Origin of the sequence: Thermomonas sp. (genome assembly GCF_046293095.1) — a bacterium.
Taxonomy (GTDB): domain Bacteria; phylum Pseudomonadota; class Gammaproteobacteria; order Xanthomonadales; family Xanthomonadaceae; genus Thermomonas.
This window is the reverse complement of record NZ_JBKBPN010000003.1, coordinates 108176-163236: the sequence shown is the minus strand read 5'-3', so window position 1 is coordinate 163236 and position 55061 is coordinate 108176. Positions and strand designations below refer to the sequence as shown.

Genomic DNA, 55061 nt, shown 5'->3' with positions numbered 1-55061 from the left:
GGGCCCGCACCATCGTGGTCCCCGCCAGTGCCGCCAGTGCCAGCACGCAGGTGATGAGAGCGGACGACTTGCCGAACCGGAGGCGGCTGGCGGCCAACATCAGCAGGTCACCCACCGCCAGCAGGATGCCGATCATCGGGAAATGGTTGCGGTGCTCGAACGCCAGTTCCAGCCCGATCACATTGCTGGTGACGAAGTGGCCCGCGAAGAACAGCAGCACGCCCAGGGCGAACAGCGGCCGACGGCGGCGCAGGACCCAAGCGGTAGCCAACAGGGTCGCCAGTACCAGCAGGGAGGCCAGAGTCGTCCATGGCGACAGGAGGCCCCGGGAGGGTGCCAGCCAGTCGTAGTAGAACGGCAGGTGCGAGGGCAGTGGCAGCAGGATCTGGCCCAGATACATGCACAGTACGCGTCCCTGCGACAGCAGCCGTTCGAGGCTGGAGAAGTCACGGGTCGGGTAATGGTCCCACGACCAGAAGAAGGGCACGACGACCAGCAGATACAGCGCCAGGCCCAGGAGTCCGGCGGCCAGGTAGCCGCGGCGCAACGCGCGTGCCAGTGCGGGGTCTTGGGCATCGAACCGGAGGATCGTCAGCTCCAAGGCCAGCGTATATGCTGGCAGCGCGATGGCGTCCTCCTTGCAGCTGAAGGCGACGGCCCACAGCATGCCGGCCACCAGCCAGCCAGCGCGCCCGGGCTGTCCCTGGCGCTGGGCCATGCGTGCGCGCAGGTAGCTCCACAGGGCCAGTAGCAGGAACAGTGTCGACAGGGTCTGCATGCGCTGTACGACGTACAGCACCGACGAGACCTGCAGCGGATGCACGGCCCACGCGGTGGCCAGGGCCAGGGCCATCCAGTGCGCCCGCCGTTCCGGCACGCTGGCGGCGGCGAACAGTGTGCGCAGGAAGAAAGCGAGCACCACCGCGGTCAGCATGTGGATGCCGATGTTCGTGGCCTTGAAGGTCGCGGGGTCCATCCCCCCGGCCCGGAAGTAGTCCAAGGCAAACGTCAGCATCGGCAGGACGCGGGTGGCGCTGCCGGGCTGGGCGCTGAACATCGCATCCATCACGGCGCCGGGTTGGAGCGAGCGCAACTGCAGTCCCGGGTTCTGGACGATGTTGTAGGCGTCGTCGAAGACGAAGCCGCCGGGCAGTCCCGGCATGAAGACCAGTCCGGCAAGCGCGGCGAGCAGGAGAGTCAGGATCAGGAAGCCGCGCGTGGATGGCGTCATGTATAGGCAGAGGGGGTGGCGACGAATGGCCCGAGTATCGTCGATCCTCCCCACCTCTGCATGTCCCGTGAATCTGTTGCCTGCCGCTTGCGGGGGAAGCCAGCGGCTCTGCGGTTGTGTCAGAGCGAGCAGTTGGCGGTGTGCATGTCGCAGGTCGTCATGGCAACGCCTGGGGTCTTGGGTGTGCCGGTGATTGGCGTGACGAAGTTGGTTGCGGTGTCCGCGCTTTGGCAGGCCTTCCGGGGTGGGGCTGCGATTGGCGAGCTGGTGTAGATAGCGGCCAGCGCGAACTGCGCGTAGTTCTTCATCTCCGCGAGACAGGCGTTCTCGGCGGACTTGATCCGGTAGCTGTTGTAGGCCGGGAGCGCGATGGCGGCGAGGATGGCGATGATCGCGACCACGATCATCAGTTCGATCATCGTGAAGCCGCGGCTGGTGCGGTGCATTGTCTGGATCCCCGAGGAAATGGCGTGGCGACGCTTGTATCGGAGAATTGCCAGCAAGAGTCATGCCAGCAGCGGGCGCAGAGGCAGCGAAGGTGGTGCGGAGGAGGAAAAGAAAGAGGCCCCTCGGAGAGGGGCCTCTTGGTGCCACGCTGGCGAATGCCGTGGGTCTGGATCAGACTGACGGGGTCATCGTGCAGGTGGCGGTCGAGTTGTTGCACACGGTGGGGCTGGTGCCCGGCGACTTCGGGGTGAAGCTGGTGGTGCCGGTGATCGAGCTGATGGGCGTAGTGGGCGCGGTGCACGCCTTGGCGGTCGGGGCAGCAACGGTCATGCTGGACATCAGCGCCGAGACGGCCGAGTTCATGTAGGCCTTGGCTTCGGCCTGGCAAGCGCCTTCGGCCGAACGGATGCGGTAGTTGTTGTACGCCGGCAGCGCGATGGCGGCCAGGATGGCGATGATCGCAACCACGATCATCAGTTCGATCAGGGTGAAGCCTTGCTGCTTGTTCATGGTGTTCCCCTAGGGTTTGGGTTGGGTGGTTCACGTGCTGCGTTGCCCGCCGGTACCGGTCCCGACACGGGCGCGGTGACACGTGCGGGAGTTATAACGCAGGAATCGTGCCAAACGCGGCCATTTGGGCGGGGAGCGCGGTTTTGCGATGTTCGTCACAGTCTGGCGCGGGAGCGAGGCGCGGAAGGATTGACGATTAGCGTCAATAAGTGACGATTTGTGTCAGGCTGCGTCGGTTGCGGCCCTTCGTCACGCGGAAGCGGGCCGGCGGTGGCGCAGGCGGCCTCCGGCATGCCTGGCCAGCGCACTGCGTTGGACGCCTGTGGCGGCGCCCGGTTGGGAAGGTCTGAACAATGCCATCCTGGTGCTGCTGGCCCGCGCCGCGCCCGGTACATCTCCGTCCGGCGCGGCTCACGCGACCCCATTGCTTGCGAGATCGATGGGTGGCCTGCCGTCCTTGGCCTGAGGAGTCTCCTGCTTGTTCGGAGATTCCTCCGGCGCCCGCCCGCCAGCGGGGCGCTGGGAAGCCTGGCGGCCGGGCGGGTGCAGGGTCAATCGATGCCCAGTTTCTTGAGCTTGTAGCGCAGGGCGCGGAAGGTGATGCCCAGCTGTGCGGCGGCCTTGGTCTTGTTGTAGCGGTTGTCCTGCAGCGCCTGCTCGATGGCCTTGCGCTCGATCTCCTCGATGAAGCTGGGCAGGGCGCTGGTGGCGGATTCGCGGGGGTCCACCAGGGTGGGGTCCAGGCTGGCCGCGGCGGCAGTGGCCTGCGCGGGCAGCGGTGGTGCCGGGCGGTTTTCCGGCAGGCGCAGGTCGCTGGCGCGGATGCCGTCGTCGTCGGCCAGGGCGAAGGCGCGCTCCAGGATGTTCTCCAGTTCGCGCACGTTGCCGGGGAAGGTGTAATGCGCCAGCGCTTCCATGGCGTCGGCGTGCAGCACCGGGCGCAGCCGGCCCTGGGCGGAGGCCAGCCGGCTGAGGATGGCGTCCACCAGCACCGGCAGGTCCTCGCGGCGGTCGCGCAGCGGCGGCACGCGCAGCTCGATCACGTTGATGCGGTAGTACAGGTCGTGGCGGAACTTGCCCTCCTCCACCAGCGCCGCCAGGTTCTTGTGGGTGGCCGAGAGGATGCGCACGTCCACCGGCACCTCGGCGTTGGCGCCCACCGGCCGCACCGACTTCTCCTGGATGGCGCGCAGCAGTTTGACCTGCATCGACATCGGCAGCTCGGCGATCTCATCCAGGAACAGGGTGCCGCCCTCGGCGGCCTGGAACAGGCCGGTCTTGTCGGCGTGGGCACCGGTGAAGCTGCCCTTCTTGTGGCCGAAGAACTCGCTTTCCATCAGCTCGGCCGGGATGGCGCCGCAGTTGACCGGGACGAACGGGCCGCCGGCGCGGGCGCCCTCGTCATGGATGGTGCGGGCCACCAGCTCCTTGCCGACCCCGGACTCGCCGGCGATGTACACCGGCGCCTGGCTGCGGGCCACCTTGCCCAGCGTGGCGCGCAGGTCCGCCATGACCGACGACTGCCCCAGCAGGCGGGCGGCCACGGCATTGGGGGCGGGGCCGGTGGCCCTGCCGGGGCCATCGCCGGGCCGGTGCGGGGGTGCCAGCTTGAGGGCGTGCTGCACCAGTCCGCGCAGCACCGCCAGGTCCACCGGCTTGCTGACGAAGTCGAAGGCGCCGGCCTTCAGTGCCTCTACCGCGGCTTCCTGGTTGCCGAACGCGGTGATCATGGCCACCGGGGTCTGGGCGTAGAGCTGGGAGATTTCCTGCACCAGCTCGATGCCGGAACCGTCGGCCAGCCGCATGTCGGTGAGGCACAGGGCGTACTGGTTGCGTTTGAGCAGGGCGCGGGCGTCCTGCAGCGAGGACGCGGTGTCGCACTTCAATCCCATCCGGCCCAGGGTCAGCACCAGCAGTTCGCGGATGTCGCGCTCGTCATCGACGACCAGGGCGCAAGCGGGGGCGTGGGCAGCGGGGCTTCGGGCAAGGGCGCTCATGATGCGGATCACGATAACCGGTTGCCGCGCAGCGTCCAAGTGCGACGCGCCGCGGCAGTGGGGCCGGCGCGCGGCGGCCTGCGGCCGCGCTGCCGTGGCCGCGACCGGCGCCGGTGGCTTCACCAGCCGGAGGCGGCCTGTTCCTCGGTGATGGTGAAATTGGAGTGGGCACCATTGCCGTCATTGGCCACCCCGGTGGCGAAGTAGGCGACGCCGGTGCCTGCGTCCCGGTCGATCCACAGCCCCGACAGCAGGCCGTAGGCATTGCCGCTGTGGCCGATGCGCGGGCGGCCGTCACCGAACAGATCGTCCCGGCAGGTGGTGCCATTGCCCTGCGCCAGATGCTGCGTGGCCAGGCCGTAGGCGCAGAAGACGCCGCCGCGGTCAGGCTCGTCCTCCTCGCCGGTCACGCCGTTGTCGCCCTTGAAGCGCCACACCGGCGTGGCCAGCAGTGCCACCGAGGCGGGGCGGAGGATCCGCACGCCGTCCAGGGTGCCGTCGTTGAGCAGCATCCGGCCGATGCGCGCCAGGTCGCGTGCGGAGATGCGCAGCCCCCCCTGCGGCGAGAACAGGGTGCCGTTGGTGCCGGGTTGCCAGCGGGCCAGATCGCAACTGCCGTCGCGGGCGGCGATCACCAGGCAGGCGGGGCGCTGGCCGTGCAAGTTGTCCTTCTGCGGCTGGCCGTCGGCGTCGTACAGCACCACCGCGCGGGCCAACGCGGCGTTGCTGCTGCCGGACCAGTTGAAACCGGCATCCAGCCTGAGCGGAAACAGCACCAGCCGCCGCATCAGGCGGTCAAAGCGCTCGCCGGTGGCGCGCTCCATCAGCTGCGCCACCAGCGGGAAATTGAGGTTGGTGTAGCGGAAGAAGGTGCCGGGCGCGTGGGCGGCGTCCCAGGCTTGGGGCTGGGCGGTGATGCTGCGGATGTCCTCGCCCAGCGGCACGTTCCAGTAGCCGGCGGCATCCGTCAGGCTGGAGGTGTGCGACAGCAGCATGCGCAGGGTGATCGGTACGTCCGGGAAGGCGGGGTTGCGCAGCGGGGTACCCAGCAGGGTGGACACGTCGGCGTCGAGATCCAGCTGGCCGGCTTCCACCAGCCGCAGCACGCCGATGGTGGTGACCAGCTTGCTGATGGACGCGATGCGCGCGGGATCATCCGCGGTCAGGGCCCGGCCCGCGGCCACATCGGCCAGCCCCTCGGCCTGGACGGCGGTTTCGCCGCCCCGGTCGAAGGCCACCCGCACGCGGGCAGTCGGCGTGCCGGCGTGCGCCCAGGCGGTGGCCAGCAGCAGGCCGCAGGCGGTCAGGAGGGAGATCGGACGGGGCATTCGGCATCTCCGTAAGAGCCAGAGGCGGGTTCGGCGGGCAGCGTAACTGAACCCACGCTGGCTGCATTCCGCGGTATGACTTCCTACCCATGTGCTTCGGGATAATGGTGTACTACATTACCAGCACACCAGTTCAGGAGCCTGTCATGTCCACCCACTCGATCCCCCGCCCCGTCCATGTCGCCGAGCGTCGCCACCTGCCGCGCAGCCCCGCAGCCACCACCTTCGAGCCGCGTCCACGCGGTGAGCGCGAATTCGGCGTCGGCTACGGCCGCAGCAGCGGCTACGTCCGCACCCGCAGCTATGTGACCTCGCAGCCCGCCCTGTTCCGCTGCCGCTGAGGCGGTAAACCCCGTATTGTCCTGCCCACATTCTCCAGACAAGCCCCATTCCGCCCGATGAAGATTCCCCGCCTTGCCGCCAGCGTCGTGAGCCTCCTCCTCCTGCCGCTCGCGGGGCATGCGGGGAACTGCAAGCTGGACATCCATCCGGTGACCAGCGGGTTTTTCCTGAATCCGACCCTGGACAAGCTCACCGTACGCTCGATGAAATCGACCAAGGCGGGATTCGACTGCAAGTTGCAGCAGGGTGACGAGATCCTGCAGATCAACGCGCAGCCGGTTCCGGGGCACAAGGCCAAGGACGTCCAGGCGTATTGGCGGGCCCTGAAGCCGGACCAGCCTGTGACGTTCAAGGTGCTCCGCCAGGGCCGGCCGATGACGCTGGTGCTGGCCGACTGAGAACGCGACCGGCATCCCACGGGCCAACGGCGTCGGGCTGTCCGAAGTGCCCGTCCCGCAGCCGCGCCGCGGCAACCACCAGGTCCGGCCAGAATGCGTCGAACGCCTGCTGCGCCGCAGCCTCGTCGCGGCGCAGGACATCCAGGCAGGCCACCAGCCGATCGCCATTGCGCGAAAGCCGGGTCGAGATGCCGCGTACCGCAGCGTCCACGCTCTCGCGCCGGGCATACGATCCCAGCCAGTCATGCGCGGCCATGCGCGGGGCCAGCGCCGCCAGACGCGGCGGCAGCCGCCCGCGCCGCTCGTCCAGGAGGCGGTAGATCCGGCCGGTGAAGGCGTCCAGCGGGGCGTCGTTCCAGCGCCACCACTCGCGCGCCAGGCAGTGATCGAAATACACGTCCAGCACGATGCCGGCATAGCGGCGCAACCCGCCAAAGCGCATGCGCATGGCCACCACTGCGGGGTGGTTATCGGTATAGCGGTCGATCCGCCGGTGCCGGAGGATCTCTGCGCGCACGGCCGGCGGCCAATCCGCCAGCGCGCTCTGGCCAAACACGAAATCGCCCAGCAGGGCACCCAGGATCGCGTCGTCCGAGTGCCGCGCCAGCCAGGCGTGGGCGAGATAGTTCATGCGCCCATGGTAGGGCGGCGCAGGCATGGCGGCATGAGGCGTCCGGGCAACGCCACGAGGCGCGCACGGCCCCCGTTCGATGCCAGGCCGTGCTTGCGCTGGCGTGGTGGGCCATGCACCGCGCCACGTCCTTGGATCATGGCGCCTTGCTGTCGTCGGTGGCCGGTGCGCAATCCGCGCGCAAGGCGCGTGCGTCGGTGCCGACGCAGACACGGAACGCATCGAGCCCCGCGATCTGGCGCGTCTGCCCGCGCGCCACGCTGAAGCGTTGCAGCGGCGCCAGCGTGCAATCCGCCTTGCCGGCGCAGGCGTCCGGGTACAGCGTGTAGTGGCAGCTGCCGCTGTCGCTGGCCTTGCATTCGAAACGCGCCACGCCGTCCTTCACCCGCGCCTTGCTGTACAGCACATCGTGCCCGTTGCTGTCGACGCGGTTGCTGTAGGTGGTGCCGCCGGGGCCGCAGGACGAGAGAATCAGCAGCAGCGGGGAAAGCAGCAGTCGGGCAAACATGACGAGCTCGGCCATGGGAATGTCTCGCGGATTGCGCGTCGCGCGGGAGGCGCGCCGCTGTGGTGGATACGGATGTGGATACGGGCGCGGCGCCTCCGCCGGAACGGACGCGGCTACATATGCTTGAACAGCGCCATGAACGGCTGGCTCACGGTCAGCGTTTCCGGGCGATGCTTCAGGCGCACGGTGCCGCGCCCGCTGTCGTCGCGGACGATCCCGGCGATGGCCTTCAGGTTGACGATGGTGGAGCGGTGGATCTGCTTGAACGTGTTGCCGTCGAGCCTTGGCAGCAGTTCGCGCAGGGAGCTGCGCAGCAGCGCCTCGCCCTCGGCGGTGACCACGGTGGTGTACTTCTGGTCGGCGCGGAAATACAGCACGTCGTCCACCAGCACCAACCGGGTTTCGCGGCCGGCGCTGGCGGTCAGCCAGGTCAGCGGCTCCACCGCGCCGGCAGCCTTGGGCAGCGCGCCCAGCCTGTCCAGCAGCGCCGCCAGCGCCGCCGTGTCCGGCTGCGCCTCGCGCGCCTGCAGGCGTTCCAGGGTGGCGGCGAGGCGCTCGGGCTTGACCGGCTTGAGCAGGTAATCGACGGCGCCGTGTTCGAAGGCGTCGATGGCGTACTGGTCGTACGCAGTGACGAACACGATGTGGGTGCGCGGGCTGGCTTCGGTGGCGATGCGCGCCACCTCCAGGCCGGTCAGGCCGGGCATGCGGATGTCGAGGAAGGCAACGTCGGGCTGGTGTTCGGCCAATGCCTCCACTGCGCTGGCGCCATCCTCGCATTCGGCCAGCACCTGCAAGGCCGGCCACGCGCGCTTGAGGTCGGCCACCAGCGCCTGTCGCAGCAGGGCTTCGTCCTCGGCCACGACGCAGGTCCAGGTCTTGGCGGGCGCGGTTTCAGTCATGGCGGGCTCCGTTCGACGGGACCGTGATGGTGGCGGCGACGCCGCTGGGGAAGTTGGCGATGACCGACAGGCTGGCCTCGCCGGCATAGCGCAGGCGCAAGCGCTCGCGCACGTTCTTCAGGCCGATGCCGGTGCCGCTGGTCTGGGTGTTGAAGCCCTCGCCGTCATCGGCCACCGTCACCGCGATCTTGCCGTCGTCGTCGCGGCGGGCGCGGATCCACACGGTGCCGCCGCCGGTGCGCGGCTCCAGGCCGTGCTTGATCGCGTTCTCCACCAGCGTCTGCAGCATCATCGCCGGCAGCGGGGTGGTGCGCAGCGCCTGCGGCACGTCCACCTGCACTCCAAGGCGGTCGCCCATGCGGATCTTCAGGATCTCCAGGTAGGCCAGCGCGCGTTCCAGCTCCATGCCCAGCGTGGACATGTCGTCCTCGGCATTGGGCAGCGAGCGGCGCAGGTACTGGATCAGGTGGCCCAGCATCGCCTCGGCCCGGGCCGGGTCGCTGCGGGTGAGCAGCTGGGCGCTGGCCAGCGTGTTGTAGAGGAAGTGCGGCTCGACCTGCGCGTGCAGCAGGTGCAGCTTGGCTTCGGTGAGCTCTTTCTCGGTCGCGGTCTGCGCGGCGCTGGCCTGCTCGCTGCGGCGGCGCTCGCCGATGCGGCGGGTGATGGCGCGGGCCACGGCCTCGGCGTTCTCGAAGTTGGTGCCGTCATCGACCAGGAACCAGTCGCTCCAGGCGGGGCTTTCGGGTTCGCAGATCAGGGTGACGCGGCCGCTGTCACCGGCCGGGGTGACCGTGGCCTGCAGCTGGTTGTGGTCGGGCGCGAACCACAGCAGCGGGTTCCAGCGCCGCAGCGGCGGCTCGCCATACAGGTGCGGGCGGGCGATCTTGGCGCGCACCTGCAGGCTGTCGCGCGCGGCCTGCACGCCCTCGGCGCCGGGCAGCCCGCGCACCGCGGCCTCGACCACGTCGAAGGCCTCGCCGGCTTCCAACGGGATCTCGATGACCCGCTTCTGGCGGTTGTCCAGGGTTTCGTTGTCCACCCGGCCGGCCACCAGGCGTACCCGGTGCAGGTGCGAAAACGCGCCGGCGACCACCAGGCCCATGGTGAACAGGGTGAACAGCACGGCCGGGAACTCCAGCTGACCGATCAGCGGCAGGCTGGAGTAGACGCCGACCACCAGCATCACTGCGAGGCCCCAGGCAACGGTGATGCGCAGCAGGAAGAACAGACGCTTGAACATGGCAATGGGCCAACTCCGGGATGGCCGCGAGCATAGCGGGGCGGGCCAGGGGCGGAAGGGGTGGGGCGACGAAGGCGGTGTGACGCGCGACGAAACCGGCAGCCAACGGCATGACCTCCGGCCCGTGCTTCGCCAGTGGCGGGGAGGAAGATGGGGCAACCAACGCCACATCGGAGCCCGCCATGCGCCGCGTCCTGTTCGTCCCCTGCCTCGCCTCGACGCTTGCCCTTGTCCTGTTGTCCGGCTGCGCCGGCGTCAGCGTCAGTCCGTCCCCTGCCATCGCCCGGGTGCTGGCCAACCCGGCCCGCAGCGCTGCCGACCGCGAGCGCGATGCCCGTGACAAGCCCGCCGAGGTGTTGGCGTTGGCGAAGTTCAAGCGTGGCGACACCGTGGCCGATCTGCTGGCGGGGGGCGGCTACTACAGCGAGATCCTCGCCGGCATCGTCGGCCCGAGCGGCAAGGTCTTGCTGGTCAACAATCCCGGCTACGAGGCATTCGGCAGGAAGGCGCTTGCCGAACGCCTTGCCGGCAATCGCCTGCCCAACGTCACCCACGTGGTCGGCCCCACCGACGCGCTGGGCATGGGCGAGAACGTGCTGGACGGCGCAGTGATCGTGATGTCCTACCACGACCTGTACTGGGTGGACGAGAAGGAAGGCTGGCCGAAGGTCGATGCCGGCCGGTTCCTTGACCAGGTGGTGCGTGCGCTCAAGCCGGGCGGCGTGCTGCTGGTGGTCGACCACAGCGCCAAGGCCGGCACCGGCAGCGCCGAAGCGCAGACGCTGCACCGCATCGACGAGCAGTTCACCATCGCCGACTTCCGCCAGCATGGCCTGCAGTGGGAAGCGGCGATCCCGGTGCTGCGCAATCCCGACGATGACCGCAGCAGGAACGTGTTCGATCCGGCGATCCGCGGCAGGACCGACCGCTTCGTGCACCTGTACCGCAAGCCCTGAGCGTCAGCGCGGCGCGACGGGCAGGTCGTTGCGCACGCGCAGGTAGCGGGCGAACCGCGGTGTGCCCTTGGCGGTCAGGCCGTTGTAGCGGTAGGTCACGACCGTTCCCGGCCGCGGCGGGGAACGGCGATCGGCGTCGGACAGGCCGCTGCCCAGCGCGAAGCGGCGGCCGTGGGCGTCTTCGACCAGCAGGGCGCCTACCAGCCCCGCGTACTTGCCCTGGCCCGGGCGATAGCCGACCACGCGCGCTTCGGCATCCGCCGCCGGTTTGTACTTCAGCAGGTCGTCGCTGCGCCCGCCGCGGTAGTGGGCGGAGGCACGATGCAGCATCAGGCCTTCGCCGCCCGCCGCCACCACGGCGCGCAGGCGGGCGTCGAGCGCGGTGCGGTTCGCCATGCGGGTTTGTGCAATGGCCCGCAGTGACGGCGCATCCGACTGCGCAACCAGTGCCTGCAACCGGTTCGCGCGCTGCGAAAACACCGCCGCGTCGGCGGGCAGATCGAAGGCCATGAAGCGCACGGCCTTCCAGGCGTCGTCGTCGGTGCGAACGGCCCGCACCAGATCGCTGACCTGCTGGAACTGGCCGCGGCCCAGCCACAGCTCACCGTCCAGCGGCACCGCCGGCCAGCCCGCGGTGAACCAGGCCGGTGCATCGATGGGATCGCCGTTGCGGGTCAGCAGCCGGCGGCCGTCCCAGCGGGCGCGCACGCCGTCCAGCTTCTCGCTGACCAGGTAGCCGGCCACGTCGACCTGCCCGTGCAGGGCGGTGGCCAGCATCGGCGCCGGCGCCGGCATGGCGGCCCAGCTGGGCGAGGGCGACAGGCAGGCGGCCGGCAGCAGCAGGGCGAGCAGGGCGGTGCGCAGATCCATGGCAGGCTCCGAGGGAACGGAGCGCCAGCCTCGCGCTTCGGACAAGCGGCGCCCATCGGCGGACGCCGCAGGCCTACGTGGGAATTCCCCGGACCGTCCAGCGGCGCTGCTGCTGGAGGCGCCGGGGAGATGCGTTGCGCGCCTTATCCGCCACCCTGACGCGACGAAGCCGCCCGGAGGCGGCTTCGTGCGGTGCGTTCCGAGTAGGGGAAGGTCAGCGCTCGGCGACGGGGGCGCGGAATTCGCGCCGGACCCAACTGTCGATCATCCGCTTCTCGTAGCGCAGCGGGTCGGTGTCGTTGAGCATGCCGCCGCTGACCAGGAAGCCCGGGTCGGTGAGCTTGCGCTCGCCCTCGGCCACGACCTGCCCGTTGGCGTCCAGTTCGCGGAACTTCACCGTCATGCGCGGCGGGTAGATGTCACGGATGATGCGGACGTCCTGCCGCTCGATGCCATGCCACGGTTCGTACTGGCCGGCCCGCTTGATGTCAACGATGGTCAGCTCCAGCCGGTGGCCGGGCGCGAGCTGTTTCTCCGCTTGCGTGCGCAGGTACATGGCCAGCTTCGGCAGCCAGTCGCCTTGCGCGGCGGCATAGCGGTTGCCGGTGCTGGTCAGTTCGCTGAACCGGGACGGGTCGCCCCAGGCGACCTGTACCGGTCCGCTGTCGGGCAGGGCGCGCGGTGCGTCGGTGGCCAGCAGGCTGCTGCCGGACGCCGCGCAGCCGGCCAAGGCGAGGGCCAGTGTCACTGCGGCTGCGGCGCGGGTGACGGATTTCATGGGCGTACTCCGTGGCTCGGGACAGGCCCAGTGTGCAACCGCCCGGCTCCGGATGGGCGCCGCAGGCCGCGGGTCAGTCAGCCGCCGTTTCGGTGTCGCCGGCGGTATCCAGGAACCACGCTTCCACGGTGCCCTTGACCTTCATCGTCATCGGCATGCCGCGGCGGTCCAGCGAGCGGCCGGCCTGCACGCGCACCCAGCCTTCGCTGATGCAGTATTCCTCGACGTTGTTGCGCTCGGTCCCGTTGAAGCGGATGCCGATGCCGCGCTCCAGCAGCTCGGGCTGGTAGAACGGGCTGCGCGGGTCGTTGGAGAGGCGGTCGGGCGGGGTGTCGGACATGGGCAGGCTGCCGGCGTGGAAAGGGGCCGACAGCATACCCGCCAACGGCCGTTCAGCCGAGCTTGCGCGCCGCGGCGAACGAGGCCAGGTTGCCCAGCCCCACCGCGCCCACCAGCACCGCGATCACGCCCGGGGTGATGTCCTGCCAGCCGGCCGCCTCGACGATGCCGAAGCCCAGCGCCAGCATGACCAGAGTGATCCCCCAGCGCAGGGACGAAAGCCGGCGGTTGGTTTCGTCGGCCCGCAGGATGCTGGCGACCAGCTCGGGCGAGCCGTTGCCGGAGACCAGTTGCTTGCGCACGCGGGCGTCGACCACCGCCTTGATGGAGTAGGCGATGCAGACGAACAGGGTGACGGGGATGAGCAGTTCGAAGTTCATGGGGATGCCTCGTGGGTCGGGCCGGGATGGCCGTTCGGGCAAAGGGATACGGGCGCGGCGCGGCCGGTTGCAGGGGCGGAGGAAGAAATCCGTTGCAACCGGTGCCGCCCCCGGCGTATCCCATGCAGCATGGACACCGATCGCGCCCTTGTCGACGCCGTGCTCGCGGACCGCCCCGGCGCGTTCGAGCGGCTCGTGCGCGACTACCAGGGCCTGTGCTGGCACGTGATCCAGCGCATGGTGCGCCATCCCGAGGACACCCGCGAGCTGTGCCAGGAAGCGTTCCTGCGGGTGCACCGCTACCTGCACCAGTACCGCTTCGACAGCCCGCTGAAGTCGTGGATCGGCCAGGTCGCCTATTCGGTGGCCAAGCGCCACCTCGAGCGCAAGCGCATCCCGCTGGCCGAGCCCGCGGGCGACGAGGACGGCCTGTCGCTGCTCGACAACCTGGGCGACGACGTGGACCTCCAGCAGTCGCACCTCGAGGCCGAGGACGCGCGCCACCTGCATGCGGCGATCGAACGGCTGCCGCCGCTGCAGCGCACGGTCCTCACCCTGTACCACCTGGAGGAGCTGCCGATCAGTGAGATCGCCACCATCACGGGCCTGGCCGAAGGCACCATCAAGAGCCACCTGTTCCGCAGCCGGAATAAACTGCGCGAGCTGCTCGCGCCACGCATTGGAGTTGCCGCATGAAGCCCCGCGATCCCACCGACGTCGACGATGCCCGCTGGCACGCGCAGGAACGGGCGCGCCGCGGTGACCCGGAGGCCGACCCGCAGGACCTGCGCGTCGCCCGCGCGCTGCGGCAGGCGCCACCGATGGCGTTGCCGCCGGACTTCGCCGCCCAGGTCGCGGCCAGGGCCCGCGCGGACGCCGTCGCGGGCCTCGATCTGGAGGCCTGGCTGCTGCGTGCGCTGGGCGTGGTGTTCGCGCTGTCCGCCGCGGTGGTGGTGGCGTGGTTCGGCCGCGGCTGGGCCGCAGGCCTGGCGCAGGTCCTGCCGGGCGGGCGCGAGGCGCTGGGCTGGTGCGGGACGGCGGCGCTGTGCCTGCTGGCGAACGGTGGCCTGGGCCTGCTGCGTCGACGCGTGGGGCGGTCCGCGGCGGCTTGACCCACCCGCTACACTGCGCGGATGCCTGCCGCGCACCGTGATCCTGCCCTCGACGCCCTGCTGTATCCCTTCGACGCCGGTTTGCTGCGCTGGCCGGAGCGCTGCCTGTTCCTGCGGGCGCGCGAGGGTGCGGCGCTGCACGCCCGCGGCTGGCGCGGCGTGGCGGGCACCCAGCCGTTCAAGCCCGAGGCCGACCGCCTGCAGCGGCTCGGCCTCGAATTGTTGGACGAGGATGTGTTGCCGGCGGCGGGGTTCCCGCTGGTCCTGGTGCTGCCGCCGCGCCAGCGCGAAGAGGCCCGGGCGTTGCTGGCCAAGGCCTGCGCCGCGGTCGCGCCCGGCGGCACCGTGGTGGTCGCGGTGGCCAACGACGAGGGCGCCAAATCCCGCGAGGCCGACCTGAAACAATTGGCGGGTGCGGTCAGCACCGCCAGCAAATACCACTGCCGGGTGTTCTGGACGACCACAGCCACCACGGCCGATGCCGCACTGCAGGCGCAGTGGGCCCGGGCCGACGCGCCGCGCACGCAGGCGTGCGCCGGGGTGCCCGGCGGCAGCTTCCGCACCCGCCCCGGCGTGTTCGCCTGGGACCGGGTGGATGCCGCTTCGGCGATGCTGGCGGCGGCGCTGCCCGCGGAGCTGTCGGGCCGCGTTGCCGATTTCGGCGCCGGTTGGGGCTATCTATCGCTGGAGGTGCTGGCGCGCTGCCCCAAGGTGGCGTCGCTGGACCTGTTCGAGGCGGATGCGCGCGCCCTGGCACTGGCCGAGGCCAACCTTGCCGGGCCCGCGCAGGCCCGCGGGGTGCCGGTGCAGGTGCATTGGCACGACGTGGCGGCCGGGGTCGAAGGGCGTTTTGACGCCATCGTCTGCAATCCGCCGTTCCATGCGCTGGGCCGCGGCGAGCGTCCCGACCTCGGTCGCGCCTTCATCGCGGCGGCGGCACGGGCGCTGCGCCCGGGCGGCCAGCTGTGGCTGGTCGCCAATCGCCACCTGCCCTACGAGGAGGCGCTGGCCACCGGTTTCGGCCAGGTCGATGCGGTCGCCCAGCAGGGCGGCTTCAAGATCGTGCGCGCGGTGAAGGCATGAAGCTGGTCAAGCACCTGGCGAACCTGGGCTACGGCAGCCGCAAGGAGGTCCAGTGGCTGTTCCGCGAGGGCCGCATCACCAACGCCGCGGGCGAGGTCCTGTACGCGGACGATCCGCTGGACCACGACGACGTGCGGGTGGACGGGCAGCCGCTGGATCCCGCGCCGGGCCTGCTGCTGATGCTGCACAAGCCCACCGGCTACACCTGTTCGACCAAGGATGCCGGCCGCCTCGTCTACGACCTGCTGCCGCCGCGTTTCCGCCTGCGCCAGCCGGTGCTGTCCACCGTCGGCCGGCTGGACCGCGATACCTCCGGCCTGCTGCTGTTCACAGACGACGGCCAGCTGCTGCACCGGATCATCTCGCCGAAGGCGAAACTGCCCAAGGTCTATGTGGCCACGCTGGCCGAGGACCTGCGCGGCGGCGAGGCGGCGCTGTTCGCCAGCGGCACGCTGCTGCTGGAGGGCGAGAAGGCGCCGCTGCTGCCGGCGGAACTTGAGGTGCTGGGCGCGCGCAGCGCGCGGCTGACCCTACACGAGGGCCGTTACCACCAGGTGCGGCGGATGTTCGCCGCTGCCGGCAACCGCGTGGTCGCGCTGCACCGCGAGCGCATCGGCGGATTGGGGCTGGACGGACTGCCACCCGGCGAGTGGCGGCCGCTGGGCGACGACGACCGGGCGCGACTCTTCGCGGGCGATCAGGCTGCCGGATAGGCCCGCGATCGCCGCAGCCGTCTTCGGCCACCCAGCGGACGTGGCGCGTCCAAGAGCCGGTCCAGACTGGCCAGGACGGCGTCCATGGGCCGCTGCACGGCGGTCTTGCCCGGCTCCCGGGCGATGGCGTCGAGGGCCAGCAGCGGCAGGCCGTTCGTGCCTGTCACGCGCCCGGCCAGCGTGCTCTGGCCGGGGCCGAAGTTGCCGGTGGCCGGCAGGCGCACGGGTCAGTCCGCGGGGTCGGCCAGCAGCGTGCGGAATCCCTCGGCACCCAGTTCCCGCATCGTCGCGATGTTGCGCGCGATGATGCCGTCCGGGTCGGGATAGGCGGCCACCGCGCGGTCGATGCTGTCCTCGCGCAGCAGGTGCAGGATCGGCCACGGCGCGCGGTTGGTCAGGTTGCCGGCGTCGTCCGGCGCGGTGTCGGCGAAACGGTAGTCGGGATGGAAGCTGGCGACCTGCAGCACGCCGTCCAGGTCCATCGCCTCCACCAGACCGTCGGCGTCGTCGAGGAAATCGTTGTAGTCCAGGAAATCGCCCAGCACCTGCGGATGCACCAGCAGGGTGGTATCGACGGTCTCGGCCGGCGTGTCGCGCAGCAATGCGAGTTCCTCGCCCAGTTGCTCCAGCAGGGCGCGTTCGGTGCTGGCGTCGCTGATGACGATCCGGACCTGCTGCTTCACGTAGACGGCCTTGGCGAACGGGCACAGGTTCAGCCCGATCACCGCGCGCTCCAGCCAGCGACGGACGTCGGCCTCGATGGCGTCGGCATCGAAGCCAACTGCGCCGGCGTGGTTGTCGGTCACGTGGTCAGTCACGGAAGTTGTCGAACTGCAGCGGCAGCCCGAAATCCTGTTCACGCAGCAGGGCGATCGCCGCCTGCAGGTCGTCGCGCTTCTTGCCGGTCACGCGCAGCTTGTCGCCGTTGATCTGGGTATCGACCTTCAGCTTGGCATCCTTGATCGCCGCCTGCAGCTTCTTGGCCAGCTCGCGCTCGATGCCCTGCTTCACCGTGACCTTCTGGCGCGCGCCGGCGAGGTTGGTTTCGATGTCGCCGAACTCCAGGCAGCGGACGTCGATCTTCCGCGCGATCAGCCTTGCACGCAGGATGTCGGTCATCTGCTGCAGCTGGAACTCGCTGGGCGCCGACTGGGTGATGACGTTTTCTTCGCGGGTGAACCTGGCCTCCACGCCCTTGAAGTCGAAGCGGGTGGCCAGCTCGCGCCCGGCCTGGTCCACCGCGTTGGTGAGTTCGTGGGTGTCCACTTCGGAGACGATGTCGAAGGAGGGCATGGCGATCAGCAAGGTGACGGGGGACGCAGGTTACCGCATGCTGGGTGCATGCCGACACCGCTTGCCCGCCCTGTCCATCCGCACCGCGCGCTTTGGCTGATGCTGTCTTCGGTGGCGCTGTTTTCGCTGATGGACGCGGGGCTGAAGGCGCTGTCCGCGCACTACCCGCCGTTCCAGGTGGCGGCTTTGCGCGGGCTTTCGTCGCTGCCGCTGGTACTGGCGTGGGCGCTGTGGAGCGCGGGACCCAGGGCCTTGCTACGGGTGCGCTGGCCGCTGCATCTGCTGCGCGGCGGGCTGGGCATCGCAATGATGGCCAGCTTCGTGTACGCGCTGAAGCGCCTGCCGCTCTCGACGGCCTATTCCATCTTCTTCGTCGCGCCGTTGCTGATCACCGCGCTGTCGGTGCCGTTGCTGGGTGAGCGCGTGGGGCCCCGGCGCTGGACGGCGATCGCGATCGGCCTGCTGGGCGTGCTGGTGGTGCTGCGGCCCACCGGGCAGGGCATGCTGACCCTGGCCGGGCTGGCGGTGCTGGTGGCGGCGATGGGCTATGCGGTGTCGGCGATCACCGTGCGGGTGCTGGCCCGGACCGACAGCACGCAGGCCATCACCTTCTGGCTGCTGGCGTTGATGGCCTTGGGCGCCGGCGCGCTGGCGCTGCCGGGCTGGGTAGCGCTGCGCGGCGAGCATCTCGCTATCGTCGCGGCTATCGGCGTGGCTGGTGCGCTGGGCCAGTACGCCATCACCGAGGCGTTCCGGCAGGGTGAGGCTTCGCTGATCGCCCCGCTGGAATACACCGCGCTGGTCTGGGGCGTGGGCCTGGACCTCGCTGTGTGGGGCGTCCTGCCGGACGGCATCACCTGGCTGGGGGCCGGCATCATCGTGGCCAGCGGGCTGTACCTGCTCCGCCGCGAGCGGGTGCACGTGGAGGCCGAACACCCCTGATTGCACCGGGTACAACACAGATCCGGCCGTGTTTCAGGCGTGTGATGGCGTGTTTCCTCAAGCGATTTTTATTTATCCGGATAAAATTATCGGATTGTTGCGCCGTGCATTGTGGCGCGCTCCGGGATGTGTTCCCATGGTGCTTTCCCTGAACGCGGAGTCCGGCCATGGCCGAGCTGAAGGAAGCGCGCGTCCCCGACATCGGGGGGCATCACGACGTTCCAGTGATCGAACTGCTGGTGAAACCCGGCGACGCGGTGGCCAAGGACCAGGGCCTGGTCACGTTGGAGTCGGACAAGGCGACCATGGAAGTGCCGTCGCCGTTTGCCGGTGTGGTCAAGGAAGTCAAAGTCAAACTGGGCGACACCGTGTCCGAAGGCGGCCTGGTCGCCATCATCGAGGTGGCCGAGGCCGCCTCTGCTGCCGCCGCGCCGCCGGCGCCCGCCCAAGCCGCGCCTGCCCAAGCCGCGCCTGCCCCGGAGCCACCGAGACCGGCGCCCGCGCCGCCGGCGCTGGTGGAAAGCGGCGCACCGGTTCCCGCCCTTGCGCCCGTGGCCGAGCCCGGCCAGCCCGGCATCCCGCCGATGCGCTTCGATGCCGATGCGGTGCTGCCCGACAAAGTGCCTTACGCCAGCCCGGCCGTGCGCCTGTTTGCGCGCGAGCTGGGCGTGGATCTCGGCCAGGTGGCCGGCACCGGGCGCGGCGGACGCATCTCCAAGGAAGACGTGCAGGCGTACGTCAAGGCTGCGCTGGCCGGCGGCGGCGCCACGTCGGCGGCGGCCGCGGGCGGTGGCAGCGGGTTGAACCTCATCCCGTGGCCGAAGGTGGATTTCGCCAAATTCGGCGCCATCGAGACCAGGCCGCTGTCGCGCATCCAGAAGATCTCCGGCGCGAACCTGGCCCGCAACTGGGCGATGATCCCGCATGTCACCCAGCACGACGAGGCGGACATCACCGAGCTGGAGGCGCTGCGCGTTGCGCTAAACAACGAGAACGCCAAGGCGATCGCGGCGGGCAAGAGCGGCAAGGTCACGATGCTGGCCTTCCTGATCAAGGCCTGCGTGGCGGCGCTGCAGAAGTTCCCGACCTTCAACGCGTCGCTGGAGGGCGACAACCTCGTCCTCAAGAAATATTTCCACATCGGTTTCGCCGCCGACACGCCCAACGGGCTGGTGGTGCCGGTGCTGCGCGATGCCGACCAGAAGGGCGTGATGGAGATCGCTCGCGAGATGGGCGAGCTGGCCGCGCTGGCGCGCGAGGGCAAGCTCAAGCCCGAGCAGATGCAGGGCGGCTGCTTCACCATCAGCTCGCTGGGCGGAATCGGTGGCACCGCCTTCACCCCGATCATCAATGCGCCGGAAGTGGCGATCCTGGGCGTCTCCAAGTCGGAGACCAAGCCGGTCTGGGACGGCAAGCAGTTCCAGCCGCGCCTGATGCTGCCGCTGTCGCTGAGCTACGACCATCGCGTGATCGATGGCGCCGCCGCGGCGCGCTTCACCAGCTATCTGGGGCAACTGCTGGCCGACCTGCGTCGGGCCATGCTCTGAGCGATGCGCCCGGAGACCGGCCAGGAACTGCGTGAGGCGGGTGGTCACATCCGCGATGTCGCCGAGCGTTCGGTGGGTCGCGGGTTGGGCGACTTGCAGCCCGTGCTCGACTTCCGGCTGCTGCACCTCTCGGGGGTGACCGTCACCGTCGGCGGTGTGATCCTGGCGCTGCTGGTGGTGGTGACGACCTGGGCGACCATCCGGTTGTCCCGTCGGGCACTGGCGCGTTATGCGTCGCGCCATCCCGATGTCAACCAGGCGGCGCTGTACACCGTCAGCCGGGTGGTGACCTACCTGCTGATCCTCGTGGGCCTGCTGTTGACCTTGGATGCGGCGGGCATTCCGGTTGGCAAGTTCAGCGTGTTTGCCGGTGCGTTGGGCGTGGGCCTGGGGTTCGGCCTGCAGGCGATCTTCAACAACTTCATCTCCGGACTGATCCTGCTGTTCGACCGATCGCTCAAGGTCGGTGATTTCGTCGAGCTGGAGGGAGGGCTTCGCGGCACCGTCCAGGCCATCAATATCCGCTTTACCCGCATCACCACCAATGACAACATCGATATTCTGGTTCCCAATGCGGAGTTCGTGACCAAGCGGCTGGTCAATTGGACCTACGGTTCGGTCACCCGGCGCATCCGGGTGCCGTTCGGGGTGGCCTACGGCACCGACAAGGAGCTGGTGAAGAAAGCGGCGCTGGAGGCTGCCGCCCGGGTGCCGTTCACGCTGGCCAATGAGGGGGAGCGGCGCCCGCAGGTGTGGTTGGTCGGGTTTGGCGATAGCGCGTTGAACTATGAGCTGGTGGTCTGGTTGAATGCCGACGCGGCGCGCCGCAACACCGCGGTGGCGGCGGCCTATCTCTGGGAACTGGAGACTGCGCTGGCTGCGCACGGAATCGAGATCCCGTTCCCCCAGCGCGACCTGCATATCAGGAGCCTGTTCGGCTTGCGGGGCAGCGAGGGACTGGCCGGCTTGCACGGCAAGACCGTTGCCCCCGGGAGCGGCGAGCAGGCAGAACAGCTGAGTGCGTACGAGCGCGAGCGTCTGGCGCGCAATGATGCGAGTGAGGATGCCGAGCGCGAGATCCGCGAGGACGCGGCGCGTGCGGCCACCACCGGGCAGGCGATGAGCAGGTCACCCGGGACGGGCGACTGACCAGGGAGCAAGCAGAAAATGCAGATTGAATCGAAAGTGCCCGACATCGGCGGTCACGCCAACGTGCCGGTGATCGAAGTGCTGGTGGCGGTGGGCGATACGGTGAAAAAGGACCAGGGACTGGTCACGCTGGAATCCGACAAGGCCACGATGGAAGTCCCGGCGGCCGCCGACGGCGTCATCAAGGCGCTGAAGGTGAAGCTGGGCGACACGGTGTCGGAAGGCAGTGTGATCGCGCTCATCGAGAGCGCGGCGGGCGACACCGCGGTGGCGCCGATGGCGCCCGCCCCGGCCAAGGCCGAAGGGCCGAAGCCCGTCGCTGCCCCGTCCGGGAAGGTGGAGACGACGCCCGCCACGCAGGCCGCCACATCGTCCGGCCGCAAGGCCGACATCGAGTGCGCGATGGTGGTGATCGGTGCTGGCCCAGGCGGTTATACCGCCGCCTTCCGCAGTGCCGACCTCGGCCTCGATACGGTGCTGGTCGAACGCTACCCCGCGCTCGGGGGCGTCTGCCTCAACGTCGGCTGCATTCCGTCCAAGGCGTTGCTGCATGCCGCCGAAGTGATCGACCAGGCTGCGCACGCCAGTGAGTTTGGCGTCCAGTTCGGCCCGCCGACGATCAACCTCGACGCGCTGCGTGACTACAAGAACAAGGTCGTCGGCCAGCTCACCAAGGGCCTGGCGGGTATGGCCAAGCAGCGCAAGGTGCGCGTCGTGCAGGGCGTGGCGAAGTTTGTCTCGCCCCACGAGCTTGAGATCAGCGCGGCGGATGGCAGCACCCAACTGTTGCGGTTTGCCCAGTGCATCATCGCCGCGGGCAGCCAGCCGGTGAAGTTGCCGGCGTTTCCGTGGGGCGATCCGCGCGTCATGGATTCCACCGATGCGCTTGCGCTCGCCGAGGTGCCGAAGACGCTGCTGGTGGTGGGTGGCGGCATCATCGGGCTGGAGATGGCCACGGTCTATCGCGCACTGGGCGCGCAGGTCACCGTGGTCGAGTTCATGCCGCAGCTGATGCCGGGCGCGGACGCCGATCTGGTCAAGCCATTGGCCGATCGTCTATCGAGACAGGGCGTGGCGATCCACCTCAAGACCAAGGTGGTCGAGGCAAAAGCGCAGAAAAACGGGATTGCCTGTACGTTCGAGGGTGAGTCCATCCCCGACACCAAGCTGTTCGACCGCGTGCTGGTGGCGGTGGGGCGCAGTGCCAACGGTGCGAAGCTGGATGCCGACAAGGCCGGCGTGCGTGTCGGCGAGCGCGGGTTGATCCCGGTGGATGCGCAGATGCGCACCAATGTGCCGCATATCTTTGCCATCGGCGATCTGGTCGGTCAGCCGATGCTGGCGCACAAGGCCACCCACGAGGGCAAGCTGGCGGCCGAAGTCGCGGCGGGTCACAAGAAATCCTGGGTGGCGCGGGTGATCCCGTCGGTGGCCTACACCGATCCGGAAATCGCCTGGGTGGGTGTCACCGAGACCGAAGCCAAGGCCAAGGGGCTCAAGGTCGGTGTGGGCAAGTTCCCGTGGGCGGCCTCGGGCCGCGCCATCGGCCTGGCGCGCACGGAAGGCTTCACCAAGCTGGTGTTCGATGAGGTCACCCATCGCGTGATCGGCGGCGGCATCGTCGGCGTGCATGCCGGTGAGTTGATTGCCGAAATCGCGCTGGCCATCGAGATGGGCTGCGAGGTGGAGGACATCGCCCACACCATCCACCCGCATCCGACGTTGAGCGAATCGGTAGGCATGGCGGCCGAGGTCTACGACGGCAGCATCACCGATCTGTACATCCCGAAGAAGAAGTAGGGCGGCGCCTTCGCCCCGCGACAGCCCTAGTGGCGCGGGGCGAAGGGTTCGCGCCGTTCTGCTTCAAGCCACAAGGGCTTGCCGGCGCGTCATATCCCTGTGGGCACGGCGCGCGTCGTCCGCTTCCATACCTGCACGGGAAGATGGTGCGCCGCGGTCTTGCAGGCAGCCATGGCCAGCGTCGGCGCGGCGCCCACCTGCCGGCTGCCACTCATCCGTCAGCCGACCGAGAATGCCTGCGTGACAGGCAGGCCGGCCAGACGCAGGTCTTGTGCACGGGGATAGCCGCGGCGATGAGGCGATCTTGCGTGTTGCGGCGTGCTGCCGCGGGTCCACCCCTTTCGTGCAATGCCGGCCTTTGATGTGAGCCATGGGCGGCTGTCTGCGGCAAAAGAAGCCCCGGCCGGGGACGGGCCGGGGCTCCGGGCATCCGCATGGGGATCGACGAGGAAATGCGGACGCATGCCTGAGACTGTCCCCCGCCCGGGGAGTTCCCTCGATCGCGCCCCGGCCAATGGCGGTTGCCGCTGAAATCTGGCCACTGCTATACTCTCGCGGCTTCGCAGGGCGGCTTCCATCCCGTCTTGCACACCTACGCCGTCATTCAGCCGACATCGCCGGGGTATCCGCGTGCTCAATTCCGCCGCCGCTGGCTGGCGGCTGGCGCTGCGGGTGGTGGCCAGCCAGGCCGCTGCCACGCTGGCGACAGCTGCGGTCTGCTATGCCAGCGGCCCGCGCGCCGCTCTGGCTGCGCTGGCGGGCGGTAGCGCGATGACGCTGGGCAGCCTGCTGGCGGCCTGGGGCGCCTTCGGCGGCGGCGTGGCGGGGGCTGGCGTGGCGCTGGGGCGTCTCCTGCTGGGCACCGCGGTCAAGTGGTTGGTTGTCATCGTCGGGCTGTATCTGTCGATGGCGGTATGGAAATTGCCGGCAGTGCCGGTGCTGGCAGGGGCGGCAATGGCCGCCGCGGCCTGGGTGGTTTCGATGAGATTCGTGGCGCAGCGCACTACGACGAGGACGAACGCGTGATCCTGGAAGCAATGGGCCTGGCCCCGGAGGGGGGCGAAACCGGTGGCGGGTTGACCGGTTACATCGTCCACCACCTGACCCACAACACCAAGCAGTTCGCGTTCGGCACCGTCCATATGGACTCCTGGATCGTCGCGCTGGTACTTGGGCTGCTGGCCAGCTTCTGGCTGTGGTGGTATGCCCGCAAGGCGACTTCCGGCGTCCCGTCCAAGGGCCAGGCGTTCGTCGAGCTGATCGTCGAGTTCGTCGATTCCGAGGTCAAGAACACGTTCCACGGCGACCGTCGCTTCATCGCGCCGCTGGCGCTGACCATCTTTGTCTGGGTGGTCTTCATGAACGCGATGGACCTGCTGCCGCTGGACATCCCCAGTGCCGCCGTGCAGGCCGTCGCCGGCGAAGAGGCCGCGCACCACACCTATTTCCGCTGGGTGCCGACCGCCGACGTGAACACCACGTTCGCGATGTCCTTCACCGTGCTGCTGCTGATCATCTTCTATTCGATCAAGGCCAAGGGCGGCTGGGGCTTCACCAAGGAGCTGTTCACTGCACCGTTCCACGCGGAAGGCACCGTGGCCAAGATCGTGCTGGCGCTGCCGAACCTGTTTCTGAATCTGGTCGAGTACCTGTCCAAGCCGGTCAGCCTGGGCATGCGGTTGTTCGGCAACATGTACGCCGGCGAGCTGGTGTTCATGCTGATCGCCGGCCTGTTCGTGTCCTGGTTCACCTTCCTGCCGGGTATTGTGTTCCAGTCGATGTGGGCGATCTTCCACATCCTGATCATCCTGCTGCAGGCCTACATCTTCATGGTGTTGACCGTCGTCTACCTGGCGATGGCCCACGAGCACCATTGATCCATCGCTGCACCCCGCTTCCGCTTCACCTTCCGTCGTTCCACCTTCAATTCACCGCAAGCACCGCAACTGGAGATCCACCATGGAATTCATCGCCCAAGTCCAGGCCTACACCGCCATCGCCATCGGCATCATCGTCGGCCTGGGTGCCCTCGCCGCCGCCCTCGGCATCGGCATCATGGGTAGCAAGTTCCTCGAGTCCGCCGCCCGCCAGCCGGAGCTGGTCCCGATGCTGCAGGGCCGCATGTTCCTGCTGGCCGGCCTGATCGACGCGGCGTTCCTGATCGGCGTCGGCGTGGCGATGATGTTCGCGTTCGCCAACCCGCTGCTGGCCGCCGTGCAGGCTGCCGCCGGCGCCTGATCGCGTCGCGTGGATGAAGGTGCGCGCGGCCCTTGCGCAGCGCGTACCGGCAACATCGCGCCGCGGCATGTCGCCGCGGCGCCGCCTTGAAAAAGCCCCGCAGCGCCGGGTCTTTTGAAACGTCAGGTCACGACATGAATCCGAATATCACCCTGCTGGGCCAGATGATCAGCTTCGCGATCCTCATCTGGTTCTCCGTCAAGTTCATCTGGCCGCCGCTGATCCAGGCGATCGAGGAGCGTCAGCAGAAGATCGCCGAAGGCCTGGCGGCCGCTGACAATGCGCAGAAGAACCTGGCGCAGGCCGACGCCAAGGTCGCCGAGGAGCTGAAGGCCGCGCGCGCCAAGGCCAACGAGATCATCGAGCAGGCCCACCAGCGTGCCAATGCCCTGATCGATGCGGCCAAGGCCGACGCGATCGCCGAGGCGCAGCGCCAGAAGGCGCTTGCCGAGGCCGAGATCGAGGCGGCCGCCAACCGCGCCAAGGAAGAACTGCGCAAGCAGGTGTCCGCGCTGGCCGTGTCGGGCGCCGAAAAGCTGCTGAAGCGCGAGATCAACGCCAACGACCAGAAGGCGCTGATCGACGAGCTGGCCGCGCAGCTCTGAGGCCCGGACGATGAGCCAGGCCCTGACCCTTGCACGCCCCTACGCCCGCGCCGCCTTTGCAGTGGCGCGCGAGGCCGGTGACCTTCCTGCCTGGTCTGCCGCGCTGGGCTTCGCTGCCCGCATTGCGGCCGATCCGCAGGTGGCGGCACTGCTGGACAACCCGAAGCTGACCCGCGCCGATGTGATCGCCCTGCTGGCGCCGGATGGCGCGCAGGACGCGTTCCGCAATCTGCTTGGCCTGCTGTTCGACAACCGCCGCCTGGCCCTGCTGCCGGAGATCGCCGGGCTGTTCGACGAGCTGCGCTTCGAGGCCGAGCGCGTGGTGCGCGCGAAGGTCACGTCCGCCGTGGCCCTGGCCGACGGTGAGCTCGAGACGATCAAGGCCGCGCTGCGCAAGCGCTTCGGCCGCGAGGTCGAGGTCGAGACGGCGATCGACGCCAGCCTGATCGGCGGCGCGCTGATCGACGCGGGCGACGTCGTGATCGACGGCTCGATCAAGGGCAAGCTGGAGCGCCTGCAGTCGGCGCTGACGAACTAATCCATTTGCATACGCAGGCGGCGACGCCGGCACCAAGGAAACCAAGATGGCCACCACCACGCTCAACCCGTCCGAAATCAGCGAACTGATCAAGACCCGCATCGAGAAGGTCGCGCTTGCTGCCGAGGCGCGCAACGAAGGTACCGTCACTTCGGTGTCGGACGGCATCGTGCGCATCCACGGCCTGGCCGACGTGATGCAGGGCGAAATGATCGAACTGCCGGGCAACACCACCGCGCTGGCGCTGAACCTGGAGCGCGACTCGGTGGGCGCGGTGGTGCTGGGTGACTACGAGCACCTGCGCGAAGGCGACGTGGCCAAGACCACCGGCCAGATCCTGTCCGTGCCGACCGGTCCGGAGCTGCTGGGCCGCGTGGTGAACGCGCTGGGCGAGCCGATCGACGGCAAAGGCCCGATCGACGCCAAGACCAACTCGCCGGTGGAGACGATTGCGCCCGGCGTGATCTGGCGCAAGTCGGTCGACCAGCCGGTGCAGACCGGCTACAAGTCGGTGGACAGCATGATCCCGATTGGCCGCGGCCAGCGCGAGCTGATCATCGGCGACCGCCAGACCGGCAAGACCGCGCTGGCGATCGACGCGATCATCAACCAGAAGCACTCCGGCGTCCGCTGCATCTACGTGGCGATCGGCCAGAAGAACTCGACCATCGCCAACATCGTGCGCAAGCTCGAGGAGTTCGGCGCGATGGCCTACACCACCGTCGTCGCCGCCTCGGCCTCCGAGTCCGCCGCGATGCAGTACATCGCCGCCTACTCCGGCTGCGCGATGGGCGAATACTTCCGCGACCGCGGCGAAGACGCGCTGATCGTGTACGACGACCTGTCCAAGCAGGCTGTGGCTTACCGCCAGATCTCGCTGCTGCTGCGCCGCCCGCCGGGCCGCGAAGCCTACCCGGGTGACGTCTTCTACCTGCACAGCCGCCTGCTGGAGCGCGCCGCGCGCGTGTCCGAAGCCTACGTCGAGAAGTTCACCAACGGCGAAGTGAAGGGCAAGACCGGTTCGCTGACCGCGCTGCCGATCATCGAGACCCAGGCCGGTGACGTGTCCGCGTTCGTGCCGACCAACGTGATCTCGATCACCGACGGCCAGATCTTCCTGGAAACCGACCTGTTCAACGCCGGCATCCGCCCGGCCGTGAACGCCGGCATCTCGGTGTCGCGCGTGGGTGGTGCGGCGCAGACCAAGATCATGAAGAAGCTGTCGGGCGGCATCCGCATCGCGCTGGCGCAGTACCGCGAGCTGGCGGCGTTCGCGCAGTTCGCGTCCGACCTGGACGACGCCACCCGCAAGCAGCTGGAGCGCGGCCAGCGCGTCACCGAGCTGATGAAGCAGAAGCAGTACGCCCCGATGTCGGTCGCGCAGCAGGCGCTGTCCATCTACGCGGTCGACAAGGGCTATCTGGACGACGTGCCGGTCAACAAGGTGCTGGCGTTCGAAGAGGGCCTGCAGGCGCACTTCGCCAACACCGCCGGCGAGCTGATGGCCAGCATCGACGCCAGCGGCAACTGGAACGACGAGATCGAGGCCGCCTTCAAGAAGGGCATCGAGGACTTCAAGGCGACCGGCAGCTGGTAAGCGACGGAAGCATCCGCGCGGGCCGTTGACCCGCGCTGTCGATCCACATTGACGAGACGAGCATGGCAGGCGGACGCGAAATCAAGACGAAGATCAAGAGCGTGCAGAACACCCGCAAGGTGACGCGCGCGCTCGAAATGGTCTCGGCCTCCAAGATCCGCAAGGCGCAGGACCGGATGAAGGCGTCCCGTCCCTACGCGCGGGCGATGAAGCAGCTGATCGGCCACCTGGCGCAGGCCAATACGGATTTCCGCCATCCGTACCTGGTGCAGCGGGCCGACGTGAAGCGCGTCGGCTACATCGTGGTGTCGTCGGACCGCGGCCTGGCCGGCGGCCTGAACAACAACATGTTCCGCAAGCTGCTGGTCGAGTTCCGCGCGCTGCAGGAGCGCGGTATCGAGGTGGACGTGGTGACCATCGGCCAGAAGGCGTCGGTGTTCTTCCGCCGCATCAAGGTGGGCATGCTGGCCTCGGTGACCCACCTCGGCGATGCGCCGCAGCTGGAGCAGCTGATCGGCGTGGTCAAGGTCATGCTGGACGCTTACACCGAGGGCCGGGTCGACAAGGTGTTCCTGTCGTACAACGACTTCGTGAACACCATGACCCAGCGGGCCACCTTCGACCAGCTGCTGCCGCTGCCGGCCGCCGAGACGCAGATGGCGAAGCACGAGTGGGACTACATCTACGAGCCCGACGCGGAGAGCGTGCTGGACCACGTGCTGACCCGCTACGTGGAGTCGCTGGTGTACCAGGCGGTGATGGAGAACGTGGCCTCCGAACACGCCGCCCGCATGGTGGCGATGAAGGCCGCCAGCGACAACGCCACCAAGCTGATCGGCACCCTGAACCTCGTCTACAACAAGGCGCGGCAGGCGGCGATCACCCAGGAAATTTCGGAAATCGTGGGCGGTGCGGCCGCGGTCTGACCGACCACCGCATCCCAGGCAATCCCGCAGCAGCATTCAAGAGTTCCCGAGGAAACAGGTATGAGCAACCAGGGCAAGGTCGTACAGATCATCGGCGCGGTCGTCGACGTCGAATTCCCGCGTGAAAGCGTGCCGAAGGTGTACGACGCGCTGAAGGTGCAGAACACCGCCATCACGCTGGAAGTGCAGCAGCAGCTGGGCGACGGCGTGGTCCGTACCATCGCCCTCGGGTCCACCGATGGCCTGAAGCGCGGCCTCGTGGCCGAGAACACCGGCCGCGCGATCTCGGTGCCGGTCGGCATCGGCACGCTGGGCCGCATCATGGACGTGCTGGGCAACCCGATTGACGAGGCCGGCCCGGTGGCCGCCGAGACCACCTGGGAAATCCATCGTGCCGCCCCGTCCTACGAGGACCAGGCATCCACCACCGAGCTGCTGGAAACCGGCATCAAGGTGATCGACCTGATGTGCCCGTTCGCCAAGGGCGGCAAGGTCGGCCTGTTCGGCGGCGCCGGCGTGGGCAAGACCGTCAACATGATGGAGCTGATCAACAACATCGCCACCGAGCACAGCGGTCTGTCCGTGTTCGCCGGCGTGGGTGAGCGCACCCGCGAGGGCAATGACTTCTACCACGAGATGCAGGAGTCGGGCGTCGTCAACGTGCAGGAGCACGCCAAGTCCAAGGTGGCGATGGTGTACGGTCAGATGAACGAGCCGCCGGGCAACCGCCTGCGCGTGGCGCTGACCGGCCTGACCATGGCCGAGTACTTCCGCGACGAAGGTCGCGACGTGCTGCTGTTCGTGGACAACATCTACCGCTATACCCTGGCCGGTACCGAAGTGTCGGCGCTGCTGGGCCGCATGCCGTCGGCGGTGGGTTACCAGCCGACGCTGGCCGAGGAAATGGGCGTCCTGCAGGAGCGCATCACCTCCACCAAGACCGGTTCGATCACCTCGATCCAGGCCGTGTACGTGCCCGCGGACGACCTGACCGACCCGTCGCCGGCGACCACCTTCGCCCACCTCGACGCCACCGTCGTGCTGAGCCGCAACATCGCCTCGCTGGGCATCTACCCGGCGGTCGATCCGCTGGACTCGACCAGCCGCCAGCTGGACCCGAACGTGATCGGCAACGAGCACTACGAGACCGCGCGCCGCGTGCAGGCCACCCTGCAGAAGTACAAGGAGCTGAAGGACATCATCGCGATCCTGGGCATGGACGAGCTGTCCGAAGAGGACAAGCTGGCCGTGGCCCGCGCGCGCAAGATCGAGCGTTTCTTCAGCCAGCCGTTCCACGTGGCCGAAGTCTTCACCGGCAGCCCGGGCAAATACGTGCCGCTGAAGGAGACCATCCGCGGTTTCAAGGGCATCTGCGACGGCGATTACGACCACCTGCCGGAGCAGGCGTTCTACATGGTCGGCACCATCGACGAGGCCATCGAGAAGGCCAAGAAGATCACCGGCTGAACCATCGCGCCTTGCATCGGGGCGGGCATGGGCCCGCCGACGCGGCACACCCCGGCGGGTCATGGCCCGCCTTACGGAATCGAAACACATGGCATCCACCATCCGTTGCGACATCGTCAGCGCCGAGGCCGAGATCTTCCACGGCGACGCCGAGCTGGTCGTCGCCACCGGCGAACTGGGCGAGCTGGGCATCGCGCCCCGGCATGCGCCGCTGATCACCCGCCTGAAGCCGGGCAAGGTCGTGGTCACCCTGCCGGGTGGCGAGAAGCTGGACTTCGCCATCTCCGGCGGCATCCTGGAGGTACAGCCGACGGTGGTGACCGTCCTGGCCGATACCGCGATCCGCGCCGACGAGATCGACGAGGCCGCCGTGCGTGCCGCCAAGGAAGAGGCGGAGCGCATCATTGCCCGCCGTGCCGAGGCGATGGAGATCGCCGAAGCGCAGGCCCGCTTGGCCGAGGTCACCGCGCAGTTGCAGGCGCTGGAGCGTCTGCGCAAGAACCTGCGCCACTGACCGGGCCGGGCCTCCTGTGGGCCCGCCCTGCTTGGCTCCGGAGCCCCGCCCCGTGCGGGGCTTCGTCGTTTCCGGCATCCCGGATGCAGCCGGCTCCGCGACGGTTCAGCCGCGGTATGCCAAGCGGTGCCATCATGGCAGCAGACCCCGATGCCGGAGACCACCATGCTGCGCCCCATCCGCCTTGCTGCCTGTGCACTGCTGGCTGCGGTGACTCTGGGCTTGTCCGCCTGTGCCACCACGCCGCTGGTGCGTACCGACTACGACCCCACCGCCGATTTCGTCCAGTACCGGACCTGGGGCTTCTACCAGCCGGTGGCGATGGAACAGGCCGGCTATTCCAGCTGGATCTCCGACCGTGTCCGCGAGGATATCCGGCGCGAGATGGAGGCGCGCGGTTACCGTTATGCCGCCGAGGGCGCCGACCTGCTGGTCAATTTCCAGGGCGTGATCGAAGACAAGACCGCGGTGTGGCAGATACCGCGCAGCGAGGTGGAGTGGTTCTACAGCTATCGCCACCGCAGCTACATCGCCGTGCCGATCTGGTACGACGAGACCCAAGTCAGCCACTACCGCCAGGGCACACTGACTGTGGACCTGGTGGATGGCAAGCGCAACCGCATGGTCTGGACCGGGTCTGCGAATGCCCCGCTGACGCCGGGCGGCAAGCCGGAGCAGCGCCTGGCCGGGATCGACCGTACCGTGGCCGCCATCTTTGCCAAGTTCCCCCATCGCGCCGGCAACTGAGGCCGGGACGGGATCGGGCGCCGCGCGACCTGAGCGTCGGCGGCGCCGCGGACATCAAAACTTCGGTTTGTCGTCGCTGCTTTCGTAGCGCTCGATCGCCTCGACGATGATTTTGCGGGCCTCGGCGGCGTCGCCCCAACCGTCCAGCTTCACCCACTTGCCTGCTTCGAGATCCTTGTAGTGCTCGAAGAAGTGGCCGATGCGCTGCAGCCAGTGCGGGCTGACCTTGCCGATATCGTCGATATGGGTATAGCCGGCGAACACCTTGTCCACCGGTACGGCCAGAATCTTCTCGTCGCCGCCGGCCTCGTCGGTCATCTTCAGCACGCCCACCGGCCGGCAGCGGATCACCGAGCCGGGCACCAGCGACAGCGGCAGGATCACCAGCACGTCGGCCGGGTCGCCGTCGCCACACACGGTGTGCGGCACATAGCCGTAGTTGCACGGATAGCGCATCGGGGTGGACAGGATGCGATCGACGAAGATCGCGCCCGTGGCTTTGTCGACCTCGTATTTGACCGGCTCGGCGTCTTTGGGGATTTCGATGATGACGTTGATTTCTTCCGGCGGGTTCTTGCCGGTGGGGACGAGGTCCAGGCCCATGGGGAATGCTCCGACGTGCGGGCCGCACCCGGACGGGCGCGGCGATGAGGGGGGAGAATCGTCATTTTAACCGCTGTGCCCCATGGGCGGCGTGCTGCCCACCCGGATGGAGCCTGTATTCTTGCGTCGCCTCCCGCCGCAGTGCCCCGCTTGGGGGGCGATGACGGTTTCCGCACAGTCCGAGGGTTCCGATGACGCAAAGCCTCCGCATCGCGATGGCGCAGTTCGATTTTCCGGTGGGGGATGTCGCCGGCAACGCGGCGCGTATCGCCGAGATGATCGCCTTTGCCCGCGACGAGTTCGCCGCCGACATCGTGCTGTTTCCGGAACTGGCGCTGTCTGGCTATCCCCCGGAAGACCTGCTGTATCGGCCGGCGTTCCTGCGCGAATGCGAGGCGGCGATGGCCCGCCTGGCGCAGGCGGCGACCGGGATCGTCGCGGTGGTGGGCTGGCCACAGTCGGCCGGCAGCGTGGTGTACAACGCCGCCAGTGTCCTGCGCGATGGGGGTATCGCGGCGACCTACCGCAAGCGTGAGCTGCCCAACTACGCAGTGTTTGATGAGCGCCGCTGGTTCAATGTCGATCCGGACCGCGAGGATTGCGTGTTCGAGGTCAATGGCGTGCCGGTGGGCGTGTTGGTCTGCGAGGATCTCTGGTTCCCGGAACCGATCGCCGCCACCGTGGGCAAAGGGGCGCAGCTGGTACTGGTGCCCAATGCCTCGCCGTATGAGCATGACAAGCATGCCGAGCGCGATGCGCTGCTGGCGCGGCGTGCGCGCGAGACGGGCGTCGGGATCGTCTACCTCAACCTGGTTGGCGGACAGGATGCGCTGGTGTTCGACGGTGCAAGCCTGGTCGCCGATGGCGATGGCCATGTGCACCCGGCGGCGGTGGCCTTTGAGGAGCAATGGCTGGTGGTGGAGTACGAGCCCGAGAGCCGCCGGTTCGCGCCGTTGCAATGGACGGTGGATGGCGATGAAAGCCGCGAGGCGCTGGCCTGGCGAGCGGTGGTGCGTGGCACCCGCGACTACTGTCAAAAAAACGGATTCAAAAAGGCCTGGCTGGGGTTATCCGGCGGCATCGACTCGGCGCTGGTGCTCACCGCTGCGGTGGACGCGCTGGGGGCACAGAACGTGACCGCAGTGCGGATGCCGTCGCGTTACACCGCCGGTTTGTCGAATGACCTGGCGCAGATGCAGTGCGAGGCGTTAGGGGTGCGGCTGATGACATTGCCGATCGAGGCGCCGTTCTCCGCCTATCTGGGCACCCTGGCGGACACCTTTGCCGGTCTGCCCGTGGACACCACCGAAGAAAACCTGCAGTCGCGCGTGCGCGGCACGCTGATGATGGCGCTGGTCAACAAGTTCGGCGGGCTGCTTCTGACCACCGGCAACAAGAGTGAGTACGCCGTGGGCTACGCCACCATCTACGGCGATATGTGTGGCGGCTACGCGCCGATCAAGGACCTGTACAAGACCGAAGTGTTTGCGCTGGCGCGCTGGCGTAACACGGTGGGGGATGCCGTCATCCCGCAGGCGGTGATCGACCGGCCGCCCTCGGCGGAGCTGCGCGAAAACCAGAAAGACCAGGACGCGCTGCCGCCCTATGACGTGCTGGATGCGATCCTGCTGCGGCATATCGACCAGGAGCAGTCACGGGCCGAGATCGTCGCCGCCGGCTTCGATGCCGCCACCGTGGATCGGGTGCTGCATCTGGTGCGGATCAGCGAATGGAAACGCCATCAGGCAGCGCCTGGCCCCAAGATCAGCCGGCGGGCGTTTGGTCGCGAACGGCGCTATCCGATCAGCAACGGCTGGCGTGAATGAGCGGGGGATGCCCGCTGCGGCCGTGACCCGGCGCGTCGGCCGTCGTCATGCGCAGACCGGGCCGCAGGCAGGTCAGGCAGTGCTGGTGTTTGTGGTGCCCGGGCTTGAGGTTTGCGCGTAGCGCGCCACGCGCGGGTCCATGATCCGCCGCCACAGGGGCGGGCACAGTGCCAGCACGACGGCGGTGGCGTAACCGAACGGCAGTTGCGGGCTTTCGTCGAAATGACGCAGCACCTGATAGCGCCGCGCCGGGTGGGCATGATGATCGGAGTGGCGCTGCAGATTGAACAGCAGCAGATTGGTGACCAGAAAGTCCGAGTTCCAGGAGTGCCGCGGGTTGACGCGCTCGTAGCGGCCATCGGCAAGCAGACGCCGCTGCAGGCCGTAATGCTCGATGTAGTTGATGATTTCCAGCAGGCAGACGGCCACCAGTGCCTGCCCGGCAAAGTAGATCAGGCCTTGCCAGGTGCCTGCGATCAGCACGCATGCCAGTGCCCAAAAGGCCGAGGCGGCGTACCAGACCAGCAGCTCGCTGCGCCAGATGCGATTGCCTAGCGTGCCACGCCGGACGGCGCGGGCGCGATCCAGCGCGAAGGCTTTCGGGATGTTGTGGCGCAGTGCCCGCGCAAGGAAGGCGTAAACGGTCTGGCCAGGCCGGGCAGTCGAGGTGTCGCGCGGGGTGGCCACGTCCACGTGGTGGCCATAGACATGCTCGATCTTGAACGAGCCGTACAGCACCGTGGACAGCAGCAAGCCGCCGGCCCATTGTTCCAGACGGGATGTCTTGTGGATCAGCTCATGGGCGACGTTGATGCCCAGGATGCCGCCGATACAGCCCAGCGAGATGATCCAGCCGGCCCCGCCGATCGGGCCAAACGGGGCGGTCGCAAATACCCATGCGCCCCACAGCATCAGGCCGATCTGCAGCGGCACGCAGGCCAGCGGCAGTGCCGCGTAGAAGAGCGAATGCTCCAGCTGCGGCACGTCGGTATCGGGAGGATTGTCGGCATTGCGGCCAACCAGCTGATCGATGATCGGGATGATCACGAAGTAAAACACCGGCGGGAACCATGCCCAGGCATCCCAGTGGCCCAGCCGACCGGCCATCCAGACACTGACCACGGGCGGCAGGGCGGCGACAACGATGAAAGCCAGGTGGCCCCAGTGATAGGGGAGAACCGGGGTTGCCTTAGCAAGCATGCGTTGCATGGCTGGGGTGCCTCCCATTCGGGCCGGTCCAACATTAGCACCCGGGCGCCAGGCAGATAAACGCGTGGGCGGCGGGCGGGTCGCGCCTGCCTTTGCCGATTGCGTCCTGCCGTGGACTTGCCGCGGCAGCCGGAAAATTTCAGCGCACGTCCGGGCTGAACGGATTCATCCGCTTGAGCACCGAGGGGTACTTGGGCCAGTTGCCGGCCAGCCACGGGTGTTGCGGGTCGTTCTGCTCCAGCACCCGGCGTGCATCCGCGGCCAGGGTTTTCTCGCCCATGCGGGTATACGCCTCGGCCAGCAGCGCCACCGCGTCGTTCTGGTAGGCGCTCTGCGGATAGGTCTCCAGCAGATAGATGGCGCGATCCGCAGCCGATACCCAGGCATCGCGGCGCAGGTAGTACAGGCCGGTATTCAGCTCGAAGCGGGCGAACTGGTCGCGCAGGAACACCATGCGCTGGCGGGCATCACCCGCATAGCGGCTGTTGGGGTACCGGGTGATCAGGGTGTTGAAGTCATCGTAGGCCTGCAGCGGCGCCTGCAAGTCGCGGGTGCTGGCGTCCAGTTTGAACGCGCGCGCCAGGAATACTGTGTTGCGCGCCATGTTGGAGATGCCGCGCAGATAGTAGAGATAGGCGATGTTCTTGTGGGTGGGGTAGGTGCGGATGAAGCGGTCAATGGTGGAGATCGCGTCTTCGTACTTGCCGGACTTGTACTGCGCGTAGGCCTGTTCCATCAGGGCCTGTTCGGTGAATGGCCCGTACGGATACTGCGCGATCAGCCGGCCGAACACTTCGCTGGCGCTGGACCAGCTGCCGTGTTCCATCATCTCGTGTGCGCGGTCGTACAGCGCGCCCACCGGCACGCCTTCGTTCTTGTCCTTGTCCTTGAACCGGTTCTTGAGGCCCGCACAGCCGGTCACGGCGAGGGCGAGCGCAAGCAGCAGGAGGGTGCGCAGCAGGGCGGAACGCTGGGTCATGGGCATCGAACGGGCGCCGGAGGCATGAACGTTGGATAATAGCAGCCCCCGGTCGCGATCAAGCCCGGGCGCTTCCCGCCGTTGCCGGCGGCTTACGGAACTTCCATGCCCCAGACCGGACCCCGCACCGCCCTCGTCCCCGACACCTGCGCCGGCCGCCGCCTGGACGCGGTGCTGGCCGAGTTGTTTCCCGAGTATTCCCGCTCGCGCCTGTCGGCCTGGATCAAGTCCGGCGACGTGGCCGTGGACGGCGCGCCCGCGCGCCCGCGCGACCCGGTGCGGGGCGGCGAGACCATCGTGCTGAATGCGGTGGAGGACGTGCAGACGCACGCGGTGGCGGAGGACATCCCGCTGGATGTGCTGTACGAGGACGAGCACGTCTTCGTGCTGGACAAGCCGGCCGGGCTGGTGGTGCACCCGGGCGCGGGCAATCCGGCCGGCACGCTGGTGAACGCCCTGCTGCACCGCGACCCGGGGCTGGACAAGCTGCCGCGCGCCGGCATCGTCCACCGCCTGGACAAGGACACCAGCGGGGTGATGGTCGTGGCCCGCACCCTGCCTGCGCACACCGCGCTGGTGGCGCAGCTGTCGGCCCGCGAGGTGCACCGGCAGTATCTGGCCATCGTGGTCGGTGCGCTGGTCTCCGGCGGTACCGCCAGTGCCGCGATCGACCGCCATCCGCGCGACCGCCTGCGCATGGCCGTGCGCGAGGATGGCAAGGACGCGGTGACCCACTACCGCCTGCGCGAGCGCTTCCGCGCCCATACCGCCCTGGAGTGCCGCCTGGAGACCGGCCGCACCCACCAGATCCGTGTCCACATGGCGCACCTCAAGCACCCCATCGTCGGCGATCCGCTGTACGGCGGGTCGTTGAAGCTGCCGAAGGGTGCCTCCGAGGCTCTCATCGCGGCGCTGCGGGGCTTCAGGCGGCAGGCCCTGCACGCGGAAGTGCTGGCGTTCGCCCATCCCATCACCGGCGAGCCGGTGCGCTGCGAAGCCCCGGTGCCGGACGACATGCAGCAGCTGATGCGATTGCTGCGGGAAGACGCCGCCGCCCATGCGGAGGCGGAGCGCCAGCGGCGATGAGCCCGTTCCTGCGCGCCGACTGGCCCGCCCCGCCCGGGGTGCACGCACTGACCACGCTGCGCCATGGCCTCGGGATTTCGCAGCCGCCGTTCGACGCGTTCAATCTCGGCGCGCGCTGCGGCGACGCGCCGGAGGCGGTCGAGGAGAACCGTCGCCAGCTTGCGGCCGCGCTGGCCCTGCCGTCCGCGCCGCGCTGGCTGCGGCAGGTGCACGGCGTGGCCGTGGCCGTCGAGCCCGACGACGAACCCGAAGCCGACGCTGCCGTCACGTCCACGCCCGGCAACGTGCTCGCCATCCTCACCGCCGATTGCTTGCCGGTGGTGTTCGCGGCGAAGGACGGCTTGGAAATCGCCGCCGCCCATGCCGGCTGGCGCGGCTTGTGTGCCGGCGTGTTGGAGGCCACGGTGGCGGCCATGCGCACGCCGCCGGACCGGCTGGTGGCCTGGTTGGGTCCCGCGGCCGGGCCACGGGCTTACGAGGTCGGCACAGAAGTCTTCGACGCCTTTGCCGCCCGCGACGGGCGGGCGCGTATGGCGTTCCTGCCGACCCGGCCCGGGCATTGGAAGGTGGACCTGTACACCCTCGCGCGCCAGCGCCTGCTGGATGCCGGCGTGTGCGACGTCCATGGCGGCGGTCTGTGCACGATCTCCGATCCGGCGCGCTTCTTCTCGCACCGCCGTGACGGCCGCAGCGGGCGAATGGCGACTTTGGCCTGGTTCACGGCGCAGCGCTAGCTTAGCTCGCCGAAGGCGCTGCCAAGGGGCATTCCGGCGGGCCTGCTGCCTGCGATGTGCGGGACGGCAGGCCCGTGCGGGGCTGTGGGGAGGTGTGACCGCCAGCCAGCAGCCAGGCCAGCTTGCGCTGGCGCGGCAGCTGTTTGATGGCCCATTCCGCGCGCAGCGCGCTGCCCCGGTCCGGGTAGGCGCGGCTGGCCAGGATGCAATCGGGCGGATGCGCGCGGGTGTATTTCGCCCCCTTTCCGGCATTGTGCTGGCGGAAGCGACGCTCGACGTCGGTGGCAATGCCGGCGTACAGGCTGCCGTCGCGGCAGCGCAGCAAGTAGAGGTGCCAAGGTCTCACCGGCGCAGCATAACCGCGTCTCAACAATGTGTGCGACTTGACTTGAATCACGCCCACCCAACCACATCTGGCGCACATTGGGCCACGACGGCCCCTCTGAAAGGATCGACACGATGCGCATGGACAAACTCACCTCGCGCTTCCAGCAGGCCTTGAGCGATGCGCAGTCGCTGGCCGTGGGGCGCGACCACAATTTCATCGAACCCGTGCACCTGTTGCTGGCGCTGCTCGACCAGCAGGGCGGCGGCACCCGGCCCCTGCTGGCACAGGCGGGCGTCAATGTGCCGGTGCTGCGCGAGCGCCTGACCGAGGCGCTGGACAAGCTGCCCAAGGTCACCGGTCAGGCTGGCAATGTGCAGGCCGGCAATGACCTGCTCCGCCTGCTCAACGTCACCGACAAGCTGGCCCAGCAGCGTGGCGATGCCTATATCGCCAGCGAACTGTTCCTGCTGGCAGCGCTGGAGGACAGTGGCGATGCCGGGCGTGCGCTCAAGGCGGCCGGTGTTGACAAGGCAAAGCTGCAGGCAGCCATCGAAAAAATGCGCGGAGGCGAAAAAGTGACCGACGAAAATGCGGAAGACACCCGGCAGGCGCTGGAGAAATACACCATCGATCTGACCGCGCGCGCCGAGGGCGGCAAGCTTGACCCGGTGATCGGGCGCGACGAGGAAATCCGTCGCACCATCCAGGTGCTGCAGCGGCGTACCAAGAACAACCCGGTGCTGATCGGCGAGCCGGGCGTGGGCAAGACCGCGATCGTTGAAGGGCTGGCCCAGCGCATCGTCAACGGCGAAGTGCCGGAAGGGCTGCGCGGCAAGCGCCTGCTCAGCTTGGACATGGGCGCGCTGATTGCCGGCGCCAAGTTCCGCGGCGAGTTCGAAGAGCGCCTGAAGGCCGTGCTCAATGATCTGGCCAAGAACGAAGGCCAGATCATCCTGTTCATCGACGAGCTGCACACCATGGTCGGTGCCGGCAAGGCCGATGGCGCGATGGATGCCGGCAACATGCTCAAGCCGGCGCTGGCGCGCGGCGAGTTGCACTGCATCGGCGCCACCACGCTGGACGAGTACCGTAAGTACATTGAAAAGGACGCTGCGCTGGAGCGCCGCTTCCAGAAGGTGTACGTGGGCGAGCCGAGCGTGGAGGACACCATCGCCATCCTGCGCGGCCTGAAGGAGCGCTACGCGGTGCACCACGGCGTGGAGATCACCGACCCGGCCATCGTCGCCGCCGCCACCCTGTCCCATCGCTACATCCCCGATCGCCAGTTGCCCGACAAGGCCATCGACCTGATGGACGAGGCGGCCAGCCGTATCCGCATGGAGATCGACTCCAAGCCGGAAGAGCTGGACCGCAAGGAGCGCCGGCTGATCCAGCTCAAGATCCAGCGCGAGGCGCTGAAAAAGGAAAAAGACGCCGAATCCAAGCAGCGGCTTGCCGATCTGGAAAAAGAGATCGCCGAGCTGGAGCGCGAGTACGCCGATCTGGAAGAAATCTGGAAGGCGGAAAAAGCCACCCTGCAGGGCGCGACCAAAATCAAGGAGCAGATCGAGCAGGCCAAGCTTGAGCTGGAAGCCGCGCAGCGCCGTCAGGACTATGCGCGGATGAGCGAGATCCAGTACGGCACCCTGCCGGAGTTGGAGAAGCAGCTGAAGGCGGCGCAAGAAGCCGAATCCCGCGGTTTCACCCTGCTGCAGGACAAGGTCACGGCCGAGGAGATCGCACAGGTGGTGTCGCGCTGGACCGGCATCCCGGTCAGCAAGATGCTGGAGGGCGAGCGCGAGAAACTGCTGAAGATGGAAGAGGCGCTGCGCACCCGCGTGGTGGGCCAGGAGGAAGCCATCAAGGTGGTGTCCGATTCGGTACGCCGTTCGCGTGCCGGCTTGTCCGACCCCAACCGGCCCAGCGGCTCGTTCCTGTTCCTGGGCCCCACGGGCGTGGGCAAGACCGAGCTGTGCAAGGCGCTGGCGGAGTTTTTGTTCGACAGTCAGGATGCGATGGTGCGCATCGACATGAGTGAGTTCATGGAGAAGCACGCCGTCAGCCGTCTGATCGGTGCGCCTCCGGGCTATGTCGGCTATGAGGAAGGGGGTTATCTCACCGAAGCGGTGCGGCGCCGTCCCTACAGCGTGATTTTGCTGGACGAGGTGGAAAAGGCGCATCCGGATGTGTTCAACATCCTGCTGCAGGTGCTGGACGATGGCCGCCTGACCGACGGCCAGGGCCGCACGGTGGACTTCCGCAACACGGTCATCGTGATGACCTCCAACTTGGGCAGCCAGATGATCCAGGAAATGGCCGGGGAAGACTCGCCCGAGGCCTACACCAAGATGAAGGCAGCGGTGATGGGCGTGGTGCAGGCGCACTTCCGTCCGGAGTTCATCAACCGGCTGGACGACATCGTGGTGTTCCACCCGCTGGACAAGGCGCAGATCAAGCAGATCGCCCGCATCCAGCTGCGCGGTCTGGAGAAGCGGTTGGCCGAACGCGGCATCCGCATCACGCTGACAGAGAAGGCCTACGATCTGCTTGCCAACATCGGTTTCGATCCGGTGTACGGCGCACGTCCGCTCAAGCGGGCGATCCAGCAGCAGATCGAAAACCCGCTGGCGCAGCAGATCCTGTCGGGCGCGTTTGTCAGCGGCGACACCGTCAAGGTGGATGCCGAGGGCGGCAGGCTGGTGTTCGTGAAGTAAGCCCGATGCCGGGTGCCCCTTGGGGCGCCAGGCTCACATTGGCAGGCATTGCCACAGAACAGGCGCCGGGGTTCCGGCGCCTGTCTGCGTGTCAGGAGGTGGCGTGCGGGGCTGTGCGCGCGGGCCGGTACGGTGGCGTGGCCAGCACCATATCGGCCAGCGAGTAGGCCAGCTCGCGCTCGGCCAGCACGGCGGCATCCGCGCCGTGGGCGAGCAGATACTTGACCTCGCCTTCGCTGTGGGCCCGTGCCAGCACCGTGATGGCAGGGTTGAGGGCGCGCAGGTGGGCGATGGTCTCACCACTCTCCAGCGCCCGTGGGATGGCCAGGATGGCCAGTTTCGCCAGCTCGGGCCGGGCGTTGGCCAGCACCTGTGGAAGCACCGCGTTGCCGCGGATGGCCGGGAAACCGGCGGTGCGCGCGGCGTGCACCCGCTCGATGTCTTCCTCGATCAGCACGACCGGCACATGGCGCTCACGCAGCAGCCGCAGCAGGTCACGGCCAACCCGGCCGTAGCCGATCACGATGGTGTGGTCGCGCAGATCAGCGGGCAGCGGTGGCGCTTCCAGGCAGGCCTGTTCGCGGCGTTTGCGGACCTGTCGCAACAGCATGGCCACCAGCAGCGGGTTGAGGACGATCGACAGCAGCGCGCCGGCCAGCACCAGATCCCGCACTTCCGGCTGCAGCAGGCGAAGTGAAAGGGCAAGCCCCATCACGATGAAGGAAAACTCGCCGATCTGCGCCAGGGTGGCGGCGGCCAGGCGGGCATCTTCATCGCGCTCGCCCAGCATGCGCAGGCCCCGCCAGCTGAGGGCGCCTTTGACGACCACGATCAGAAACACGGTCAGCGCCACCTGCAGGGGTTGCCGGAGCAGGATGGCCGGATCGAACAGCATGCCCACCGACACGAAGAACAGCACGGCAAAGGCATCGCGCAGGGGCAGGGAGTCGTTGGCGGCCTTGTGCGAGAACTCGGACTCGTTGAGCAGCATGCCGGCAAAGAACGCGCCCAGCGCGAACGACACCCCAAACAGCTCCGCTGCCGCAAACGCCACGCCCATCGCGGTGGCCAGCACGCACAGGGTGAACAGTTCGCGCGAGCCGGTGCCGGCCACCCGCGCCAGGATCCAGGGCATCACCCGGCGTCCCACCACCAGCATGAAGGCCAAAAACACGGCCAGCTTCAGCACGGTTTCGCCCAGGCGCGGCCACAGGCCCGCAAGCGAAGCCGCATGGCCGCCGGCGGCCAGGGGCGGCAACAGCAGCAGCACCAGCACCATGGCGATGTCTTCCACCACCACCCAGCCGACGGTGACCTGGCCAATCCGCGAATCCAGCAGGCGATGCTCTTCCAGTGTGCGCAGCAGCACCACCGTACTGGCCACCGAGAGCGCCAGGCCAAACACCAGCCCGCTGCTGTCGCTCCAGCCGGACAGCCGCCCCACGCCCCAGCCCAGCGCCGTCATCAGCAGGATGCGCAGCAGAGCGCCGGGGATGGCCACCGCGCGGACCTGCAGCAGATCCTGCAGGGAGAAATGCAGGCCCACGCCGAACATCAGCAGGATCACGCCGACCTCGGCCAGCTGCGGGGCCAGGGTCTGATCGCCCACCAGCGCCGGCATGAACGGGCCGACCACCACGCCGGCCAGCAGGTACCCGGCCAGGGGAGACATCCGCAGCCGTTGTGCCAACAGGCCAAAGCCGAAGGCCAGCACGAAGGCAAGACAGAGCAGGGTGATCAGAGACGTTGAGTGCGGCATGGGGCATCCGGACGTGCGCGCAACGGGATGATCGCATGCCGGGCTTGCGCATACGACGACGCCCCGGCGGGCCGGGGCGTCGATGGGTGGCATGCAGGCGTCAGATCACCACTTGTATGCAATCCGTCCGTAGTAGTAGGCGCCGTTGAAGCCAAACGGGCTCTGGGTTGGCCAGATCAACTGGCCGGAGTTGGTGTTCGGCGGGATGACTTTGTCCGGGTAGGTGTCGAACACATTGTCGGCACCGAGCGCGAACTCCCAGCCGCCGGTGTTGTAACGGGCGCTGAGATCGGTCAGCCATTTGGCGCCAAACGTCTGGTCGAGGGTGGGGTTGTTGTTGAGGATGGTGAACTTGCCATAGCGGCTGACGATCGCGCCAAGCGTCCAGGAACCCACCTTCCAGTCCGCGCCAAGCATCAACTTGTCACGTGGCGCGCCCACCTCGAAGCGGGCCAGTTCCACCCGGCCGATCCGCAGCGCATTGGGGTCGATGGCCTGCAGGGCGGCGGGGTTCGGTGCCACCCGGTCCACCGTGGTCTTGTTGTGGTTGTAGCTGAGCGTCCAGTCGATGCTGCTGGCCGCAAGCTGGGTGGTGTAGGTGGCCACCACGTCGATGCCGGTGGTGGTGGTGTCCAGCGCGTTGGTGAAGTAGCGGCCACCGCCGACCGACGGGAAGCCGTTGGCATTGAGGTAGTTGCGCACTGCGGTGCTGGTGAGGTTTTCCGACAGGGTGATGCGGTCGGTCACTTTGATCCGGTAGGCGTCGGCGGTCAGGTAAAGCCCGTTGGCAGGGGTCAGCACCAGGCCCAGGCTGAGGTTGCGGGATTTCTCCGGCTTCAGCGGTTCGGCCCCCAGCGCGATGCCGGCCGGGTTGGTCACCCGGAAGGTCACGATGTCATAGGGGATGCCGCCGATGAAGTTGGTGGATGTGGTCTGGTAGAACTGCTGCTGCAGCGAGGGCGCATGGAAGCCGGTGCTGGCGGTAGCGCGCAGCGAAACCGCGTCGTTGAACACGTAGCGCGTGCTCAGCTTGCCGGTGGTGGTGTTGCCGAAATCGCTGTAACGCTCATGGCGCGCAGCCAGGCCGGCCGAGAGTTTGTCGGTCAGATCACCTTCCAGGCCCACGTAGAACGAGGTGCTGTGACGGTCGAAGGTGCCGCTGTCGCTGGGCCGGAACCCGGGGAACACCTGTGCCCCGGAGGGGGTGGGGTTGCCGTTGAGCAGCACGCCGCCATTGATATAGGAGTTCGGTTCGCCGGCACCGATGTCGTACTGCTCGCCTCGCCACTCCAGGCCGTAGGAGAGCGTGGCCGGATAGGCCAGCCCCAGATTCACCGGCCGGTTCAGGTCGAGGTTCAGCACGTGCTGGGTGTACTTGAGCGTACCGGCGTAGAACTCGGTGGGCGAGCTGGGGCCCAGGCTGCGATTGAGCGAGTTCTTCACGTCGAAGCGCAGGTCGTTGTAGCCATAGGTGTAGCTGGCGTCGAACTGGGTCTCGCCGATGGACGAGCGCATCCCCATCACCAGCTGGTAGTCGTTGCTGGTGTTGAAGATCTTGGGCAGGAACCCGTTGGGGTAGATCGACGGGATGTTGCGGGAGTCGCCCGCAGCGCGGAAAAACCCGTTCGACAGCGTCTCCCGGTGGGTGTAGATGCCGTAGGAATAGAACGTGAGGTAGTCGGCCGGTTTCAGCTCACCGTTGAAGGTCACCGAGCGGTTGTCCACTTCCGGGTCACCCAGGCGCTGGACGGTCTGGCCAACCGGCGGCGAGCTGGAGGTCTGTGCGCCGGCATACGGCGTGGCGCGGTTGGTCTGATCCTGGTGGCCAAACTGTGCGGCCAGATGCACCTTGCCGCTGGCGCCCAGCGCCAGCCCGGTATCGGCCATCACCTGATACTTGGCGCCGTCGCCTTCCTTGTACTCGCCGTAGGTGGCGCCGGCGCTGCCGCCGCTGGCGGAGCCCTTCAGCACGATGTTGACCACGCCGGCGATGGCGTCCGAACCGTACTGGGCCGAGGCGCCGTCGCGCAGGACTTCGACGCGCTCGATGGCGGCGATCGGGATGCTGTTGAGATCGGCCGGCGAGGAGCTGCGGCCCTGGCTGCCGTTGACATTCACCAGGGCGCCCAGGTGGTAGCGCTTGCCATTGACCAGGACCAGTACGTGATCCGGGGCGAGGCCGCGCAGCTGCGCCGGGCGCATGGCGTCGGTGCCGTCATTGATCGCGGCACGCGGGAAATTGAGCGAAGGCAGGGCGCGTGAGAGCGCGGTGGCCAGCTCGGTGGTGCCGGTGGATTCCAGTACTTCAGGCGTGATGATGTCGATGGGCGACTGCGATTCCGCCACGGTGCGGTCGGTCACCCGGGTGCCGGTGACGATCAGGGTGTCCAGCGTGCGGGCGTCTTTCTTGGTCGGTTCGGCCTGCTGGGCCGCTGCGGGCAGTGCAGCCAGCAGGGAGGACAGGGCAAGCGCCAACGGGGTGATACGGGGCATGGGATTCTCCGGGAGGTATGACCACGCTCAACCTTTAACACCGGCTTAACCGCGCTGCAAGCAAGCCCCGGCATACCGATATGCGCTAAGGTAGGTGTCTTTGTGTCTCGGCGGAGTGCCGGGCACAGCCGGTACAATCGCCCGCCCATGATCTCCTTCCGCAATTTCGCCCTGCGCCGGGGTGAACGCCTCCTGCTGTCCAACGTCGACCTGGCCCTGCATGCCGGTTGGCGTGTCGGCGTGGTCGGCCGCAACGGCGCCGGCAAGTCCTCGCTGTTCGCCGCGCTGATGCGCGAGGTCGAGCCCGACAAGGGCGATCTGGAGCTGCCGGGCAAGGCGCGGATCGCCAGCGTTGCCCAGGAAACCCCGCACCTGCCGGACCCGGCCATCGACTTCGTGCTGTCTGGCGACGCCGCCGTGCACGCGGCGATCCAGATGGAAGCCAACGCCTTCGCGGCGGAGGACTGGGAAGCGGTGGCCGAGGCGCACCAGCGCCTGGAAGAGGTCAACGGCTACGACGGTACCGCCCGCGCGGGCCGCCTGCTGCACGGGCTGGGCTTCCCCGCGGAGACCCACGACAAGCCGGTCGCGGATTTTTCCGGCGGCTGGCGGGTGCGCCTGAACGTGGCGCGCGCGCTGATGACGCCCAGCGACCTGCTGCTGCTCGACGAGCCCACCAACCACCTCGACCTCGACGCCGTGGTCTGGCTGGAGGAGTGGCTGAAGCGCTATGACGGCACGTTGCTGGTGATCAGCCACGACCGCGAGTTCCTCGACAACGTCACTACCCACATCCTGCACCTGCACGACGGCACCGCGAAGCTGTACGTCGGCAACTACACCGCGTTCGAGCGTCAGCGCGCCGAGCACCTGCGCCAGCAGCAAATCGCCTTCGAGAAGGAGCAGGCCGAGCGCGCCCACCTGCAGGGCTTCATCGACCGCTTCAAGGCCAAGGCCAGCAAGGCCCGGCAGGCGCAGTCGCGGATGAAGCGGCTGGAGAAGCTGGCCGGCACCGAGGCGGTGCGGGTGGAGCGCGGGGTCAGCATCCAGCTGCCGGCGCCGCTGCGCCTGCCGAATTCGCTGCTGTCGCTGCGCGGTGCGGACTGCGGCTACGGCCCGGGCGCCACGATCCTGCGCAACGTCGGCTTCGGCCTGGAGGCCGGCGACCGTATCGGCCTGCTCGGCGTCAACGGCGCCGGCAAGTCGACGTTGGTGAAGACCCTGGTCGGTGAATTGCCGCCGATGTCGGGCGAGCGCCTGGCCCACCCCGACCTGCGCATCGGCTACTTCGCGCAGCACACCGTGGAATCGCTGGTGATGGGCACCACGCCGATCGACCACCTCAAGGCGCTCTCGCCCAACACGCCGACGCAGGAGTTCCGCAACTTCCTCGGTGGCTGGCAGTTCCCGGGCGACCGCGCGTTCGAGGTCATCGACAATTTCTCCGGTGGCGAGAAGGCGCGGCTGGCGCTGGCCCTGCTGGCGTGGAGCAAGCCCAACCTGCTGCTGCTGGACGAGCCCACCAACCATCTCGACCTGGAGATGCGCGAGGCGCTGGCCGAGGCGCTGTCGGACTTCGACGGTGCCATCGTCATGGTCAGCCACGACCGCCACCTGATCGGCCTGGTCAGCGACCAGTACTGGCGCGTGCATGACGGCGTCGTCGAGCCGTTCGACGGTGACCTGGACGACTATGCTGCGTGGCTGCGGACGCGCCCCGGCGCCGACAATCCCAAGACGCCGGTACCAAAGGCGGCGCCCGTGGCCGCAGCACCGCCGCCCGCCCCTCCCAGGCCCAAGCCCAACCCGCACAAACTGCAGAAAGCCGAGGAACGGGTGGCGCGGTTGGAAGGCAAGCTGGCCGATTGCGAGGCGCAGCTGGCCGATCCCGCGGTCTACGCGGATGCCGGCAAGGTGGCCGACCTGGGCCGCACCCAGCTGCAGCTGCGCGCGGAGCTGGAGACCGCCGAGGCGGAGCTGCTGGCGCTCTATGAGGGGGCCTGATCGGCGCCTTCAGTCACGCAGGAAATAGTCCACCGTCGTCACCACCCGGATCTTCTTGATCTGCGGGCTGCCGGCATCGCGGTTTTCGATGCTCACCACGCCCTGGTTGGCGGTCCGGATGCCGCCCAGCCTGGCCCCGGAATCCTTGGCGAACTGTTCGGCCGATTTGCGCGCGTTGGCGGTGGCCTCGGCGATCAGCGCCGGTTTGATGGCATTGAGCTGGGTGTAATCGAACTGCGGGCCACCGCCTTCCTCGGTGTTGAGCATGACGCCGCGGGCGACGATATCGCCGCTGCGGCGCAGGGCGGCAAGCGCCTCCTGCACGCGTGCGGTGCGCAGGGTGACGGTGTTGGAATAACGGAAACGCTCGGGGGGGCGGTTGTCGCCAAAGGCATAGGCCCAGCGGTCTTCCAGGCGCGGCGGGCTGAGCACGATCTCGCCGTCACCGAATCCGGCCTGGATCAGGAAGTCCCGGATGGTGCGGGTATTGGCCTCCAACTGGGCCTGCACCGCCGTCAGGTCATTGCCGCCCACGCTCTGGGCCAGCGGCCAGACCACCAGGTCGGCATTGACGATCTTCTCGGCGCTGCCCTTGACGGTGACGAAGCGGTCGGCCGTCCGCAAGCGGGCCATGCCGTTGGCGGCCAGCCAGCCGGCACCGGCCAAGCCCAGGGCGATCACGATGGCGGCAAGCACGGGACGGCTTTGCATGGGCGTTCTCCGGAAGCGGCAAGCCCAAGCTTACGCCATGGCAGCGGGGGGCTTGAAATGGCGGCACAACGCCGCGATATCCGCGCCGGGCCATTTCTACCGGACCGAACGATGCCGATCTACGCCTTCGCCTGCGATGCCTGCGGGCACGCCTTCGACCGCTTGCAGAAACTGTCCGATGCCGATCCCGCCGCCTGCCCGGCCTGCGGCGCGGAAGGGCGCGTCCACCGCCAGCTGACCGCGCCGCAGTTCCGGCTGGCGGGCGGCGGCTGGTACGAAACCGATTTCAAGAAAGAGGGCGACAAGAAGCGCAACCTGGCCGGCGATGCCGCCAAGCCGGCGGAAACCAAGTCCGAGGCCAAGCCGGAAGCGGCCAAGCCCGCGGCGGACAGCAAGCCCGCCAGCGGCGCATAACGCGCGCCGCTCAGGCGTCGTCACGTCATCGCAGGCGGCTAAAACGAAACGCTGGACTCCCGCCTGCGCGGGAGTGCCCAGCCTTTCATGCCACAAGCCGCCTGAATCCCTCCAGCGGGACAGGGGCGGCATCGCAACCAAGCGAGTATCGGGGAGCGGCTTGCGATGCCACCCCTGTCCTGCCCGCCCAGCCCCGCCGCTCCACGCCTGCCCATCGGCTAAAATGACGGATTCCGCGCCGGCCCGATGCCTGCGCGCCCCCGCGTTTCCCGGAGCTTCCATGCGTACCCATTTCTGCGGCCTGATCGACGAGGCGTTGATCGGCCAGACCGTCACCCTCTGCGGCTGGGCCGATGTCGCCCGCAACATGGGCCAGATCGTCTTCATCGACCTGCGCGACCACGAGGGCATCGTGCAGGTCGTCGCCGAACCGGCGGACGCGGCCGGCAACGCCGACATGCTGGCCGCCGCCGCGGCGGTGGGCTACGAGGACTGCCTGCGCGTTACCGGCACCGTGCGCCGGCGCCAGTCGGTCAATGACAAGATCAGGACCGGGCAGGTGGAAGTGGTGGCCGAGCGCATCGAGCTGCTCAACAAGGCCGAGCCGCTGCCGTTCCACCACCACGAGAACCCGGGCGAGGACATCCGCCTGAAGTACCGCTATCTCGACCTGCGCAGCCCCGAGATGCAGCGCAAGATGCGCACCCGCACCAGGCTGGTGTCGGCGCTGCGCCACTACCTCGACGCGCGCGGTTTCCAGGACATCGAGACCCCGATCCTGACCAAGGCCACGCCCGAGGGCGCGCGCGACTTCCTGGTACCGGCGCGCATGCATCCGGGCGAGTTCTACGCGCTGCCGCAGAGCCCGCAGCTGTTCAAGCAGATCCTGATGATGGCGGGCTTCGACCGCTACTACCAGATCGCCCGCTGCTTCCGCGACGAGGCGCTGCGCGCCGACCGCCAGCTGGAGTTCACCCAGCTCGACATGGAGTTCGCCTGGGTCACCGAGCGCGACGTGCAGGACCTCACCGAGGACATGATCCGCAGCGTGTTCCGCGAGGTGGTGGGCGTGGAGCTGGAGGCGCCGTTCCCGCGGATGACGTACGCCGAAGCGATGCGCCGCTACGGCTCCGACAAGCCGGACCTGCGCATCGACCTGGAACTGGTGGACGTGGCCGAACTGGTGAAGGATTGCGACTTCGCGGTGTTCAGTGGTGCCGCCAACGACCCCGACGGCCGCGTGGCCGCGCTGCGCATCCCCGGCGGCGCGTCGCTGAGCCGCAAGCAGATCGACGAATACGCCGCCCACGCCGCCAAGTACGGCGCCAAGGGCCTGGCCTACGCCAAGATCGACGAGGCGGGCGCGGTCAATTCTCCGGTCGCCAAGTTCTTCGCCGAAGGCAAATTTGAAGCGCTGCTGACGCATCTCGGCGCCGGCAACGGCGACATCGTGTTCTTCGGTGCCGGTGCGTATGCCAAGGTCAGCGACTTCATGGGCGCGGTGCGCCTGAAAGCCGGCAAGGACTTCGGCCTGGTGCAGGACGGCTGGAAGCCGCTGTGGGTGACCGATTTCCCGATGTTCGAATGGGATGCAGAGGAGCAACGCTATGTGGCCTTGCATCACCCCTTCACCGCGCCTGCCGTGGATTCGATCGAGGACCTGCGCGCGAACGCGAAGACCGCCGTATCGCGCGGCTACGACATGGTGCTCAACGGCAACGAGATCGGTGGCGGTTCGATCCGCATCCATCGCCCGCAGATGCAGGCGGCGGTGTTCGACCTGCTGGGCATCGGCGCCGACGAGCAGCGCGCCAAGTTCGGCTTCCTGCTGGACGCGCTGAAATACGGCGCGCCGCCGCACGGTGGCATCGCCTTCGGCATCGACCGCATCGCCGCGCTGATGGCCGGTACTGACTCGATCCGCGATGTGATCGCGTTCCCCAAGACCACCAGCGCGCAGTGCCTGATGACCGATGCGCCGTCGCCGATCCCGGACGCGCAGCTGGCCGAAGTGCACGTACAGGTGCGGCCGCAGGCGTGAGCGCGATGATCCGCCGCGCCGTGCCTGCCGATGCCGCCATGCTGGCGGAGCTGGGCGCGGCGACCTTCGCGGAGACCTTCGGGCATCTGTATTCGCCGGAGGACCTGCAGGCCTTCCTGGAAGAGAGCCACAGCGTTGCGGCCTATGCCAGGGCGCTGGCCGATCCGGCCTACGCGTTGTGGCTGGCCGAGGACGAGGCGGGCCGGGCCATCGGCTATGCGCAGGCCGGCCCGTGCGGGCTGCCGCACGTCGACGTGCGCCCGGAAGACGGCGAACTGAAGCGACTGTACGTCCGCGCCGGCACCCGGAACGCCGGCACCGGCCGTGCGCTGATGGACGCGGCGATGGCGTGGCTGCTGCGTGATGGCCCGCGTACCCTGTGGGTCAGCGTGTGGTCGGAGAACTTCGGCGCCCAGCGCTTCTACGCCCGCTATGGCTTTGCCTTCGCCGGCGAGTACGCCTTTATCGTGGGCCAGCAGCGCGACCGCGAGTTCATGTACAGGCGGGAGCCGGTTCCGACGTGATCCGGCGGGTCCTGCTGCTGCACGGCCTGTTCAACCCGGCCTGGTGGCTGGTCCCGCTGGCGGGCGGCCTGCGCAAGGCGGGCCTTGAGGTCGATGTGTTCGGCTATCCGACGTTGGCCGGCGGGTCGGAACGGGCCATCGTGCGGCTGCAGGCCCGGCTGCGCGCCGCGCCCGTCGATGCCATCGTGGGCCACAGCCTGGGCGGCCTGGTCGCGCTGGAGGCTCTGCGCCTGGCCCCAGACGTGGATGTGGCACGGGTGGTCTGTCTGGGTTCGCCACTGCGTGGCAGCGCGGTGGCGGCTGCTCTGGCGGACCGCCGCTGGGGCGCCGCCCTGCTGGGCCGCCATGCGGCGCTACTGCGCGCAGGCGTACCCGCCTGGCAGGGTGCGGCCGCGGTTGGGGTGGTGGCCGGCCACGCCCCGCGCGGGCTGGGGCGCCTGTTTGCCGAACTGGATGGGGAGCACGACGGCACGGTGGCGGTGGCCGAGACCCGGCTGCCGGGGATTGCCGCGCACTGCGTGGTGCAGGCCAGCCATACCGGGCTGGTGGTGTCGGCCGAGGCAAGGCGGCAGGTCCTGCGATTCCTGCAGGAGGGCCGGTTCGAGCCCGTCGTCGGGTCGGCGGCCGTATAATTCGCCGCTTCGCCCAACCGGCCGGATATTGTCATGGGACGTGGCCCTTCCATCGAAGCCCGCAAGAACGCGCAAGACGCGCAGCGCGGCAAGATTTTCACCAAGATCATCCGCGAGATCTCCGTCGCGGCGCGTGCCGGGGGCGGTGATCCGTCCGGCAACCCGCGGCTGCGCGCGGCGATCGACAAGGGCCTGGACGTCAACATGTCCAAGGACGTCATCGAGCGCGCCATCAAGAAGGCCACCGGCGAGCTGGAAGGCGTCGCCTACGAGGAAATCCGCTACGAAGGCTACGGCGCGGGCGGGGTCGCGGTGATCGTCGATTGCCTTACCGACAACCGCGTGCGCACCGTCGCGGACGTGCGCCATGCGTTCGGCAAGTTCGGTGGCAACCTTGGCACCGAGGGCTCGGTGTCCTTCATGTTCAAGAAGCTGGGCGTGCTGAGCTATGCGCCCGGCGCGGATGAGGAGCGCATCACCGAGGCCGCCATCGAGGCCGGCGCGGACGACGTGGTGGTGTATCCGGAGGACGGCGCGATCGACGTGCTGACCTCGCCCGAGGCGTTTGCCGACGTCAAGGCGGCGATGGAGGCGGCGGGGCTTGCGCCGGGCTTCGCGGAGATCACCATGCGTGCGGACAACGATACCGTCGTGGAAGGCGAGACGGCCGAGCAGGTGCAGAAGCTGCTGCGCTGGCTGGAGGACATGGACGACGTGCAGAACGTCTACTCCAACGCGGCCGGGCTGGGCTGACAGGCCGCACTGGGCGTCGGCCCCCGCACCATGCCTTCCGCGTCTCCAACCACGCCTCCGCGGCCGGCGCCGGTCCGTGTGCTGGGCATTGACCCCGGCTCCCAGCGCACGGGCGTGGGCATCATCGATATCGCGCCGGATGGCCGGATCACCCACGTCCACCACCAGCCGCTGGTGCTGCTGGACGCGGAGACCTTCCCGCTGCGCCTGCGCAAGCTGCTGGACGGCCTGTGGGCGCTGATCGGGCAGTACGCGCCGGATGAAGTGGCGGTGGAGCAGGTGTTCCTGTCCAACAATGCGATGAGTGCGCTGAAGCTGGGGCAGGCGCGTGGCGCGGCGGTGGCCGCCTGCGTGGCGCGCGACCTGCCGGTGAGCGAATACGCGGCCAAGGAAATCAAGTTGGCGCTGGTGGGCAGTGGCAGCGCCGACAAGACGCAGGTGCAGCATATGGTGGGCGCGATGCTGGGCTTGTCCGGCAAGCTGCAGGCCGACGCCGCCGACGCGCTGGCGGTGGCGATCACCCACGCCCACGTGCGCGCCAGCGCGCAGCGGCTGGGCGTGGCGGCGCGCGAGGCGTGGGGACGCAAGGGCAGGGGGCGGCGATGATTGGAAGGTTGAAGGGCATCCTGATCCACAAGGCACCGCCGTGGCTGGTGGTCGACGTGCACGGCGTCGGCTACGAGCTGGAGGCGCCGATGAGTACGTTCTACGACCTGCCGGACGTGGGGCGCGAGGTATTCCTGTTCACCCACTACGCGCAGAAGGAGGACAGCGTGGCGCTGTACGGCTTCCTGAGCGAGGCGGAGCGGCGGCTGTTCCGCGACGTGCAGAAGGTCACCGGCATCGGCGCGAAGATCGCGCTGGCGGTGCTGTCCGGCACGTCGGTGGACGAGTTCGCGCGGCTGGTGCAGACCGGCGACGTGACCGCACTGACGCGTATCCCGGGCATCGGCAAGAAGACCGCCGAACGCATGGTGGTGGAACTGCGGGATCGTGCCGCCGACCTGGCCGGTAGCCCCGTCGCGGCCAGTGCCGGGCTGCCGGGCGATCCGCTGGGCGAAGCCATCACCGCGTTGCAGGCATTGGGTTACAAGCCGGCGGAAGCCGAGCGCATGGCGAAGAAAGCCGCCGTCGAAGGCGATACCGCCGAGACCATCATCCGAAAAGCGCTACAGTCCGCCCTGCGTTGAACGGGCCGCGGCCACGGCTGCGCCCGAACAGGAACTCCCCATGACCACGCATCCTTCTTCCGCCTCCCCGCATGCCGGCGCCTCCGGGCAGCACGGCCACGGCAAGGCCAGCCTTGCCGGTCTGGTGGTGGGCGCCATCGGCGTGGTGTTCGGCGACATCGGCACCAGCCCGCTGTACACCCTCAAGGAAGCCTTCTCGCCGCACTTCGGCCTGACCGCCGACCACGACACGGTGCTGGGCATCCTGTCGATGGTGTTCTGGGCGCTGATGGTCACGGTCACCGCCAAGTACGTGACCATCATCATGCGCGCCGACAACGACGGCGAGGGCGGCATCATGGCGCTGATGGCGCTGGCCCAGCGCACGCTGAAAAAAGGCTCGCGGGCGGCGTACTACGTCGGCATCCTCGGCATCTTCGGCGCCTCGCTGTTCTTCGGTGACGGCGTGATCACGCCGGCCATCTCGGTGCTGTCGGCCATCGAGGGTCTGGAAGTGGTGGCCCCCAGCCTGCACCAGTGGATCGTGCCGCTGACGTTGCTGGTGCTGGTGGCGCTGTTTGCCAGCCAGCGCTACGGCACGGCCAAAGTAGGCAAGGTGTTCGGCCCGATCACCATCGTCTGGTTCGCCTCGCTGGCGGCGATCGGCGTGCTGAACCTGTTCCACGCGCCCGAGGTGCTGAAGGCGTTCAATCCGTGGTGGGCGGCGCGCTTCTTCCTGGAACACCACTTCCACGGCATCTTCATCCTCGGCGCGGTGGTGCTGGCGGTGACCGGCGGCGAGGCGCTGTATGCCGACATGGGCCACTTCGGCGCACGGCCGATCCGCCTGGCCTGGTACTTCTTCGTGCTGCCGGCGCTGATGCTCAACTACCTGGGCCAGGGTGCGCTGGTGCTGCAGGATCCGCTGGCCATCCGCAACCCGTTCTACATCGGCGTGCCCGACTGGGCGCGCTGGCCGATGATCCTGCTGGCCACCGCCGCCACCGTGATCGCTTCGCAGGCGGTCATCACCGGCGCGTTCTCGGTGGCGCGGCAGGCCATGCAGCTGGGCTACATCCCGCGCATGCGGATCAAGCACACTTCCAGCGACACCATCGGCCAGATCTACGTGCCAGGCATCAACTGGATGCTGATGGTGCTGGTGGTGTCGCTGGTCTTGGCGTTCCGCACCTCCACCGCGCTGGCCACCGCCTACGGCATCTCGGTCTCGCTGACGATGCTGATCGACACCCTGCTGCTGGCGATGGTGGCCTATGCCCTGTGGCCGCGCTGGCGGCAATGGGTGCTGCCGCTGTGCGTGGTGTTCGCGGCGGTGGAGTGTGCGTTCGTGATCGCCAACGGCGCCAAAATTCCCGACGGCGGCTGGTTCCCGCTGGTGCTGGGCGTGCTGCTGTTCACCATGCTTCGCACCTGGCGGCGCGGGCGCGAACTGCTGAGCGCCGAGATGCGCAAGGACGGCATCGAGCTTGCCACCTTCCTGCCGGGCCTGATGCTGGCCCCGCCGGTCCGGGTGCCGGGCACGGCCGTGTTTCTCACCGCCAATCCGGACATGGTGCCGCACGCCCTGCTGCACAACCTCAAGCACAACAAGGTGCTGCACGAACACAACGTGTTTTTGACCGTGGAAACGCTCGACGTGCCCTACGTGCCGAAAGACCGGCGGCTGAAGATCGAGTCGATCGGGGGCGAGGATTTCTACCGGGTGATCGTGCGCTACGGGTTCATGGAAACCCCGGACGTGCCATTGGCACTGATGCAGTCGTGTGACCAGTGCGATCTGGTGTTCAACCCGATGGACACCACCTATTTCGTCAGTCGGGAAACCATCGTGCCCAGCCGCCACCGCGGCATGCCGATCTGGCGCGACAAGCTGTTCGCCTTCATGCACCGCAATGCGGCCTCGGCCAGCAGCTTCTTCCGGATCCCCGGCAAC

At 68.2% G+C, this 55061-nt stretch carries 56 protein-coding genes and 1 pseudogene (2 of these 57 running past the window's edge); 34 read left to right on the top strand and 23 right to left on the bottom strand.

From position 1 onward, the window contains the following. From ACK4SG_RS06890 to ACK4SG_RS06870, 5 genes and pseudogenes are all read right to left on the bottom strand, one after another. Positions 1-1231, bottom strand: partial view of a hypothetical protein gene (locus ACK4SG_RS06890; protein WP_409600991.1) — the 5' portion only. It extends 626 nt beyond the left edge of the window; 1231 of the gene's 1857 nt are visible here — the first part of the coding sequence; its start codon is at positions 1229-1231; its stop codon lies beyond the left edge, outside the window. 343 nt (positions 1232-1574) lie between these two features. Further along, positions 1575-1677, bottom strand: a pseudogene (locus ACK4SG_RS06885) (prepilin-type N-terminal cleavage/methylation domain-containing protein); the annotation flags it as partial. A 172-nt stretch (positions 1678-1849) separates the two neighbouring features. Beyond that, entirely contained in the window at positions 1850-2188 is a 339-nt protein-coding gene (locus ACK4SG_RS06880; protein ID WP_409600990.1) for a prepilin-type N-terminal cleavage/methylation domain-containing protein, read from the bottom strand. A gap of 551 nt (positions 2189-2739) precedes the next feature. After that, positions 2740-4185, bottom strand: a complete 1446-nt coding sequence (locus tag ACK4SG_RS06875; protein WP_409600989.1) for a sigma-54-dependent transcriptional regulator — start codon at positions 4183-4185, stop codon at positions 2740-2742. 119 nt (positions 4186-4304) lie between these two features. Next, positions 4305-5513 (bottom strand): serine hydrolase domain-containing protein, encoded by a 1209-nt coding sequence (locus ACK4SG_RS06870; protein ID WP_409600988.1) that lies wholly within the window; start codon positions 5511-5513, stop codon positions 4305-4307. A 146-nt stretch (positions 5514-5659) separates the two neighbouring features. On the opposite strand from ACK4SG_RS06870, the gene ACK4SG_RS06865 reads away from it, so the two are divergent. Both ACK4SG_RS06865 and ACK4SG_RS06860 read left to right on the top strand, forming a co-directional pair. Further along, positions 5660-5854, top strand: coding sequence for a hypothetical protein (locus ACK4SG_RS06865; RefSeq protein ID WP_409600987.1), 195 nt, complete (start codon positions 5660-5662; stop codon positions 5852-5854). Between the two features lie 57 nt (positions 5855-5911). Then, on the top strand, positions 5912-6253 hold the full coding sequence (locus ACK4SG_RS06860) for a PDZ domain-containing protein (RefSeq protein WP_409600986.1): 342 nt from the start codon (positions 5912-5914) through the stop codon (positions 6251-6253). Here the strand turns inward: ACK4SG_RS06860 and ACK4SG_RS06855 are convergent. The 4 genes from ACK4SG_RS06855 to ACK4SG_RS06840 form a co-directional block, all read right to left on the bottom strand. Next, on the bottom strand, positions 6204-6884 hold the full coding sequence (locus ACK4SG_RS06855) for an ACP phosphodiesterase (protein ID WP_409600985.1): 681 nt from the start codon (positions 6882-6884) through the stop codon (positions 6204-6206). The genes ACK4SG_RS06860 and ACK4SG_RS06855 overlap by 50 nt on opposite strands. Positions 6885-7020: 136 nt before the next feature. After that, positions 7021-7407: a hypothetical protein gene (locus ACK4SG_RS06850; protein ID WP_409600984.1), complete on the bottom strand. Its 387-nt coding sequence runs from the start codon at positions 7405-7407 to the stop codon at positions 7021-7023. A gap of 98 nt (positions 7408-7505) precedes the next feature. Continuing rightward, the gene (locus ACK4SG_RS06845; protein WP_409600983.1) at positions 7506-8294 is read right to left on the bottom strand and encodes a LytR/AlgR family response regulator transcription factor; all 789 of its coding nucleotides are present in this window, start codon (positions 8292-8294) and stop codon (positions 7506-7508) included. Further along, complete coding sequence (locus ACK4SG_RS06840) at positions 8287-9534, bottom strand: sensor histidine kinase (protein ID WP_409600982.1); 1248 nt, start codon at positions 9532-9534, stop codon at positions 8287-8289. The genes ACK4SG_RS06845 and ACK4SG_RS06840 overlap by 8 nt, the downstream gene beginning before the upstream one ends. A 182-nt stretch (positions 9535-9716) precedes the next feature. Between ACK4SG_RS06840 and ACK4SG_RS06835 the strand changes: the two genes are divergently transcribed. Then, the gene (locus ACK4SG_RS06835; RefSeq protein WP_409600981.1) at positions 9717-10490 is read left to right on the top strand and encodes a class I SAM-dependent methyltransferase; all 774 of its coding nucleotides are present in this window, start codon (positions 9717-9719) and stop codon (positions 10488-10490) included. A gap of 3 nt (positions 10491-10493) precedes the next feature. On the opposite strand, the gene ACK4SG_RS06830 is transcribed toward ACK4SG_RS06835, so the two are convergent. The 4 genes from ACK4SG_RS06830 to ACK4SG_RS06815 all read right to left on the bottom strand — a co-directional run bounded on the left by ACK4SG_RS06830 (position 10494) and on the right by ACK4SG_RS06815 (position 12857). Further along, on the bottom strand, positions 10494-11360 hold the full coding sequence (locus tag ACK4SG_RS06830) for a DNA ligase (protein WP_409600980.1): 867 nt from the start codon (positions 11358-11360) through the stop codon (positions 10494-10496). 214 nt (positions 11361-11574) lie between these two features. Next, positions 11575-12138, bottom strand: coding sequence for a DUF3016 domain-containing protein (locus ACK4SG_RS06825; RefSeq protein WP_409600979.1), 564 nt, complete (start codon positions 12136-12138; stop codon positions 11575-11577). Between the two features lie 73 nt (positions 12139-12211). Next, positions 12212-12478 carry a DUF3297 family protein gene (locus ACK4SG_RS06820; protein ID WP_409600978.1) on the bottom strand — a complete coding sequence of 89 codons (267 nt, stop codon included), beginning with the start codon at positions 12476-12478 and terminating at the stop codon, positions 12212-12214. Positions 12479-12530: 52 nt separating this feature from the next. Continuing rightward, positions 12531-12857 (bottom strand): hypothetical protein, encoded by a 327-nt coding sequence (locus ACK4SG_RS06815; RefSeq protein WP_409600977.1) that lies wholly within the window; start codon positions 12855-12857, stop codon positions 12531-12533. Positions 12858-12986: 129 nt separating this feature from the next. Here ACK4SG_RS06815 and ACK4SG_RS06810 point away from each other — a divergent pair, with 129 nt between their 5' ends. Genes ACK4SG_RS06810 through ACK4SG_RS06795 form a run of 4 tightly spaced genes read left to right on the top strand, consistent with a single transcriptional unit; the run spans position 12987 to position 15765 of the window. Next, positions 12987-13553, top strand: coding sequence for an RNA polymerase sigma factor (locus ACK4SG_RS06810; protein ID WP_409600976.1), 567 nt, complete (start codon positions 12987-12989; stop codon positions 13551-13553). Next, the gene (locus ACK4SG_RS06805; RefSeq protein WP_409600975.1) at positions 13550-13969 is read left to right on the top strand and encodes a hypothetical protein; all 420 of its coding nucleotides are present in this window, start codon (positions 13550-13552) and stop codon (positions 13967-13969) included. The genes ACK4SG_RS06810 and ACK4SG_RS06805 overlap by 4 nt, the downstream gene beginning before the upstream one ends. Before the next feature lie 21 nt (positions 13970-13990). Beyond that, complete coding sequence (locus ACK4SG_RS06800; protein ID WP_409600974.1) at positions 13991-15052, top strand: methyltransferase; 1062 nt, start codon at positions 13991-13993, stop codon at positions 15050-15052. After that, positions 15049-15765: a pseudouridine synthase gene (locus ACK4SG_RS06795; protein ID WP_409600973.1), complete on the top strand. Its 717-nt coding sequence runs from the start codon at positions 15049-15051 to the stop codon at positions 15763-15765. Before ACK4SG_RS06800 ends, ACK4SG_RS06795 begins: the two co-directional genes overlap by 4 nt. Here ACK4SG_RS06795 and ACK4SG_RS06790 read toward each other — a convergent pair. Genes ACK4SG_RS06790 through ACK4SG_RS06780 form a run of 3 tightly spaced genes read right to left on the bottom strand, consistent with a single transcriptional unit; the run spans position 15750 to position 17058 of the window. Further along, entirely contained in the window at positions 15750-15989 is a 240-nt protein-coding gene (locus tag ACK4SG_RS06790; RefSeq protein WP_409600972.1) for a hypothetical protein, read from the bottom strand. The genes ACK4SG_RS06795 and ACK4SG_RS06790 overlap by 16 nt on opposite strands. A 3-nt stretch (positions 15990-15992) precedes the next feature. Continuing rightward, positions 15993-16526, bottom strand: coding sequence for a DUF1415 domain-containing protein (locus ACK4SG_RS06785; RefSeq protein ID WP_409601346.1), 534 nt, complete (start codon positions 16524-16526; stop codon positions 15993-15995). 49 nt (positions 16527-16575) lie between these two features. Then, the gene (locus ACK4SG_RS06780) at positions 16576-17058 is read right to left on the bottom strand and encodes a YajQ family cyclic di-GMP-binding protein (RefSeq protein WP_409600971.1); all 483 of its coding nucleotides are present in this window, start codon (positions 17056-17058) and stop codon (positions 16576-16578) included. 99 nt (positions 17059-17157) lie between these two features. Here ACK4SG_RS06780 and ACK4SG_RS06775 point away from each other — a divergent pair, with 99 nt between their 5' ends. From ACK4SG_RS06775 to ACK4SG_RS06710, 14 genes are all read left to right on the top strand, one after another. Continuing rightward, complete coding sequence (locus tag ACK4SG_RS06775) at positions 17158-18000, top strand: DMT family transporter (RefSeq protein WP_409601345.1); 843 nt, start codon at positions 17158-17160, stop codon at positions 17998-18000. A gap of 167 nt (positions 18001-18167) precedes the next feature. Next, positions 18168-19547: a dihydrolipoyllysine-residue acetyltransferase gene (gene aceF, locus ACK4SG_RS06770; protein ID WP_409600970.1), complete on the top strand. Its 1380-nt coding sequence runs from the start codon at positions 18168-18170 to the stop codon at positions 19545-19547. Positions 19548-19550: 3 nt separating this feature from the next. Then, positions 19551-20696 (top strand): mechanosensitive ion channel family protein, encoded by a 1146-nt coding sequence (locus ACK4SG_RS06765; RefSeq protein WP_409600969.1) that lies wholly within the window; start codon positions 19551-19553, stop codon positions 20694-20696. A gap of 18 nt (positions 20697-20714) precedes the next feature. Beyond that, complete coding sequence (lpdA, locus tag ACK4SG_RS06760) at positions 20715-22496, top strand: dihydrolipoyl dehydrogenase (protein WP_409600968.1); 1782 nt, start codon at positions 20715-20717, stop codon at positions 22494-22496. Positions 22497-23126: 630 nt separating this feature from the next. Beyond that, the gene (locus tag ACK4SG_RS06755; protein ID WP_409600967.1) at positions 23127-23522 is read left to right on the top strand and encodes a hypothetical protein; all 396 of its coding nucleotides are present in this window, start codon (positions 23127-23129) and stop codon (positions 23520-23522) included. Between the two features lie 11 nt (positions 23523-23533). After that, entirely contained in the window at positions 23534-24373 is an 840-nt protein-coding gene (gene atpB, locus ACK4SG_RS06750; RefSeq protein WP_409601344.1) for a F0F1 ATP synthase subunit A, read from the top strand. A gap of 82 nt (positions 24374-24455) precedes the next feature. Further along, positions 24456-24734: a F0F1 ATP synthase subunit C gene (atpE, locus tag ACK4SG_RS06745; protein WP_028838711.1), complete on the top strand. Its 279-nt coding sequence runs from the start codon at positions 24456-24458 to the stop codon at positions 24732-24734. A gap of 134 nt (positions 24735-24868) precedes the next feature. Then, positions 24869-25339, top strand: coding sequence for a F0F1 ATP synthase subunit B (locus ACK4SG_RS06740; RefSeq protein WP_409600966.1), 471 nt, complete (start codon positions 24869-24871; stop codon positions 25337-25339). Positions 25340-25349: 10 nt separating this feature from the next. After that, complete coding sequence (locus tag ACK4SG_RS06735; protein WP_409600965.1) at positions 25350-25877, top strand: F0F1 ATP synthase subunit delta; 528 nt, start codon at positions 25350-25352, stop codon at positions 25875-25877. A gap of 46 nt (positions 25878-25923) precedes the next feature. Beyond that, complete coding sequence (gene atpA / locus ACK4SG_RS06730) at positions 25924-27474, top strand: F0F1 ATP synthase subunit alpha (RefSeq protein ID WP_409600964.1); 1551 nt, start codon at positions 25924-25926, stop codon at positions 27472-27474. 62 nt (positions 27475-27536) lie between these two features. Continuing rightward, positions 27537-28400, top strand: coding sequence for a F0F1 ATP synthase subunit gamma (gene atpG / locus ACK4SG_RS06725; protein ID WP_409600963.1), 864 nt, complete (start codon positions 27537-27539; stop codon positions 28398-28400). 60 nt (positions 28401-28460) lie between these two features. Further along, on the top strand, positions 28461-29867 hold the full coding sequence (gene atpD / locus ACK4SG_RS06720; RefSeq protein ID WP_409600962.1) for a F0F1 ATP synthase subunit beta: 1407 nt from the start codon (positions 28461-28463) through the stop codon (positions 29865-29867). Between the two features lie 88 nt (positions 29868-29955). Continuing rightward, positions 29956-30381, top strand: a complete 426-nt coding sequence (locus tag ACK4SG_RS06715; protein WP_409600961.1) for a F0F1 ATP synthase subunit epsilon — start codon at positions 29956-29958, stop codon at positions 30379-30381. A 165-nt stretch (positions 30382-30546) separates the two neighbouring features. Continuing rightward, complete coding sequence (locus ACK4SG_RS06710) at positions 30547-31128, top strand: DUF4136 domain-containing protein (protein ID WP_409600960.1); 582 nt, start codon at positions 30547-30549, stop codon at positions 31126-31128. Between the two features lie 54 nt (positions 31129-31182). Here the strand turns inward: ACK4SG_RS06710 and ppa are convergent, their stop codons facing one another. After that, positions 31183-31731: an inorganic diphosphatase gene (ppa, locus tag ACK4SG_RS06705; RefSeq protein ID WP_409600959.1), complete on the bottom strand. Its 549-nt coding sequence runs from the start codon at positions 31729-31731 to the stop codon at positions 31183-31185. Between the two features lie 191 nt (positions 31732-31922). Between ppa and ACK4SG_RS06700 the strand changes: the two genes are divergently transcribed. Continuing rightward, on the top strand, positions 31923-33557 hold the full coding sequence (locus tag ACK4SG_RS06700; RefSeq protein WP_409600958.1) for an NAD+ synthase: 1635 nt from the start codon (positions 31923-31925) through the stop codon (positions 33555-33557). Positions 33558-33629: 72 nt separating this feature from the next. Here ACK4SG_RS06700 and ACK4SG_RS06695 read toward each other — a convergent pair whose 3' ends face one another. Further along, positions 33630-34757 carry an alkane 1-monooxygenase gene (locus ACK4SG_RS06695; protein ID WP_409600957.1) on the bottom strand — a complete coding sequence of 376 codons (1128 nt, stop codon included), beginning with the start codon at positions 34755-34757 and terminating at the stop codon, positions 33630-33632. 148 nt (positions 34758-34905) lie between these two features. Next, positions 34906-35745, bottom strand: a complete 840-nt coding sequence (locus tag ACK4SG_RS06690; RefSeq protein ID WP_409600956.1) for an outer membrane protein assembly factor BamD — start codon at positions 35743-35745, stop codon at positions 34906-34908. A gap of 105 nt (positions 35746-35850) precedes the next feature. On the opposite strand from ACK4SG_RS06690, the gene rluD reads away from it, so the two are divergent. Then, positions 35851-36831 carry a 23S rRNA pseudouridine(1911/1915/1917) synthase RluD gene (gene rluD, locus ACK4SG_RS06685; protein WP_409600955.1) on the top strand — a complete coding sequence of 327 codons (981 nt, stop codon included), beginning with the start codon at positions 35851-35853 and terminating at the stop codon, positions 36829-36831. Next, the gene (gene pgeF / locus ACK4SG_RS06680) at positions 36828-37565 is read left to right on the top strand and encodes a peptidoglycan editing factor PgeF (RefSeq protein ID WP_409600954.1); all 738 of its coding nucleotides are present in this window, start codon (positions 36828-36830) and stop codon (positions 37563-37565) included. The genes rluD and pgeF overlap by 4 nt, the downstream gene beginning before the upstream one ends. Before the next feature lies 1 nt (position 37566). Here pgeF and ACK4SG_RS06675 read toward each other — a convergent pair whose 3' ends face one another. After that, positions 37567-37935, bottom strand: a complete 369-nt coding sequence (locus tag ACK4SG_RS06675) for a GIY-YIG nuclease family protein (protein WP_409601343.1) — start codon at positions 37933-37935, stop codon at positions 37567-37569. Positions 37936-38024: 89 nt separating this feature from the next. Between ACK4SG_RS06675 and clpB the strand changes: the two genes are divergently transcribed. Beyond that, positions 38025-40607, top strand: coding sequence for an ATP-dependent chaperone ClpB (clpB, locus tag ACK4SG_RS06670; protein WP_409600953.1), 2583 nt, complete (start codon positions 38025-38027; stop codon positions 40605-40607). Positions 40608-40698: 91 nt separating this feature from the next. Here the strand turns inward: clpB and ybaL are convergent, their stop codons facing one another. Continuing rightward, positions 40699-42366, bottom strand: coding sequence for a YbaL family putative K(+) efflux transporter (ybaL, locus tag ACK4SG_RS06665; protein ID WP_409600952.1), 1668 nt, complete (start codon positions 42364-42366; stop codon positions 40699-40701). 105 nt (positions 42367-42471) lie between these two features. Further along, a complete protein-coding gene (locus ACK4SG_RS06660; protein WP_409600951.1) occupies positions 42472-44859 on the bottom strand; it encodes a TonB-dependent receptor in 2388 nt (795 codons plus the stop codon). Between the two features lie 147 nt (positions 44860-45006). On the opposite strand from ACK4SG_RS06660, the gene ACK4SG_RS06655 reads away from it, so the two are divergent. Next, entirely contained in the window at positions 45007-46863 is a 1857-nt protein-coding gene (locus tag ACK4SG_RS06655) for an ABC-F family ATP-binding cassette domain-containing protein (RefSeq protein WP_409600950.1), read from the top strand. Between the two features lie 9 nt (positions 46864-46872). Here ACK4SG_RS06655 and ACK4SG_RS06650 read toward each other — a convergent pair whose 3' ends face one another. After that, complete coding sequence (locus tag ACK4SG_RS06650; protein ID WP_409600949.1) at positions 46873-47574, bottom strand: SIMPL domain-containing protein; 702 nt, start codon at positions 47572-47574, stop codon at positions 46873-46875. A gap of 111 nt (positions 47575-47685) precedes the next feature. Here ACK4SG_RS06650 and ACK4SG_RS06645 point away from each other — a divergent pair, with 111 nt between their 5' ends. The 8 genes from ACK4SG_RS06645 to ACK4SG_RS06610 all read left to right on the top strand — a co-directional run. Beyond that, on the top strand, positions 47686-47988 hold the full coding sequence (locus ACK4SG_RS06645; protein ID WP_409600948.1) for an FmdB family zinc ribbon protein: 303 nt from the start codon (positions 47686-47688) through the stop codon (positions 47986-47988). Positions 47989-48268: 280 nt separating this feature from the next. Beyond that, positions 48269-50029 (top strand): aspartate--tRNA ligase, encoded by a 1761-nt coding sequence (gene aspS, locus ACK4SG_RS06640; protein ID WP_409600947.1) that lies wholly within the window; start codon positions 48269-48271, stop codon positions 50027-50029. Between the two features lie 5 nt (positions 50030-50034). Beyond that, positions 50035-50553 (top strand): N-acetyltransferase family protein, encoded by a 519-nt coding sequence (locus ACK4SG_RS06635; RefSeq protein ID WP_409601342.1) that lies wholly within the window; start codon positions 50035-50037, stop codon positions 50551-50553. Then, positions 50550-51185, top strand: a complete 636-nt coding sequence (locus ACK4SG_RS06630; protein ID WP_409600946.1) for an esterase/lipase family protein — start codon at positions 50550-50552, stop codon at positions 51183-51185. The genes ACK4SG_RS06635 and ACK4SG_RS06630 overlap by 4 nt, the downstream gene beginning before the upstream one ends. A gap of 33 nt (positions 51186-51218) precedes the next feature. After that, the gene (locus tag ACK4SG_RS06625; RefSeq protein WP_409600945.1) at positions 51219-51938 is read left to right on the top strand and encodes a YebC/PmpR family DNA-binding transcriptional regulator; all 720 of its coding nucleotides are present in this window, start codon (positions 51219-51221) and stop codon (positions 51936-51938) included. A gap of 30 nt (positions 51939-51968) precedes the next feature. Then, the gene (gene ruvC / locus ACK4SG_RS06620; protein ID WP_409600944.1) at positions 51969-52544 is read left to right on the top strand and encodes a crossover junction endodeoxyribonuclease RuvC; all 576 of its coding nucleotides are present in this window, start codon (positions 51969-51971) and stop codon (positions 52542-52544) included. Beyond that, the gene (gene ruvA, locus ACK4SG_RS06615; RefSeq protein ID WP_409600943.1) at positions 52541-53128 is read left to right on the top strand and encodes a Holliday junction branch migration protein RuvA; all 588 of its coding nucleotides are present in this window, start codon (positions 52541-52543) and stop codon (positions 53126-53128) included. Before ruvC ends, ruvA begins: the two co-directional genes overlap by 4 nt. A gap of 40 nt (positions 53129-53168) precedes the next feature. After that, positions 53169-55061: the 5' portion of a potassium transporter Kup gene (locus ACK4SG_RS06610; protein ID WP_409600942.1), read on the top strand. 36 nt of this gene lie beyond the right edge of the window; the window shows 1893 of its 1929 coding nt (coding positions 1-1893); its start codon is at positions 53169-53171; its stop codon lies beyond the right edge, outside the window.

Bases quoted from the DNA above. Each gene is read 5' to 3' on its own strand.
- ACK4SG_RS06735 (WP_409600965.1), top strand. From the start codon at position 25,350: ATGAGCCAGGCCCTGACCCTTGCACGCCCCTACGCCCGCGCCGCCTTT.
- ACK4SG_RS06835 (WP_409600981.1), top strand. From the start codon at position 9,717: ATGCGCCGCGTCCTGTTCGTCCCCTGCCTCGCCTCGACGCTTGCCCTT.
- ACK4SG_RS06830 (WP_409600980.1), bottom strand. From the start codon at position 11,360: ATGGATCTGCGCACCGCCCTGCTCGCCCTGCTGCTGCCGGCCGCCTGC.
- ACK4SG_RS06875 (WP_409600989.1), bottom strand. From the start codon at position 4,185: ATGAGCGCCCTTGCCCGAAGCCCCGCTGCCCACGCCCCCGCTTGCGCC.
- ACK4SG_RS06805 (WP_409600975.1), top strand. From the start codon at position 13,550: ATGAAGCCCCGCGATCCCACCGACGTCGACGATGCCCGCTGGCACGCG.
- ACK4SG_RS06695 (WP_409600957.1), bottom strand. From the start codon at position 34,757: ATGCTTGCTAAGGCAACCCCGGTTCTCCCCTATCACTGGGGCCACCTG.
- ACK4SG_RS06700 (WP_409600958.1), top strand. From the start codon at position 31,923: ATGACGCAAAGCCTCCGCATCGCGATGGCGCAGTTCGATTTTCCGGTG.
- ruvC (WP_409600944.1), top strand. From the start codon at position 51,969: ATGCCTTCCGCGTCTCCAACCACGCCTCCGCGGCCGGCGCCGGTCCGT.
- lpdA (WP_409600968.1), top strand. From the start codon at position 20,715: ATGCAGATTGAATCGAAAGTGCCCGACATCGGCGGTCACGCCAACGTG.
- ybaL (WP_409600952.1), bottom strand. From the start codon at position 42,366: ATGCCGCACTCAACGTCTCTGATCACCCTGCTCTGTCTTGCCTTCGTG.
- ACK4SG_RS06880 (WP_409600990.1), bottom strand. From the start codon at position 2,188: ATGAACAAGCAGCAAGGCTTCACCCTGATCGAACTGATGATCGTGGTT.
- ACK4SG_RS06795 (WP_409600973.1), top strand. From the start codon at position 15,049: ATGAAGCTGGTCAAGCACCTGGCGAACCTGGGCTACGGCAGCCGCAAG.
- atpA (WP_409600964.1), top strand. From the start codon at position 25,924: ATGGCCACCACCACGCTCAACCCGTCCGAAATCAGCGAACTGATCAAG.
- pgeF (WP_409600954.1), top strand. From the start codon at position 36,828: ATGAGCCCGTTCCTGCGCGCCGACTGGCCCGCCCCGCCCGGGGTGCAC.
- ACK4SG_RS06850 (WP_409600984.1), bottom strand. From the start codon at position 7,407: ATGGCCGAGCTCGTCATGTTTGCCCGACTGCTGCTTTCCCCGCTGCTG.
- ACK4SG_RS06740 (WP_409600966.1), top strand. From the start codon at position 24,869: ATGAATCCGAATATCACCCTGCTGGGCCAGATGATCAGCTTCGCGATC.
- ACK4SG_RS06775 (WP_409601345.1), top strand. From the start codon at position 17,158: ATGCTGTCTTCGGTGGCGCTGTTTTCGCTGATGGACGCGGGGCTGAAG.
- ACK4SG_RS06870 (WP_409600988.1), bottom strand. From the start codon at position 5,513: ATGCCCCGTCCGATCTCCCTCCTGACCGCCTGCGGCCTGCTGCTGGCC.
- rluD (WP_409600955.1), top strand. From the start codon at position 35,851: ATGCCCCAGACCGGACCCCGCACCGCCCTCGTCCCCGACACCTGCGCC.
- ACK4SG_RS06820 (WP_409600978.1), bottom strand. From the start codon at position 12,478: ATGTCCGACACCCCGCCCGACCGCCTCTCCAACGACCCGCGCAGCCCG.
- ACK4SG_RS06625 (WP_409600945.1), top strand. From the start codon at position 51,219: ATGGGACGTGGCCCTTCCATCGAAGCCCGCAAGAACGCGCAAGACGCG.
- ACK4SG_RS06815 (WP_409600977.1), bottom strand. From the start codon at position 12,857: ATGAACTTCGAACTGCTCATCCCCGTCACCCTGTTCGTCTGCATCGCC.
- aspS (WP_409600947.1), top strand. From the start codon at position 48,269: ATGCGTACCCATTTCTGCGGCCTGATCGACGAGGCGTTGATCGGCCAG.
- ACK4SG_RS06660 (WP_409600951.1), bottom strand. From the start codon at position 44,859: ATGCCCCGTATCACCCCGTTGGCGCTTGCCCTGTCCTCCCTGCTGGCT.
- ACK4SG_RS06825 (WP_409600979.1), bottom strand. From the start codon at position 12,138: ATGAAATCCGTCACCCGCGCCGCAGCCGCAGTGACACTGGCCCTCGCC.
- ACK4SG_RS06715 (WP_409600961.1), top strand. From the start codon at position 29,956: ATGGCATCCACCATCCGTTGCGACATCGTCAGCGCCGAGGCCGAGATC.
- ACK4SG_RS06865 (WP_409600987.1), top strand. From the start codon at position 5,660: ATGTCCACCCACTCGATCCCCCGCCCCGTCCATGTCGCCGAGCGTCGC.
- atpD (WP_409600962.1), top strand. From the start codon at position 28,461: ATGAGCAACCAGGGCAAGGTCGTACAGATCATCGGCGCGGTCGTCGAC.
- ACK4SG_RS06635 (WP_409601342.1), top strand. From the start codon at position 50,035: ATGATCCGCCGCGCCGTGCCTGCCGATGCCGCCATGCTGGCGGAGCTG.
- ACK4SG_RS06650 (WP_409600949.1), bottom strand. From the start codon at position 47,574: ATGCAAAGCCGTCCCGTGCTTGCCGCCATCGTGATCGCCCTGGGCTTG.
- ACK4SG_RS06765 (WP_409600969.1), top strand. From the start codon at position 19,551: ATGCGCCCGGAGACCGGCCAGGAACTGCGTGAGGCGGGTGGTCACATC.
- ACK4SG_RS06810 (WP_409600976.1), top strand. From the start codon at position 12,987: ATGGACACCGATCGCGCCCTTGTCGACGCCGTGCTCGCGGACCGCCCC.
- atpG (WP_409600963.1), top strand. From the start codon at position 27,537: ATGGCAGGCGGACGCGAAATCAAGACGAAGATCAAGAGCGTGCAGAAC.
- ACK4SG_RS06845 (WP_409600983.1), bottom strand. From the start codon at position 8,294: ATGACTGAAACCGCGCCCGCCAAGACCTGGACCTGCGTCGTGGCCGAG.
- clpB (WP_409600953.1), top strand. From the start codon at position 38,025: ATGCGCATGGACAAACTCACCTCGCGCTTCCAGCAGGCCTTGAGCGAT.
- ppa (WP_409600959.1), bottom strand. From the start codon at position 31,731: ATGGGCCTGGACCTCGTCCCCACCGGCAAGAACCCGCCGGAAGAAATC.
- ACK4SG_RS06840 (WP_409600982.1), bottom strand. From the start codon at position 9,534: ATGTTCAAGCGTCTGTTCTTCCTGCTGCGCATCACCGTTGCCTGGGGC.
- ACK4SG_RS06800 (WP_409600974.1), top strand. From the start codon at position 13,991: ATGCCTGCCGCGCACCGTGATCCTGCCCTCGACGCCCTGCTGTATCCC.
- ACK4SG_RS06645 (WP_409600948.1), top strand. From the start codon at position 47,686: ATGCCGATCTACGCCTTCGCCTGCGATGCCTGCGGGCACGCCTTCGAC.
- ACK4SG_RS06780 (WP_409600971.1), bottom strand. From the start codon at position 17,058: ATGCCCTCCTTCGACATCGTCTCCGAAGTGGACACCCACGAACTCACC.
- ACK4SG_RS06655 (WP_409600950.1), top strand. From the start codon at position 45,007: ATGATCTCCTTCCGCAATTTCGCCCTGCGCCGGGGTGAACGCCTCCTG.
- aceF (WP_409600970.1), top strand. From the start codon at position 18,168: ATGGCCGAGCTGAAGGAAGCGCGCGTCCCCGACATCGGGGGGCATCAC.
- ACK4SG_RS06710 (WP_409600960.1), top strand. From the start codon at position 30,547: ATGCTGCGCCCCATCCGCCTTGCTGCCTGTGCACTGCTGGCTGCGGTG.
- ruvA (WP_409600943.1), top strand. From the start codon at position 52,541: ATGATTGGAAGGTTGAAGGGCATCCTGATCCACAAGGCACCGCCGTGG.
- atpE (WP_028838711.1), top strand. From the start codon at position 24,456: ATGGAATTCATCGCCCAAGTCCAGGCCTACACCGCCATCGCCATCGGC.
- ACK4SG_RS06855 (WP_409600985.1), bottom strand. From the start codon at position 6,884: ATGAACTATCTCGCCCACGCCTGGCTGGCGCGGCACTCGGACGACGCG.
- ACK4SG_RS06690 (WP_409600956.1), bottom strand. From the start codon at position 35,745: ATGACCCAGCGTTCCGCCCTGCTGCGCACCCTCCTGCTGCTTGCGCTC.
- atpB (WP_409601344.1), top strand. From the start codon at position 23,534: ATGGGCCTGGCCCCGGAGGGGGGCGAAACCGGTGGCGGGTTGACCGGT.
- ACK4SG_RS06860 (WP_409600986.1), top strand. From the start codon at position 5,912: ATGAAGATTCCCCGCCTTGCCGCCAGCGTCGTGAGCCTCCTCCTCCTG.